The organism is Saccharibacillus qingshengii (assembly GCF_013185195.1).
Lineage (GTDB): Bacteria > Bacillota > Bacilli > Paenibacillales > Paenibacillaceae > Saccharibacillus > Saccharibacillus qingshengii.
Window position 1 is genome coordinate 57,186 of sequence record NZ_JAAZWC010000015.1, and the last position, 57,671, is coordinate 114,856.

A 57,671-nucleotide genomic window follows, 5' to 3' on the forward strand; every position below is an offset into this window, starting at 1 on the left:
GCTCGCCGAGCAGCAGATTGTTCGCGGCAAGCCGGTTCTCGCCCTGATAGATTTTGACGATAATCCGGGTCTGCTCTTCATTCACCGTAGAAAACCGTTTGACCCGGCTGACCGGAACAAACGTGTTGCGGTCGATAATCGGACTGAAATGTCCGCTCTCGTATTCGCCTGTCGCGTAAGCCATAGCCACCTCGGTTCCGAGCGTATACGGACAAACGTCCGTCATGACTACATCCTGAAATTCCTCGCTGCGTTCTTTCATGCCCGCCTGAACGCCCGCACCGACCGCAACGGTCTCGTCCGGATCGATATGCGCAGCAGGCAGGCGGCCGAACATCCGGCTCAGCATCCCGTAGACTGCAGGCATACGCGAAGCTCCGCCGACCATCACGATCTCGTCCACTGCCGACGCATCGATCGACGCATCCAGCAGCGCGCGTTCGATCGGACGCCGGAGCCGTTCAACCAGAGGCTGCACCAGTTTCTCGAACCGCTCCCGGTCGATCCGCAGCTCCTTCATCTCGCCGCTGATACCCGCCCGCAGATGGATCGGCTGATCCCGGGATAACAAGCGCTTGCCCATTTCCGCCTGATCCCTTAAAAAAGCAAGCGTTTTGCGTTCCAAAGAAGACGCCTGTACATTAAACGAAGACAGATAATGATCGACGATCGCGTCGGTAAAATCTTCCCCGCCCAAATAATTGTCTCCCGCAACCGACTTGACCTCCATCACGCCGTCGAACAGCTCCAGAATCGAGACGTCGAACGTGCCGCCGCCCAGATCGAACACCAGAAACTGGGTCTCGGGCTTCTGTTGGTGCAGTCCGTAAGCAATCGCGGCAGCTGTCGGTTCGTTGAGCAGACGTTCGACCGTGAGGCCGGCCAGCTCGCCCGCCATGCGGGTCGCTTTGCGCTGCGTATCGTTGAAGTAGGCCGGTACGCTGATGACCGCTTCGGTCACCGGCTCGCCGAGGAAACTCTCCGCGTCCGCTTTGAGTGCCCGAAGTACAAGCGCCGACAGTTCTTCCGCGCGGAAACGGCGGTCGCCGAGACGGATCTCGCGCGGCGTACCCATATGCCGTTTGAAAGCGGCCGTCGTCAGCAGAGGATGCGTCAGCAGACGTTCCCTTGCGATTCGACCGATCAAAATATCGCCGTTGTCGTCGACTCCGACGACCGACGGCGTCAATTTATCCCCCAGAGCATTGGGGATCAGCACGGCCTGTCCGTTTTTCCAGACGGAGACGGCGCTGTTGGTCGTTCCCAGATCGATTCCGATAATGGTCATGGTTCCTCCGTCTTTTCGTTAATTGATATGTAGAATAAATGTCTGTTTAATCTTAGTGTACCAGCGAATCGGTTCATGCGACAAATAAGAATGAAAGCGGAAAAAGCCGGATGAGGATTTGCCTCATCCGGCTTTTTTGTCGAGCATGCGATAGGTTAAACGAAATCACCCTTCAGCCGGCCGAATCTTCCGTAGGCTTTGTGTTTTCGGTTCCTCTTTGTTGTTAAATAACGAGCAGCTTTTGGAAGGCTTTGAGATTCGTATCGAAATCGGGTACGGTTCGGGTTTCTTCGGCCGATTTGATCTGCGAGACGACCAAGTCGTTGAACGGCGTCGGAATTCTTGTGCCTTCGGCCGTTTTCGGAATCACTCCGTTAATGTAATCGATCTCGGTGTCGCGCTTTTTCTCCAGATCCTGAAGCATGCTCGCTCTCAGCAGCCTCGAGGGCTCCATGGTTACCCTGAAGGCTTGGATACGTTCGGGAACATCGTTTTCGCTGCTCAATTCCAGAGATTCCAGATCGAATCCGCCCATTTTGGCAAATCGGATACCATTTGCGCGTCCGACCTTGATCGTCTCGTCCGCGATATGAACCGCGCTCGCGATGCCGGTTTCATGGTCGAGAATGTCTCCGTACGTTCCGTTTAACGCTGCCGACAGACCGCTGAACGCGTTATTGATCAGCAGTTTTGACCATTTCGTTCCGACCAGGTTATCGGAAATATGCGTTCCGCCCACAAGCTCCAGCACCGTCTGAATCCGCCGGATTCTGTCCGTCGTTTCGCCGTTTAATTCTCCGATTTGAAAAGCATACTTTTTAAACTGGCCGTACTCGGTCGTAAGCTCGGAAACGCCCGGCTCGATAAAGGTGGCACCGAATTCGACCGATCCCGCGATTACGCGCTCTTCGCCGACGATCGAAGCCACTTTCTGTTCGGGTATCCCGTTTTGCAGGGAACAGACTACACTCTCTTCTTTTAAAAACGGCAGCAGCTCTGCAAGAACGGAGTCGTTATACAATTGCTTCGTTAACAGCAGAACCAGATCGTATGTCCCCGATTTCTGCTTAGGGCTAACGGCTTTTACTTCCGCATGAAATTCCGTCGTACCCGTAACTTTGGCGCCAACTTCATTCAGAGCCTCGATATGCGCCTGATAGACGTCGATCAACTCGACATCCATCCCTCCGGCAGACAGATACGCTCCGACAATGGTTCCCAAGGAACCCGCTCCCAAAACCGCGATTCTCATTTTAAACTCTCCTTTATTATTGTTCCAATATTATTGTTCCAAGTAGTTGTATACAGGCTGCGCCGCATTCAAGGTCAAGTCTGTCAGGATATGGGACGCCGAAACGATTTCCAATACCGGCAGATCCGCAAGAGGCGCCAGCGCATGTTCGAATAATTGAAGCCGGGCAGGTCCGCTATAAGCCCATTTCACTTTGATGTCCGTAATCCGGGTTCGAATCAAGTCGCAAATCCGAAGATTCCCCGGGTAATCCGTCGCGATCTTCACCATAAAGTTAGGACGGCAGATTTCCTGTTTGGCCGCTTCCTTGTCCATCTCGACATGCTTATATCCCATCGTGGCATTTGCGATACGGAGCGAGCCGTAATCCAGCGTGCCGACCAGCGTATCCGAATCCACATACAGCTTGGGCGCGCCCAACTTTTTCGGATATGCCGTAAGTTCTCGGCCGCTTGCGATCGCCGGGAAGTTGTCCACGTACATCGAATGCACATAATCGCCGTCCTCGCCGTTAAAGCGGACCGGAATCACCTGTCCAGCCTCGGTATACGCACCCAATCCGGAAACGTCGGGCATCCACATCACTTCGAATTTGACCAAAGGATCCCCGATCTCGAGAGGTTCCGGCACAGCCGCGCGCAAAGCTTTTGTATCCGTCCGATAAATGATGTTCAGATATTCGCGGTTGACGAATTTATAGGGCGGCATGGAGTACGCAGGCGCAGTTAGAGGCGTATTGAGATTTTTGGCTATGTGGTTCACATCGATTTTCATAGAATCCCGTCTCCTTTTATCGCTTAAAATTGTTTCTTCTGTTATTATTTTATCTCTTCATTTAAATTTAATCTAATATATAATTATCTATATATACATTTATCCTAATCAATATATGGAGGTTCATATGGAACTGCTTCAGCTCAAATACTTTCAGACGGTGGCTTATACGGAACACATCTCCAAAGCGGCCAAACAATTGAATATTGCCCAGCCTTCTTTAAGCCTGACGATCAAAAGACTTGAAAATGAATTGGGAACGGCCTTGTTCGAGCGGACAGGGAGAAATATTCAATTGAGTTCTTCGGGACATATTCTTTTGAAACACGTTAACCGGATTTTTACCGAGATCGACAATGCGCGTCTAGAAATTCATTCAGAGGAACAGTCAACCGCCGGGATCATTAAAATATCGATCACGAATCCGAGATTTCTTACGGGGCTGATCCGCAGCTATGTGACCAGCTTCCCCGAATCCAAGATTATTCAAAGCCTCGGTGCCAAAAACGAAATAGCCGCAAGTTTAAAAAAAGGCTCCATCGATCTTGGCATTACCGGCCATCCTATTCAAGACGAAGAAATCGAAAGCCGCGTTCTGGTCAATGAAGATATTGTTCTGGTCCTGCCTTCGAACCACAAATTGACGGATCAAACCAAAGTCCCGTTAAGCCAGGTTGCCGACGAGTCGTTCATTACTTTGGCCAATAATGCGGAATACAGCGATTTTACGGCATTGCTTTACGAAAAAGCCGGATTCAGCCCGAACATCGCATTCGAGGTCGATTCTCATCTGCTGGTCGAAATTGCCAAGCTTGATCAGGGTGCAGCTTTGCTTCCGATCTCGATCTGCCGCACCTTAGGTTTGAATTATGTTCAATTGACGGATGAAGCCGCTACCTATCCGGTAGGATTATCCTGGCTCAGACATAAGACGCTATCCTCTTCGGCCAGCAAATTCCGCGACTTCATCATTTCTTATTATCAAGAAAATCACGAACTGTTTTTGGCTTAAATGAAGGCTCTTCATATCGGCTCTTGCTGCATCGACGTTGAAATCCGCGGTGCTCGGATCGATTTTATTTTCCCTTTTCGGATCTCTATTATCCAATCCGCCTGGGCAGATCGGTCAAGCTATAAGCTTCGAGGCGGCCTGGGGGAATACGTTCGCTTTGCTCTCTCGGCAGCCGAAGCAGGTGCGTGAACAGCTCAAGCCTGAAATCCAGCAGCGCATTTTGCTCCGCACGGGTCGATATCCGTTCCAGCGCATAGGAAACCAGCCACGTACATATCCAACTCAGCAGCAGGAACCCGACCGCAATTCGCCAGCCGCCCGACTCCGGATCAGACGTAAGGTTTCCAACTGCCCAACCGAGCAGCACCGGTCGGGACAGATTGAACAGAGCCGCCGCGATGCCGAGCAAAGCAGCCAGAAGACTCGATCCCGGACGGCGTAAGAAAGGAATAAGCAGTTTTCTTAGAACAGAAGATGCCGCTCCGATACGACCAGTTCCGCACTCCGCTTGACTTGGCGCCGATAATTTTTCGTTTTTGCTATCAAATTCACGATTTCGCATAACTTTCTCTCCTCCCTGATTTCAAAAGCGCAAAAAAGGCAGCCGCTGAGCGGCTGCCTTCCTCTTATACACGATGTCCCACATTTTCTACTGTTCGATGCCGTAGATGATGTTATTGAATCAAATCCCCTTGTTCCCTTCGTCCGCTTCCCGCAGCTGCTTGTGCAGCAGCGGATAAAAAACGATGCCGCTGACCAGCAGCAGAACGCCGAACAGGAAGGTCTGCCAATCGCCCATACCTGCATAGACGACCCAGATCGAGTAGATCGTCGCAAGCCCGGCCACGATGCCGTCCATACGCCGTTCCCGCATAACCGAATATCCTTCGCCTGTCAGCGTCAGCTTAAGCTGGTAGACCGAGGCGATCAGGTAAGGGACCAGATACGCAAGCGTGGCGACCACGATAATGAAGTCGAACGCCTGCGAGATCGAACCCGAGATCGTCGAGAAGATCAGCAGTTGGCCGAGACCGTTCGAGATCCACAGTGACAGCTTCGGCATGCCTTTATCGTTCTCTTTGCGAAACGGCTGCAGGAAGACACGCTGCCGGGCCGCTTCGTACGGCACTTCCGCACTGAGCAGTACCCAGCCGATCGTGGAACCGATCAGACTGATCAATCCGAGCGCAGCCAGCAGGTAACCGCCGTACGGACCAAGTACGGCTGCCATCGCATCGACGAGCGGATTCTGCGACTGCATCAGCTGTTCCTTGGGCAGAAGGCCCATGGTCAGAATACTGATCCCTACATACAGCACGATGGCGATCGCAAGTCCGGCAACCGTCGCGCGGCTGACGTCTTTTTTGCGTTTGGCTCGTGCCGCGAATACGGTCGCCGACTCCACGCCGATAAATGCCCACAAGGTCACGACCGCCGCCGCATTGACCTGCGACAGCAGCGAGACGGAACGCCCTTCGCTGTCCAGATGCGCGGCTGCGAATTGTCCCATCGTGGACGACTGGAACGCAAACAGCGCGATCACGATAAACAGTGCGAAGCCGATCACTTTCGTAGCCGTGGCAATCAAGTTAAGCCGTCCGGCACCCTCGATGCCTCTCAGCGCCAGGAAATGCGTACTCCACAGCAGCAGCGAGCAGACGATGAAATTCAGCGCATGGCCGATCGTCAGTTGGAAGTCCCCTGCGCTCATCAAGATCACCGTGCTGTTCATTGCAGGGAAAAACGTGGACAGATAACTCGCGAACGTCGTGATCACCGCAACAAATCCCGCAATATTGCCGATCCAGTATCCCCAGCTCGACATAAATCCCGACAGCAGCGATAAATTCGGGCTGTTCGGGAACAATTCTTTGGCATAGATTTGCGGACCTCCGTTCAGATCCGGTTTGCGCAGCGCCAGATTTCCGAACACAAGCGCCAGCATCAGCACACCGAAACCGGTCACTGCCCAGGCTAGTACCGTACCTGCCGGACTTGCGGCTTCCGCCAGCGAACGCGGCAGCATGAAAATGCCCGATCCGACCATATTGCCGACGACCAATGCCGTCAGCACCCATAAACCCAATGGCTTTCCCTTACTCAATCCCAATACCCCTTTTCGTTCATACTCTATCTCTCTACCAAGGAGTCGCAAAAGAGAACTCCGGTTTTCTACTATACTCTTTTCTCTGGTAAAGCGAAAGAGCGAATTCCTTTTTGGGGAGACAGGTTTGTGACAGTTGAGGCCTTTCAAACCCCCGGATCTTTTGTATCGTTGTACGAAGCGGCCGCGCTCCTGTAGAATAAACAGGAAATCATTTATTCGGAGGCGGGCATGAATCGATACAAAAGCGAAAAAGACATTTTCTTCTTCATTCTGAACTGGTCCATTATTATCATTCTGCTGATCCTAGTCTGGATGGGACTCAGCACCGGAGGCTCCCTGCTGTTCATTCCGATCTGGCTGTTGATTCTGATGTTCGTAGTTTCCACCTGGTATATTACGAACTACGAGATTCAGGGCGGCCATCTGCGCGTGCGCTCGGGTCCGCTGAACTGGAATATCCCGATCGACCGGATCGAAGCCGTTCGCCGCAAACGCAGTTTCAACTCGGGCCCCGCCCACTCGCGCAGCCGTCTGGAGATCCTCTATACCGGCGGCAGCATTCTGATTTCCCCGCTTCGGGAAGAGCAGTTCCTGAAGCAGCTCCAAGCGGCCAACCGCAAGATCAAAGTGGACGTGCCGGATATCAAAAAAGAAAACGGCTGAGGCCAAACAAGCCAAAAAACCTTCTCCGGTCCGGAGAAGGTTTTTTGACGGTTCCGCTGTTGACGCGGCTTCGTCAGTTGTCGAATTCCTGCAGGCTGACCCAGCGCTTCTCGGCCGCAGACCGTTCCACGGCTTCAAGAACGGCCTGGCATTTCACGCCGTCCACGAAGTTCGGGACCGGTTGACGGTCTTCCGCGATCGCTTTCATCAGCTCGTGCACTTCGTGCGTCACGGTATGTTCGTAACCGATCGTGTGTCCGGCCGGCCACCAGGCATGCATATACTCATGCGCCGCATCGGTCGCCAGCACGCGCCGGAAGCCCTGCACGTCTTCGGCATCGTTCGAGAAATAGACTTCAAGCTCGTTCATCCGTTCAAAATCGAACCGCACGCTGCCGAGGCTACCGTTGATCTCGAACGAATTGGTACTGCGATGACCGTTCGCGAAGCGGGTCGCTTCGAACGTCCCGAGCGCCCCCCCAGCGAACCGGGCCATGAACATTGCCGCATCGTCCACCGTCACTTCGCCGCGCGGACCGTCCGCACTGCCTTTTGCCGTAAGTCCCGTCATCTCCGTCGGCATCGGCCGCTCTTTGATGAACGTCTCCGTCATGCCGATCACTTCATCGAACTCTCCCACCAGATAGCGTGCCATATCGATCGTATGCGCGCCCAGATCGCCGAGCGAACCCGAGCCGGCTACCTCTTTGCGCAGTCTCCACACCAGAGGAAAGTCCGGATCCATGATCCAATCCTGCAGGAACAATCCGCGAAAATGGTACAAGGTCCCCAGACGTCCTTCTTCGATCAGTTTCTTGGCCAGACGTACGGCCGGCGCGAAACGGTAATTGAAGCCGACCATATGTTTGACACCTGCCTGTTCGGCGGCTTCCAGCATCTCTCTCGAATCGGCAAGACTGAGCGCCAGCGGCTTTTCGCAGAAAATATGCTTGCCGGCCGCCGCAGCGGCCAACGCGATTTCCTTGTGCGCGTCGCTTGGGGCATTGATATCGACCAGATCGATATCCGCCCGTGCAACCAGACTGCGCCAGTCGGTCTCTACGCTGTCCCAGCCAAACTGCTCGCCCGCCGCGCGTACGGCCTGCTCGTCCCGGCCGCAGATCGCTTTCATTCTCGGCTTTGGCACGTTCGGCAGAAACATGGGCAGCGCCCGGTAAGCATTGCTGTGCGCTTTGCCCATAAATTTGTAGCCGATCATGCCCACATTGATGAAATCGTTCAAGTTCTTGTTCCACCCTTCCGGCTTACGCCTCTGTATGATATCGCTTTCATCTCCAGTTTACCGGATGTTTCCGTCGAATGAAAGTTTTGGGACGTATCCCGATTCAATGTCCAAAAAGGCTTTCGCCCGCAGGCGAAAGCCTCATGTACAAAGCCGGCGAACAAGTCGTACGCGCTACCTTGAAGGAGCCGATACGGCTTCAGGTCGGTCATCCGCCGCACGAAGCGGTTCAGGCCCGCTGCGGCCTTTGAGCGGAGAAGACGCCAATCCGCCTTCGCGTACCAGATCGCCGAAGATTGCGGCCAGTTCCCGGGCAATCGCGGAATCGTCCTGACGCAGTGCGACCAGGCTTGTTTGCAGAGCGAATTCGGACAGCTCCCTGACCCGGACAGGCGTCAAGCGGCCGTCCCGGACTTCTTCCCGCGCGCAGACCGCCGGCAGGAAGCCGATTCCCGTTCCGCGCAAAATAAGCTTTTTGGCCGTTTCCGAATTGTCGACGTGAAAAGCGATATCCGGCGGCGAATCCAACGCTTCGAATGCCCGGTGGATCCGCAGCCAGTCCAGCGTCCCGCATTCGAAAAAGACCAGTTTGTGCTCCTGCAAAGCTTCCACCGATACGGATTCTTCGCGGGCAAACGGATGGTTCGAAGGCACATACAGATGAATGGGATCTTCGTAAAAGGCGGCGGTGCGAAGAGACGGATGCATCACTTTGCGGATAAACGCCACATCGATCTCTCCCGCCAGCAGCCGCTTGACCAGCTCTTCGGTTCCCCCCGTGCTCAATTTGATATGAACGCCGGGGCAGCGTTCGTGCAGGCGGGGCAGCAGCTCGGGAATCAGATAATTCGATACGGAAATCGTACTGCCGATCCGCAGTTCCTGCGGCAGCTTCTCGGAACGGCGGATATGCTGACGGCCTTTTTGCAGCGTCTTCAGCATTTCCTGGGCATACGGCAAAAATTTGCGTCCTTCTTCCGTCAGTACAATCTGCTTGCCGATCCGGTCGAACAGCCGGCAGCCGAGTTCACGCTCCAGCGTCTGGATTCTCGCCGTTACCGAAGGCTGCGACAAAAACAGCGCTTCGGCCGTTTTGTTGAAGCTCCCGTAGTGGTTGATATAGACGAAAGACTCGATATTTTCAATATTCACTCGGCCGCCCCGCTTTCATTATGATTTATCCGATTGATTAAGTCGGTTTAATGTATCATAGTGTCCGCAGGCGAAGCTGTCAATCGACAACATCCATAGAAAAAATCGATAACAAAAAGCCGTCCCTCTGCCTGCAGGGAGCGGCCTTTTGTTGGAATAGCGGCTGTCACGGCTTTTACGGGACTGCTCGCCTTATCGATGTTCTCTATAAGCGGTGAATCTTCTTGTCCGCCGTGTCGTCCAGAATACGGTAAGCGGAGCGTCCCATATAGAGAGGAATCGATAATTGCGCCAGATCCGGCAGGCCGTCCGGGCCAAACAAAGCTTCATCCTGATAGACCTGCACGATTTCTCCCACAATCCAGTAATGGTCGCCATACGAATTAATATCGGCGACCCGGCACTCGTAAGCCATATACGCATCGCACAGCACCGGAACACCCGTGCGCAGACCGTCTTCGTAACCAAGACCCAATCGCGCAAGCTTATCTCCTTCATGACCGCCGTACGTTCCCGCTCCCTGAATCGCTTCGGACTGCGCCGCCGGCAGAAAATTGACGCCGAACAATCCCGATTCTTTGACCAGTCCGTACGTAAACGTTTCTTCCCGCAGGGCGATGCCGTACATGCCGGGACTGGCGCCGATATAAGCATGCCATCCCGCAGCCATCACGTTTCTCCGCTCCTGCAGCCGGGACGTGACAACCGCCACCATTCCCGGATAAGCATGCATTTTTTCGCCTTCGATCGCTGTTCTCATCGATTTCCGCCCTTTCTTGTTCCTTTCAAGGTACCGACTTCAGACGAATCCTGGATTCGCCAGGCCTTATCGCTTCGTATCCCTTACTTTCGCGTTTTCCGCCGGAATTCAGGGCAGGATCTCCACGCTGCCTCCGCTCAACCGCTTCACTCCTTCGCCCTCGTAAGCTTCCAGGTCGCGCATCAGCCCAAACAGCGCGCGATCTTTGTGTTTGGCTTCGAGCATAACATCCAGATGCGAAGAAGTCTTCGCCGCTTCCCGCAGGAATTCGAGCAGCGGACCCGCTTCGACACCGTCCGCATGGCTGCGGCGGTCGGTCGCGCTTCGGGGACTTGAGGCATGAATCTTCGGCGGCAGATGCTCGCCTTCCGGCACATCGAGCCGCGCCAGCGGAGATTCCCAGGTCCGGGCCACTTCGGGCCACCAATCGGATGCCGGCTCTCCCGCGCTGTTGACCCAATGATGATGGATATCAAGCACCATCGGCAGGCCGGTCCGCTGCGCAGCCGCAAGCGTCTCGCCGGCCGTAAAAGTCTTGTCGTCGTTTTCCAGGGTGAGACGGCATTGAATGTCGGGATCGAGTCCTTCAAAATGCTCCACAAACCGGTCAGCCGCCGCCGGTTTGTCGCCGTAGGCGCCGCCGATATGAATATTGTTCTTGGAACGGGCATCCAATCCCATCGCCTTCAGCATCTGCACATGATAGCGAAGATCGCGTACCGACGAAGTCAGCACCTCGGGGCGTGGGGTACTGAGCACGGTGTAATGGTCAGGGTGAAAAGAAACGCGAATGCCGTGCCTGCGCACATAGTCTCCAATTTCCGCGAAAGGCTCCGCCAGTGCCGCAAAAGGGTCCCAATCCTGCAGCTCGGCGTGCGTCGCCAGCGGAATCAATTTGGAAGAAAAGCGGTACATTTGGATTCCTTCCGCTGCATTGTGGCGCAGCAGACGCAGCGTATTATGCAGATTGACCGCCGCGATGCGTTCCAGTTCGCGCAGGCCGGCTTCCCGGTCCGGCAGTTTGGAGAAGCGCGCCATCGTCATGGTTTTGGAAGGTGAAGAATCCTGGATTTCGAGCGACATGGCCACGTATCCGAATCGAACGATCATAAGGCAGCTTCCTTTCCGCATTTCGTATAAAAGTAGAAGGCATCATAACCTCATACCGCAAAGCGGCCTTGTTTAATCACTTCGTCGCGATCTGCGTTGTGGAGGTGGCATGGCAAATACGCCGGAAAGCCCTGGGGCTTCCGGCGTATTTGTCGTCGCTCTTCCGTGCAGAACTGCGCTTGGGCAGCGGCCGGATTATTTTTCGAGCGTCAGTTCCAGCTGTACGTTGATCTCATTCTCCGTGCTGAGCACAACGGAATGCGGGTTCGCAAGACCGAAGTCTTCGAAAGTCACGACCGTCGTACCCGACAGCAGAAGCTTTCCGCCCTGGTACGAAGCTTTCGCTTCAAACGTTACCGGCTTTTCGATGCCTTTGACCGTCAGCGTACCGTCCATTTTGAAGTCGTAAACTTGTCCTTCCGTCCATTCCTGCGGCAGTCCGTCGAACGATTTCGCGGTAAAGGTCGCCTGCGGGAATTTGCTCATCTGGAAGTAATCGTCGCTTTTGATGTGTTCGTCGCGCTGGGCGTTGCCGGAGTCGATCGCATCGACTTCGATCGCGCCGCTGCCGCTCATCTGCGCCGCATCGCCCACATTCACATCCCAGGTTCCGCTGACCTGATCGTCGACGAAGTTGACTTCTTCCTGCGAAGTCGTCACCGAGAAATACACTTTGGAGGCGTCCGCGATCTTCCAGGTTCCGTTCAACTGGTCTGCGGCGACCGCCGCTCCCGCCGCGGCGGCTTCCGCAGTTCCGCCTGCAGCCGTCTCGGTGTTTGCCGCGGCCTGGGTCGGCAGTACGCTTTCGATTTCGACATTGTTGCCCAAATAATTATTCACCAATGCGTAACCGCCTGCTCCGCCGATCACGACAACCGCTGCTGCGGCAATGATCCAATTTCTCGCTTTTTTATTCATGATTTTCTCCTCCTGCGTATCTGTTTTTTAGTATCATATCCGTTTAATGTGTCGGGAAAATGTCAAAACGGCTTCCGGGCAAAAATGTTGTCGTTTCCGTATTAAAAAAAGGAAAACCCCTTGTTCCCGCCGGTTTTGTTTGTAGAATAGAATCCATAGCAAAGAAGCGGAACCTTAGGGAGGGAAACGGCTTGACGACCATTTTGATTATCGAAGACCAGGAAGCGATCGCACGCGTGCTCGCCGCCTATCTCAAAAAAGCCGGGTTCGATGTACAGCGCGTATCCGACGGCAGCCAGGCGATGAGCCGGTTCGACGATACGCAGCCGGCCCTCGTACTGCTCGACATCATGCTGCCGGGCGTCGACGGTTGGGAACTGCTGACAGAAATCCGCAGACGCGGATCCTGCCCGGTGATCATGCTGACGGCGCTGGGCGATATCGACTACCGGCTGAACGGATTGAACGGCGGAGCCGATGATTATATGACCAAACCTTTTATTCCGGAGGAAGTCGTGGCGCGGGTCAATGCCGTGCTGCGCCGAAGGCCCGTCTACAACCATGCAGAGGCTATCCAAAGCTTCGGTACGCTTGTGATCGACCGAAGTGCACAGCGGGTCTCGCTTAACGGAGCCGAAGTTCTGCTGACTCCCCGGGATCTGTCGCTGCTGATGTTTCTGTCGGCCTCGCCAAACCGGATGTTCCCGCGGGAGCAGTTGATCGAACAGGTATGGGGAATCGATTACGAAGGCAGCGACCGTGCGGTCGACCTGTCTATCAAGCGGCTGCGTCAGGCGCTGTCGCATTGGCCGACGGAACACGGCGAGATTCGCACTTTACGGGGAACGGGGTATCAATTTTGCATAGCCAAATAAATCAAGAACTTAGGGCGCCGAAACGGCGCAAGGGCCGGGGAACCCGCAGGCGCAGGGGAACCTCCATGCTGACCTACTGGACGCTGCGCTATTTTCTGATCCTGTTTGCGGCACTGGCGATCGTAATCGGAGTCGCTCTGTACGGCATCCGGGAAACCGCGATGGAAAACCGTTCGCGTACCGCAGCCATGCTTGGGCAGGAAGTCGCCGACCGGGTCAATAATCGCGACGGCACCCTGACCATTCCGGATAATCTGAACACGATTCTCGATGATCGCATGCGCCTGTTCAATATGAATCTGGATGTCTGCCTGCTGGTTGCCGACCCGGAGGGAAACGCCCTGTTCACGCGGCCCGAAATGACGGATGCGCAGATTCAGCAGAAGCTGGATCCCCGGCCGCGATCCGGCGAGCCGGAATATCAGCTGATCCGCACGCCGATTATGGAAAACGGGCAGGAAGTCGGCGGCGTCTATATCAGCCAATTCCGCAAAACGCCCGCTTATACATCCAATGAGCTGATCATGTTCGCGGTCGTGTTCGGCGCTCTTGCCCTCTCCGGCTGGTTCACCATCTATCTGCTGTCCCGCAAATTGTCCCGTCCGATCCGGCAGGTCGCGGAAAGCGCGCGCCAGATTCGCAATGGGCGCTACGATGTCGATTTGGAGATCGAAACGGGCGAACGCGAACTCGGCGAGCTGGTCGATTCTTTCCGCGGGATGGCCGGACGCCTGCATCAGCTGGAAGAATGGCGCGAATTGTCTCTGGCCGGCGTGACCCATGAATTGAAAACGCCGGTTACTTCGATCAAAGGCTTGGTGATGGCCGTACGCGACGATGTCGTAACCGGCGAGGAAGCCAAAGAGTTTCTCGATATCGCTCTGCAGGAATCCGGACGGATGGAGCGGATGGTCGCGGATCTGCTGGATTACAACGCGTTTTCTTCCGGCCATGTTTCGGTACGGCGGGACCGGATCGATCTGAAACTGCTGGTATCGGAAATCGCCTATCAATGGAGACTTCCCCACGAGTCCGATTCGATCGAACTCGATTACGAATTCCCCGACGAAATGGTCTATACGACGGGCGACGCGCTGCGGATCCAGCAGATTGTCGTCAACCTGCTCAACAATGCCATGCAGGCCGCGCATCCGGCCCGTCCGCTTCGTCTGCACATCGCAATCCGTGAGTCGGAAGGACGAATCGGCGTCGAAGTGACCGACAACGGTGCGGGGATTCAGGAGCAGGACCGTGATTACGTGTTCGACCGATTTTTCCGCAGCGAAGAAAAAAAGCGCATCACGCGCGGTTTGGGTCTGGGTCTGACTTACAGCCGTCTGCTTGCAAGAGCACAGGGCGGAGAATTGAAACTGCGAAACAGCGGGCCGTCGGGTACGACTTTTTCTCTGGAACTGCCAAGGTAACTGCAACGTCCCCCGCCCGCCTGCCCGCTCCTCTGCGTCAGTCTGTCCTTTGTACAAAAGACAGACTGACTTTTTTTGTCCGCGAATTAGGACCCAGGACTACGTTAGGGGGATTATATTCGACAAAAACCCGAAAAAATAATGTCGATTCTGTGAAAATAGGAGTGTATTAGGACTTGCGAACCCCCAAGAGTAGATAGTATTATAGGACTACAAAGAGGTTCTGAATCTCTAACACAACTTTGAAGAGGTGATCCAAATGACCCTGCTAGTCGATTATTGCCCGAAATGCGGGACGATTTTTCAGAAAAACTTCCGAAATATGTGCGGTTCCTGCAGCAGCCAGATGGACGGACACCTCAATCTTTGTTTGGACTATCTGTGGAGACGCCCAAAAAGCACGACCAAAGAACTATCCGAAGCCACAGGCGTATCCTTGACCGAACTGCATGTCTTTATCAAATCCGGCCGCCTGGCTTCTTCTTATACGCATCTCACCTATCCTTGCGAATCCTGCGGCTGCGATACGCGCAGCGGACGCCTCTGCTCTTCCTGCAGCGGAGTGTTCCGCGAAGCCGGTGCAGCCAAAGCCGACGACAAACTGCCGGCTCGCCAGGTTATCATCAAGACCACGACCAAAATGATGTATACGTCGCGAAGATACTAAGAAGCTGCCGTTTGGTGCTTACGGTATTTCGACGGACTTGGCGCAGAAACGAATACCCAACAAAAAACCTTCAACTCCGCAAACTGCGTGGAGTCGAAGGTTTTTTTATTGGCCGATAAACGGATGCGCAGCTTGGAGGTCTGAGCGACTTTCAGCTCCGGAAACCGAATGGGCCGCAAAGTACTGCTGAAGCAGCTCATAGGAATGAAGGCGTTTGGCAAAGTCGCGGATCGGACTTGTCACGATCAGTTCGTCCACTCCTCCAAGCCGGGCGGCGTCCAGCAGCCGTCTCCCGACCGTTTCCGCCGAGCCTTTGATGAGTGGAGACGGTACCTGTTCGATCCGGTAGGCTTCGCCGGATTGAACGCCGAACTCTTCGGCCCGTTCCCGGTCGCCAATCGTAATCTTGCGTCCGCCGGCCAGAAAGACCCGGAACAGATCGCTTTCGGCCGCGATATCCTGCGCTTCCCGATCGCTATCCGCCAAAGCGGCCGATACGGCCAATATCGATTCCGGCTGCGATCCGTTCGTCGGCACGAATCGGTCGCGATACCGCTGCAGTGCCGCCGAAGCCTGATCGAGGTCGCCGTTGATAAACAGCGAGAACACATAAGGCAGCCCCAGCCGCGCGGCCAGATCCGCGCTGTCCGAACTTGCGCCCAGCACGTACAGCCGGGCCGGTTCTTCGGGCACCGGTTCGGCGCGAAGGCCGGCCAGCGGACTGTCCGCTCCCGGATCGGTTCCGCCGATATACCCGCGCAGCTCTTCGAGTTTCCCTTCAAGCGAAGCGTCTTCTTCCGGAGCATTCCGGCGCAGCGCAAGCGTCGAACGCGGCAGGCCGCCGGGTGCACGGCCGATGCCCAGATCCAGGCGCCCCGGTTCTAATCCGGCCAATACGTTGAAGTTCTCCGCCACTTTGTAAGGACTGTAATGCTGGAGCATCACTCCGCCCGATCCGACCCGGATCCGCTCCGTGGACGCGAGCAGATAAGCGACCAGCACTTCGGGCGAAGAACCGGCTACCGCCCGCGAATCGTGGTGTTCGGACACCCAGAAACGATGGTAACCGAGCCGGTCCGCCAATCGGGCCAATTCGACCGTATGACGCAGCGCCCGCTCCGGCGTGTCTCCTTCGAACAACAGCGTTTGATCCAAAATGCCCAACCGAATACTCATCCGATTCCCCTCTTTCTATTCTTCCGATTCGTCTAAATATGCACACCCGGCAGCGAAGCCGGCACGCTTCGGCGCCGTTCGAGTTCTACCTGCAGTTCCGAGAGCGAGCGTTCAAGCCGCGAAACGGTTTCTTCGGACAGGGTGTATCCGCCCTCGGGTCGTCGCGCGATATCCTGATCCAGGCTGTACACACCGCCCAGAATATTCCGCGCCTCCAGAGCGTTCAGTACAGGCTTGAACGCATAATCGATAACGAGCAGATGCGCAAGGGTACCGCCGACAAACAAGGGAAGCACCGGTTTGTCGCGCAGCCCTTCCTGCGGGATCAGATCCAGGAACGTTTTGAGCACCCCGGAGTAGGCCGCTTTGTAGACCGGGCTTGCGAAGATAATCGCGTCGGCCGCTTCTACCCGCTGCAGCGCTTCGCGGATCTCGGGACTTGCAAAGTTAGCGCCGATCAAATCTGCCGGCGGAAGACTTGCGACATGCAGCAGTTCGTGGGTCAGTCCTTCTTCGTCCAAGCGGCCTTGCAGATATTGAATAGGCCCGTACAGCCTCGAATTCAAATTCGGACTTCCCGAGACAATCAGGATTTTGGCGGTCATATCGATTTCCTCCTTTTTCAAAGCGGGTAATGGCAGGCAGCCGTATGTTCGCTGCCTACAGAGACAAAAGCGGGTTCCGCCTGGCGGCACAAGTCGGTCGCGATCGGGCAGCGCGTATGGAAGCGGCAGCCCGCAGGCGGATTTATCGGCGAAGGAATCTCGCCTTTTGCCGTGAATGTTTCGTTCCCCGCCTGCGGCGATCCGGGAATGGACGAAAGCAGCGCGCGGGTATACGGATGGGCGGGATGGCGGAACAGCTCTTCGCTCGGCGCAACCTCGACCAGCTTGCCCAGATACATCACGCCGATCCGGTTCGAAATATGACGCACGACCTGCAGGCCGTGTGCGATAAAGAGCGAGGTCAGACCGAGCTGCCGCTGCAGGTCCTGCAGCAGATTTACGATCTGTGCCTGTACCGATACGTCAAGCGCGGAGACCGCTTCGTCGGCCAGGATAAAGCGGGGATTGACCGCAATCGCCCGGGCGATTCCGATCCGCTGCCGCTGTCCGCCCGAGAATTCGTGCGGATAACGGTCCTGCCAGGACGATTGCAGTCCTACCTGTTCCAGCAGCTCGCCGACCCGGCCGCGCCGCTCGGCTGCCGTAAGCTTCGTGTGCACGCCAAGCGGCTCGGCGATGATCTCGCCGATATTCCAGCGCGGGTCGACCGTACCGTAAGGGTCCTGATGAATGATCTGAAGATCGCGGCGGGTCTCCCGCCAGCGCCTGCTGCCCTGCGGCGACAACTCTTCGCCCTTGTACAGAACCCGCCCTTCCGTCTGCGATTCCAACTGCAGCAGCAGGCGTCCGAGCGTAGACTTTCCGCTGCCCGATTCGCCGACAAGCCCGAATGTTTCGCCTTCGGCAATCGACAGCGACACCCCGTCGACGGCGTGAATCACGCGCTTCTGGTGCCCCCAGCCGCCGCCGATCGGATAATGTTTCTTGAGATTCTGCGCTTCAAGCAGAATAGACGAAGATTCCCTGTTTGTTCCGGTATCCGGCAGCTCGGCCTGCAGCTGCGGCACTTCCGGCTGCACGGCGGCCGCGAACGAAGCGGCGGCAGCGCCGGCAGCCGCTTCGTCCGCATGCCAGCAGGCGGCCAGACGGCCGGGGCCCTGATCGCTGAGCGGAGGAACGCTCTCGCGGCACCGAGGCGAGGCGTAAGCGCAGCGCGGATGAAAGCGGCAGCCGCCCGGCATATCCGCCAGGCCCGGAGGCGAACCTTCGATCGCGCGAAGCCGCTCTCCGCGGCGGATATCCTGCGTTAACGCGGAATTGAGCAGCCCAATAGTGTACGGATGCCGCGGAGCCGTTAGCACTTCGGCTGCCGGACCCTGTTCGGCGACCCGGCCTGCGTAGAGCACGACGATCCGATCGGCCATTTGGGCCGCTACGCCCAGATCGTGCGTAATCAGCAGGATCGACATGCCCAGGCTCTCTTTCAGCTCGTCCAGCAGTTCCAGAATTTGCGCCTGGACCGTAACATCGAGCGCCGTGGTCGGCTCGTCCGCGATCAAGAGTTCCGGTCCGCCCGACAGTGCCATGGCAATCATGGCCCGCTGGAGCATGCCGCCGGACAGTTCGCCCGGGTACTGCTTCATGCGAAGTTCCGGCTCGGGAATGCCGACCCGGCGCAGCAGTTCGACTCCTTCCTGCTGCAGTACCGACTTTTTCTCCCGGCGATGGGCGCGCATGGTCTCCACGATCTGGCTTCCGATCGTAAAGACCGGATCAAAAGCCGCCATCGGTTCCTGGAAGATCATGGCGATACGCCGTCCCCGCAGATCCCGGACAAGATGGTCGGGCAGCGATTCGATAGATTGGCCGCCCAGGCGGATATGGCCTCCGGCGATGCGGCCGTTTTCGTAATCGGTCAGCCGCATGATCGCTTTGGAAGCGATCGTCTTGCCGCTGCCCGACTCGCCGACCAGGCAGAGCGTTTCTCCCGGAGCGATATCGAACGAAATCTCCGACACCGCCGTCAGTGTCCCGCGGGGCGTATGCACATCGATCGTCAGTTCTTTGACTTCAAGCCCTGTTTTCATGCCGCGATTCTCCTTTCCGGTACCTTGTAGGTAAGGCTGCGGATTTTTTGGATGCCAATCCGTCAATTAGACTCAGACTTTTCCTTTTCGCTTGGGATCGACGGCATCGCGCCAGCGGTCGCCGATCAGATTGACCGACAGAACAAACAGCGTGATCGCAAGGCCCGGGAACGTACAGATCCACCAGGCTACGGTCAGATAACCGCGGCCCTGCGACAGTAGGGCTCCCCAGTCCGGAATTTCCTTCAGCACACCGAGACCCAGAAAACTGAGGCCCGCCCCCGCCAAAATGGAAGAGCCCAATCCGAGTGTCGCCATCACCAGCAGCGGCGCAGCGGAATTCGGAAGCACATGCCTGATCAGGATCGAAGACGGTCTCGCGCCGATTGCCCGCGAAGCGAATATATAGCCCCGGCGGCGAATCGCCATAATCTGTCCCCGCATCACCCGGGCATAACCCGGTACCGAAGAGATCGCGATCGCAAGTACGATATTGCGCAGACCCGGTCCAAGTGCAGCCGCGATCGTCAGCGCGAGCAGAATCCCCGGAACGGTCAGCAGCACATCCATCAACCGCATGAGTACCGTATCCAGCTTGCCTCCGACATATCCGGCCAACGAACCGAGCGTCCCGCCGATCAGCACGCCCACCAATACCGAACAGATCCCGATCAGCAGCGAATCCCGGGTTCCGTATACGATCAGGCTGAAGACATCTCGTCCGAAATAATCGGTGCCGAGCAGATGCAGGACCGAAGGCGCCTGCAAAATCGCTGCCGTGTTCATCTCCGTCGGCGAATAGGGAGCGATCCAGCCGGGAATAAGCGCACACAGGACCAGAAAACTGACAGCGATTCCTGCCACTCCCGTCAGCACGTCGGCAGAGCCGAAGCGCAGCCTTGTTCCGCTTGTCCGATGTTGGGCGCCGTAGGGCGCCTTGTCGAGTCCAGCCTTCCGGATCCGCCGCAGGCGTCCGGACGTTTTGGCCGCAGCCGCCGAATGTTTCATTGCCCTGCCCCTCTCCGTCTTATTCTGGGATCGATCGCCGCATACGACAGATCAACCAGCAAATTGATGCCTACATAGACGATAGCCGTGAAAAAGACGACGCCCTGCACGACCGGCAGGTCTTTGGCCATAATCGCATCGGCGAGAATCCGTCCGACTCCCTGGCGGGAAAAGACCGTTTCGATAATGACCGTTCCCGCCAGCATGTCGCCGATCTGCATCCCGATCAGCGTCACCGCCGGAATAAGCGCGTTGCGCAGCACATGTTTGTATTGAACGAACCGCTCACGCAGTCCTTTCGCCCGAAGCGTCGTAACGAACGGTTCGCCCAGCACCTCAAGCATACTGCCGCGAACCATGCGTACGATCGAACCGGCTCCGACAAAACCAAGCGCAAGTGCCGGCATCACAAGGGTTGTCCAACCGTCCGATCCCATGGCCGGCAGCCACTTCAGCTGCACGGAGAAGATCAGGATCAGCAGAATCCCCGACCAGAATGTCGGCATCGAGATGCCGAACAGTCCGACAATCCGTGCAGCGAAGTCGATAAGGCCGCCTTTGCGAACCGCCGACAGCACGCCGAGCGCGACACCGACCACAATGGCAATCAGCGAACTGGCCGCCGTCAACAGCAGGGTCGCGGGAACCTGATGCAGAATCTTGGGCAGCACCGGCTCCGAACCGACAAGCGAGCGTCCGAAATCGCCGGTCAGCATGTCGCCGAAATAAGTCAGCAGCCTTTCATGAAAAGGCCGGTTCAGCCCGAGCTGCTCCCGAAGATTCTCGATAACTTCCGGACTGACCGAAGTCGGATCGACCATCGACAGTACCGGGTCTCCCGGCAGCAGATAAAAGATACCAAAAGACAAGGGCCAGCGAACCGACGATCACAAGCAGCGAACTGGCGAGGCGCGAAGCGATGGCCTGCAGCATCGAAATCCCTCCTTGCCGGCTGTTTGCGCTGCCTTTGGGAACGCGCGGCCGGTTTATTTTTGCAGATAGACGTCATTGAAGATCGGGTAACCGAACGGGTCGAAGGTAAGCCCTTGAACCGACCGGCCCGCAGCTACCGTGTACGGGAATACGTATACCGGCAGGATCAGCGCCTGATCGCTGATATACTGCTGCACTTTTTTGTACAGTTCGGCCCGCTTGGCTTCGTCGGGTTCGATTGCTCCCTGATCGAGCCATTTATCGACCTGCGGATCGGACAATCCGGACAGCGTGCGCCGGCCTTCGTCTTCGGTCGAACGATAGAAAGAAGTCAGACCGTGCGGATCCGAGTTCACCTGGCTGTTGCCGTACAGATCGTAATCCCAATTCTGATACACGACCGTGGCAATATCCTGGGTAATCTCGACTTCCGTCTCGATTCCGATCGCTTTGAGCTGCTCGCGGATCATGGCGGCGATATCGTTGCGCTTCTCGCGGTTCGGCGAACCGTCCACATAATGCAGCGTCAGCTTTTTGCCGTCTTTCACACGGATTCCGTCAGCGCCTTTGACCCAGCCCAATTCATCGAGCAGCGCGTTCGCTTTGGCCGTATCCGGTTTGATTTGGCCTTCCAGCGATTCGTCGTATCCGAGAATGCCGGGCGTGACCGAAGACCAGGCCCGTTCATAAGTGCCCAAATACAGCGTCTTGACGATCGAATCGAGGTCGACGGCGTACTGCACCGCCTGTCGCGCTTTGAGTTCGTTCCAGGGCTCATGCTCCAGATTGAAGAACAGCGTATAGGGGAACCCGATCGTGTTGGTTTGAAGCAGCTGCGCATTCGGATCGTTTTGCAGCGCGACCACGTTTTGCGGCGGCACGGTTTCGGCGGCCAGCACCTGCCCGCTCTGTACGCCGCCGATCCGCGTCGCTTCTTCCGGTACGATTTTGAAGGTCAGGGCATCGAGGTAAGCCGCCCCGGTATTTGAGGACTCTGCGCTTCCCCAGGCATAATCGGGATTCTTCGCCAGCTTGATCTCCGCGTTTTCCGACCAGCTCACGAACTTGAACGGTCCTGTACCCACCGGATTTTTCCCGTAATTTTCACCGTCTTTTTGAGCAGCTGTCGGCGAGACGAGACTCAACATGCCCTGACTCAGGTTGCCGAGAAACGCCTGGGACGGGGTCTCAAGGTTCAGCTTGATCGTATGCTCGTCGATGACTTCCGACGATTTGTACGGACGCAGCAGCGCGAGAGCGTTGGCCGCTTTGGTCTCGGGATCGATAATGCTGTCGAAGTTGTATTTGACCGCTTCCGCATTGAACGGCGTACCGTCCTGGAACTTCACATCTTCCCTGAGTTTGAGCGTATAGCTCAGACCGTCTTCCGACGCTTTCCATTCCGTGGCCAGCGAAGGGCCCAGCGAACCGTCCGCATTGCGGATCAGCAGCGTATCGTACAGGGCGCCGAATACCCGGACGGAAACGGCGAGGCCGCTCCGGCGCGGATCGAGCGTATCGGGCGAAGTGGCCAGCGCGTAGGTGAGCTCGCCGCCTTGAACAGGAGTCGAAGCGGCCGAACCGGCCGTTCCCGAAGCCGCTTTTGCCGTGCTTCCGCCCGATGCCGGTCCGCATCCGGTCAGCGCCGTAGTGAGCGCCAGCGCAAGGGCTCCGAGAACGCAGCCGAGCTTAAACCTTCTTTTTGGATAGATGCGGTCTGCCGCAAGCTTGTGGGTGATCCCGTTCGTCATGGGTAAGCCTCCTTCTGTTTATGTAAGAGCGGCAGGAACGGAATACAACCCTTCCGGCGCTGCCGCGATAGATCGAACACCATTCCGGCGGGATCAGTTGGACGAAAGGCTTCCTGCCGCCGCTTCCCCGGCAGCCGCCCGGCTGCGCTCGGCCGTATAGCGGTTCTCCGGGATCGGCACTCCCAGATTGCCCCGCAGCGTATCGGATTCATAATCGAGGCGGTACAATCCGCGCGCTTGGAGAATCGGAACCACCGTATCGACGAAAGTCCGCAGGCCGCTCGGAATATCCGTATGGACAATAAATCCGTCCGCGGCTTCCGCTTCGAACCATTCCTGAATCCGATCGGCTACGTCTTCCGGCGTTCCGATAAAGGAAGTCTTCGGCGTCGCCGAACGCAGAGCAACCTGGCGCAGTGTCAGACGCTGTTCTTGGGCATCGCGCTTGATCTTGTCCGTCCCGCTCTTGAACGCGTTGCTGCCGAGATCGCCGAGATCCGGGAAAGCTTCGTCGAGCGGATACTGCGAGAAATCGTGATGGTCGAAGAAGCGGCCGAGATACTCCAGTGCCTTGTCGATCGTCACAAGCGAAGCGATCTGTTCGTACTTCGCTTCCGCTTCTTCGAGCGTACGGCCGACGATCGGATTGATACCCGGCAGAATCGCAATATCCTGCGGCTCCCGGCCGTTGGCGACAGCCCGCTGCTTCACATCCCGGTAAAAGGCCTGGGCATCTTCGAGACGTTCATGTCCCGTAAACACCGCATCCGCCGAACGTGCCGCCAGGTTTTTTCCGTCTTCGGACGATCCCGCCTGGAACACGACCGGCTGACCCTGTTTCGAACGGTCGATATTCAGCGGGCCTTCGACGGAAAAGTATTCGCCCTGATGGTTCAGGCGGTGCAGCTTCTCGGGATCGAAAAAGACGCCCGATTCCTTGTCCCGCACAAAAGCATCGTCTTCCCATGAATCCCACAGCCCACGCACGACTTCCAGATGTTCTTCGGCAATCTTGTAGCGATCGGCATGTGCCGGATGCGAGCGGATCGTATGGTTGCGCGCCGTGCCTTCAAGCGGCGAAGTCACCACATTCCAGCCGGCGCGTCCTCCGCTGATCTTGTCGAGCGAAGCGAATTGCCGGGCGACGGTAAACGGCTCGCTGTACGAAGTGGAGAGCGTGCCGACCAAGCCGATCCGGCTTGTGACAGCGGCAAGCGCCGACAGAATCGTAAGCGGCTCGAACCGGTTCAGAAAATGGGGAATCGACTTTTCGTTGATATACAGGCCGTCTGCGATAAACACCAGATCGAACTTGCCTTCTTCCGCGGTCTGCGCCTGACGTTTATAGAAATCCAAATTGACACTGGCGTCGCTGAGCACCTCCGGATGTCTCCATCCCGTTACGCTTCCGCCTACCCCGTGAATAATGGCACCGAATTTCAAGCTCCGTTTGTTCGTCATACGCTCTCTCCGCCTCTCTTTTTCTCGAAATCATTCAGCCGTAAAATTAAATTAACAATTCCGATGGCTTTTGTATGCTTTCGGGTTGAGAAGAAGCTTACCACTCGCCGCGCCCCAGGGTCAATCGTTTCGCTAATAGACATTTTCTATACCCATATAGAAGAAAACGATGGATCTCTGCCGCCTTGAAAAAGACAGCAAAAACCCGGTTTTTTTCTCCGCTGGATACGAAGAAAGAAAACCGGGTTGAGAAGAAAACGGTGGAATCAGCGCCGCAGGGCGCGCAGAATGCCCAAGCTTCCGCTCGGCTCGAACAAACGGTCTACACGCTCGGCCACGCCGGCATCCGGAATCAGCGGCGGCGCCTGGTGCGGCTTGACACGGGCATCGATAATGACATTATCGCAGCCCCAGTGCTTGTGCTCGTACGCAGCGTTAACGCCGTAGATATCATGCGACGGATTGCTGCGGGTGAACCCGGCCCACAGGAAATTATCGAATGCCGCTTCCATAAATGCCGAGTCGTCGCACAGGACGATCATCGGGCAGTCGCCGAGCGGACCGCGCGCCGCGATCGCCTGCGCCAGTTCGCCGATCTCCGCTTCCGCCGACTCGTAATCGACAAACGCAGGTCCCTGCAGCAGCGCGATGCCGGGCATCGCCATCCCTGCCTGTCCAAAACCGCCCGGCAGGTCCGCCAATACGGCCGGAACGCCTGCCGACAGTTTGCGCACCGGGCTGCCGACCGCGGCGAAGGTCACTTTGCTGCCGCTGTTGAGTCCGGTGCCCGAATAATCGAGCGTGTCCATCGTCGTATTCGTCTGGAAATGCAGATCGCGCCGCAGATCGATCCGCTCCAGCACATGCGCGAACAGTTTCGGAATATCGTGTGCGTTGACCGGCACGTCGTCTTCCGCCGTAATAAACAAATATTTGGCAAGGCTGAGCTGGCCCGTACCGAAAATCCGGTTGGCAATCGTCAGGATCTCCGCCGGACGCTTGACTGCCTGATAAGGCGTGTAACGTTCGCTGCCCACGGCCAGCAGCAGCGGATGGACACCCGCGGCGTCGACCGCATGCACTTCTTTGACGCCCGGAATTTCCTGCTGCACCGCGCCTCCGGTCAATTCGTGAATCAGGGCGCCGAACGCCGTATCCTCCTGAGGCGGACGACCGACGACGGTGAACGGATACACGGCCTTTTTCTTGGCGTACACTTTATGCACGCGCATCACCGGGAATTCATGCACAAGGCTGTAATAGCCGAGATGGTCGCCGAACGGTCCTTCCGGCTTCGTCTCGTCGGGGTAGATCTCGCCGGTGATGACGAAATCGGCATCGTGGCTGACGCAGAACCCGTCTTCGTAGCTGTAGCGGAAATGGCGTCCCGACAGCAGTCCCGCAAACGTCAGCTCGCTGAGTCCTTCCGGCAGCGGCATAACCGCGGACAGCGTGTGCGCCGGCGGCCCGCCGATAAAGCAGCTCACCTTGAGCGGCTGTCCGCGTTTGGCGGCTTTGGATTGATGCACCCCGATGCCGCGGTGAATCTGGTAATGCACGCCGATTTCCCGATCCTGCTCGTATTCGTTGCCGCTGAGCTGGATCCGGTACATGCCGAGATTGGCGTTCATGACGCCCGGCTTGTCCGGATCTTCGCTGTACACCTGAGGCAGCGTCACGAACGCGCCCCCGTCGTTCGGCCAGCTTTTGATCATCGGCAGATCGGAGATCCGGATCTCTTCGAAATCGGCGGGCAGGCCGGATTTCTTGATCGGCAGCGCTTTGCGGGCTGCAAGACCCGTACCCGCATAACGATGCGGCTGTTTCAGCGCCTTCATCGGATCATTGCGAAGAGCGATCACTTCCTGCGTCAATTCCCACGTATCGCGGAAGATGTATTTGCTGCGCTCGATCGTGCCGAACAGATTCGACACCGCGCCGTATTTCGATCCTTTTACTTTTTCAAAAAACAAAGCGGGTCCGCCCGCCTCGAATGTTCTCAAATGGATAGCGGCCATCTCCAAATTCGGATCGACTTCTTCCGTTACGCGGATCAAATGTCCGGCTTGCTCCAGATCGGCGATACATTCCTGCATATTGCGATATCTCATGGCGTTAGGCTCTCCTATTCCGGTTGTGATTATTCTCCCATTCTACCCTACGCCGTCCCCCAGTGCCAATTCCCGTCCACTTTCTTTTGCCCGTGCGGGCGGCAGCGTTTCGCTTTCGAGGTTCGTCTCCCTTATTTCCCGATCTTTCTTGCTTTTTGGTATCATGACCCGCAAAAAGATATAGAATAAGGGTACATCTCTTCAATCTACGGACTCAACGCCGATATAAAGAAAGATGTAGAGAACATTTCCGAGAGGCAGGAGAAACCTATCATGGCACAAGCTCCATACAGTATTCAAACCAATCAGTCGGCAAAAAAAGTGGATATGAAAGTCAGCGGCACCTTTACTCCCCAGGATTATCAAAACTTCGTACGCGATTACGCAAAAATGGCGTCTTCGATCGATGCGAAAAATTTCACGCTCGAAGTAGACTGCCGGGAGATGGATCTGCTCGGTACGGAAGAAGTCGACAAACTGAAAGGTTCGTTCGCGAGCTACAAAGAAACCGGCTTCCAAAAAGTCGTCTTCATTATCAGCTCCGCTCAGATGATTATCAAGATGCAGCTGGCGCGGGTTGCCCGCGAAGCCGGCCTGACCAATACCGAAATCGTAACGAAATAAACCCGAACATCCGTTCAACCTTTCCGGACTCCGCCTTTCAGCTGCGGAGTCTTGTTTTGTACGTCCATTTTACAGAGAAAAAGGAGACCTCCGCATGAGCCGTATTCGGATTGAAGCCGTAGATATTTACCATCCCGACAATGCGATCGACAACGAGTTTTATTTCGAGCATTTTGACCGCAAAGACCAAGATATTCGGCGCTTTATGGAACATATGGGCCGCAAATCGCGTTATGTCATCGACAGCAGCGAAGAGAACGGATTGACCATGGGGATCGAGGCGGCCAAAAAAGTACTCGCCAAAGCCGGTCTGCAAGGAACCGATATCGATATGATCGTGTTCTCGACCCAACTGCCCGAGACGACTTTCCCGGTCAACGCCTTGTATGTGCATGCCGCGATCGAAGCCGGCTCCCAGGCCATGGTCATGGATTCCAACGCCAACTGCGCGGGTATGGTCGTCGCCGTGGACCATGCCAGCCGCTACATGCTGACCAGCCCGCATATCCGCCGCGCTCTGATTGTCGGTTCCGACTACAATACGCTGATCAGCGACCCGGAGAGCGCCGTTACCTATGCCAATTACGGCGATGCGGCCGCAGCGGTGGTTCTGGAGCGTACGGAAGAAGAAGGCGGATTCATTGATTCCATCTATCATACCGATCCGGTCAACCGCGACTTTATCCGGTATCCGGCGGAAGGATTGGCGAAGACCGTCAAATACGGCTCCGCCAAACAAAGTATTCTGTGGCTTCCGTTCGAAGCGCATGCCGCCATGCCGCCGACCTACGACATGTTCGAGAAGCTGCTCGGCCGCAACGGAGTGACGCCGCAGGAGATCGGCAGCTACTGCCTATCCCAGTTCTCGCTCGAAAACGTGCTCAAGATCCAGCGTCAGTTCGGACTCAGCGACGAACAGATGGTCTATGTGGGCGACCGTTTCGGTTACACCGGGACGAGCAGCCCGTTTATCGCCCTGCACGAAGCGGTCGAGACCGGACGCGTAAAGCGCGGCGATTATGTATTGTTCTGGTCGATCGGTTCCGGTTTCCAGCTGGTCGCGATGCTGTTCAAGTATTAAGCCGATTCTGCCCTTGTACGACAGCCCGACTGCAGCAAAGCCGGGGTTCGCATCGTTGGATGCGAACCCCGGCCTTTTTTCGTTTTCTTCGGTTCAGCGTCCTCCCATAAAAGAGGAAATGTCCACGCCGAGTTCACGGGCAAGGCGCATGCCGTATTCGCGGTCGGCGCGCACAAAGTTGCAGATCGCACGCAGTTGGATCTCCGGACCCACTCCGCTCAGATCGTTTACGATATTGGCGATCAGATGATCTTGTTCTTCGGCCGTATAAGAACGGTACTGCATCCCGGCCTGGGTGAAATCGTCGGTCTTCGCGATCTGCTGCCGGCCTGCCCGGCCTTCCAATTCAGGCTCGGATTCGCGGAATACAGCATCTTCGACCGGGCTTTCTTCGTACCGGTTGGGTTCGTAATTTTCTTTTTCCATACGGTCCCGCATGTTCATGGCTCCGCCCTGCTGGTAATTGCGCACGGGCGCATACGGACAGTTGACCGGAAGCTGGAGGTAGTTGGCGCCCAGACGGTAGCGCTGCGTGTCCGGGTAGGAGAATAGACGGCCCTGCAGCAGTTTGTCTTCCGAAGGTTCGATTCCCGGCACCAGAGCGCTTGGCGAGAACGCGGACTGCTCGACTTCGGCGAAGAAATCCTGCGGATTGCGGTTCAGTGTCATCGTGCCGACCGTTTGCAGCGGAAACTGTTCTTCCGGCCAGACTTTTGTCGGATCGAGCGGATCGAATTCGTAATCGTCGATGTGCTCCGCCCGGATCATCTGCACGCGAAGTGTCCATTCCGGGAAATCGCCCGCTTCGATCCGATCGAACAAATCGCGCGTCGCATGGTTGAAATCACGGCCCTGAATCTCTCGCACTTCCGAAGTGTCCAGCGTACGAACGCCCTGCTTCGATTCCCATTTGTATTTGACGTAGACGACTTCTCCGGCTGCGTTCACCCATTTGAACGCATGCACGCCGAAGCCGTCCATTTCGCGATAGTTGGCCGGCGTGCCGTGATCGGAGAACAGCCAGGTCATCATATGGGTCGATTCCGGCATCCGTGTCATAAAGTCCCAGTAACGGGCCGGCTCCTGCCGATTGGACTGCGGGTCCGGCTTGAGCGAATGCACCATGTCCGGGAACTTGATCGCATCGCGGATAAAAAACACCGGCAGATGGTTGCCCACAAGATCATAGTTGCCTTCCCCGGTATAAAACTTGACTGCAAATCCGCGCGGATCGCGGGCCGTTTCCGGCGAACCGGTGCCGTGAATAACGGTCGAGAACCGGACAAATACAGGCGTTTCGAGTCCAGCTTCCTGCAGAAATGCCGCGCGTGTATAAGCCGCCATCCCGCGTTCGGTTCGGAATACGCCGTGAGCGCCCGCTCCGCGTGCATGCACGACACGCTCGGGAATACGCTCGCGGTCGAAATGCGCCAGTTTCTCGAGCAGATGGTAATCTTCCAGCAGCGCCGGCCCCCGGCGTCCCGCCGTTCTGGAATTTTGGTTGTCTCCGACAGGAGCCCCCTGGTTGGTCGTCAATTTGGAATCGGTCATCTCAGAATCTTCCTTTCCGGATTGAGGATGCAGTATCGAATTCATTCAATAGATTTAGAATTGATATTAGACTTTATCTAAATCAATAATTGAATTCTACCATCCTCCCGTCGGGCGATCATGAGGGAAACTTGAGCTTTACGTGAAGATCCCGTGAAGAGGCGCGAGCACGCGCCGTCTTCGCCTTTTAATCCGCCAAGCGATAACCGACTCCGCGAACCGTCGCTACATATAGAGGTTTTCCGGCACTGTCGCCCAACTTTTTGCGCAAACTTTTCACATGTACGTCAACGACATTGCTGCCTCCGAAATACTGCGTTCCCCATATCCGGTTCAGCATCTCTTCGCGCGTACGTACGCTTCCTTGCCCTTCGATCAGCAGAAGCAGCAGCTCGTACTCCGTCTTGGTCAGATCGATTCGGGCTCCCCCGCGATATACGGTCATGCGGCGGCGGTCGATACGCAGGTCTTTGAAGATCCACTGATCGCGTACGGACTCCGGTTCGGGTTCAAAAGAAGTTTCAAGCGTGCGCGAAGCCGCGCTGCGCAGAATACGGCGAACATGATGCAGCCCTTCCTGCGGACGCGCCGGCCAAACCAGCAGTTCTTCATGCCCGCCGACCGCACTGTCTTCTTCCAGCATCCGTTCGTCTACCAGGAAAAGCGTCGGTACCGCGGCATGGACCGGATGCATATTTTCCCGAAAAGCGCCGACCGGATCTTCATCCTGAGAACCGCTCACATCGAAGATCAGCAGATCAGGCTGAAGCGCTCCCGCTTCCGTATGCTCCCAACGATGAAAAACGAGCACGTCGAAACACGCTTCCATCAGCGTCCGCATCAGCTCGTGCATCCGTCCCGGAAAAGGACTGACCACGATGATGCGTCTGGTCATCTCGCAGACTTCCGGTTCCAAAGACGCCATATCCGCAAAAATCACTTCTTCCGCTTGCTTCTGCATGCCCCGCACACTCCTTCCACCACGATATGGGCGCCCTGCACCTCGTATCCCGTCTCTTCCGCTACCCGGGTCATCCAGTCTTCCGGCACCGGCACCGTAACTTCGTCCACTTTCCCGCAAATTTCGCATACGATATGCTGATGATCGTCCGTTCGCGCATCGTACCGGCTCGCCGTTTCTCCCAATTTGAGTTCGCGGAGCAGATCTTTGTCGGTCAAGTAACGCAGCGAATTGTAGACGGTCCCGTAAGCGAAACTGTGCCCCCGCTCCACCAGACGGTTCATCACGTCAGCCGCTGTGGGATGGTCTTCGGATTCGCGCACCACATCATATACGGCCTGCCGTTGGGTCGTCAAATTGATCGATTTCATCTTCTTATTCCCCATTTATGGTCAATTTTTTCTTGTATAATTTCAACTTAGAATAAGTATAAATCTATTTCGCGAAGGAATCAAGGCTGCACGGATGAAAAGAAAACACAAAAACGGCTATCCCGCAGGATAGCCGTTCGTAAGCGGGCTTATCGGACACATGCAGTGTGCCGCCGCCGCTTTTCACTTGAATAATCGGAGAAACCTCTTACCGTTCGCCGGTCTTGCCATACGCCGGCACTCTTGCCAAACCGAACGATTACGTTCGCCGGACCGATTCTCATGGATCGAATCGCCCGTTGTCTTGCCCGTTATATACGTTCTTGCACACAACCGCCAGATTGCATGTCCATAACGAAATCGTTTCGTTAAAATTCATGAGTTGTCACTATACGGTGAAAGGCTTCGTTCTCTGAAATCTAAAACAACGAAAGCCCTACCTCTCTTCCATCCTTGCGGCTCCGATGACCGCGCCAGTGCGATTCGGATCTTCAAAGCATGCTATAAGTGCATTGTCGTTATTCAAGTGTCCACAATGTATATCATTTTATCTTATTCTTGCGAAAAAGTCAACTCCTGCAAAAGCCCTATTCTTTCCTGATTGATCGAAGCCGATAACACAGGTAGGCTTGCGTCTGGGCAGAAAACCGACTCCGCCAGCCGGAAAGGAGGAACCGATATGGATATCGCGGCACTCTCCATGGCAATGAGCCAGGTCGCAGTTAGACAACAGGCTTCGACACAAGTCTTGAGCATTTCGATGGATCAAGCGAAACAGCAGGGCGAGCAGATGGCCAAAATGCTGGAAACGAGCGCTTCTCCTCATCTTGGCGGCTCGATCGATCTTCGCGCGTAAACGGTTCGTGCAAAACCCGGCTGCAGCTTCAATCTGCAGCCGGGTTTTTTGCGGTATACGGCTGTTTCCATGGTATACTGACCGTATTTGAGAAGCGGTTGACCCACACACCGCGACAGGAGGTTCCCTTGCTGAACGAACGACAACTTCAAGAAATCGAAGATCTGCAGCATCTCTGCGAGAAAACGGACCATCTTTCGCTCAAACTAAACGGCGATATGCTGAAAATGGATACCCGTCCGCCTGATAGGGATCATTTTTATTACGAAAACGGACAGCTGGTCGGCTTTGCAGCCCTTTACAGCTTCGGCAGTCAATACGAAGTGTGCGGCATGGTCCATCCGGAATTCCGCAGACGGGGAATTTTCACTCGCCTGTGGGAAGAAGCGCTGGCTTCGATCGACCTGGCACCTACGACAACGATTTTGTTAAATGCTCCCCAGGCTTCGGTGTCCGCTCGGGCCTGGCTAAAAACGATTCGCTGCCGCTACGAGTTTTCCGAACACGAAATGGCCTGGCATGCGGATACGGCAGACGAGATGCCGCAAGCTGCAGGCCAAAGCGTGTCCGTCTCTTATCGTCCCTACGAACCCGGAGACCGCGATATGATCCTGGAGCTCTGCTCCGACGGCTTCGATACAAGCGAAGAAGATACGCAGGCCATGCTTGACGAAGAAAGCCGCAGCGTCAACCGTGTCCGCAGCATGGTCGTCTATAAAGGGCGCGCGGTCGGTACTTTTGTCATGGACTACGACACGCCGGCGCAGGCCTGGGTATTCGGCTTCGTCATTGAACGCAGCTTCCACGGACAAGGCCTCGGACGCAGTATCCTCGCCCAGATTATTCGCCGCGAGAACGAATCGGGCAGACGCCCTTATATCGGAGTGGAAACGCAGAACGAAAATGCCCTGCATCTGTATGAGAGCTGCGGGTTCCGTTCCTACGCGGTCCAGGATTACTACGATTTTGGTCTGTGAAGCCCGCTCAGACCGCCAGAAACATGTAAGCGGCCGAGTCGAAAAGGCTTAACCGGACAACCGGCAGACTTCAGCACGGAGGCGATCCCGTGATCGCCTCCGATTCCTGCCGTCCGCATCCGCAGCTGCATCCGCTTTTTTGCTCTTCTTCCATTCCGCTGTAAGCCAGCTTGAGATAGTCGAGCGACTTCTCGTACGGCACATCTTCAAGCGTCAGTTCGATCCGTTCTCCGCCCAGCACCGTGTACACTTCGATCACGGAAGGATCCATTCCGAACGCATGCCGGCAAAAAACGCGGGCCGCATGCCGATAACCGTCGAGCACCTGCGGATCGTATTCGACGACAAATTTCTGAAGATGCAGGCCGTCTCCGTTTCCGCGCTGCCAAGCGACCTGGAAGATCATCGACAAGTTCAGCGCCAGCTCGGGGACGTAGGTCTCGAACTGTTCATAGAGCAGAACCGGACGCTTTCCTTCATAGCCGTTGGCCGCGAAAAAAGAAGCCAGACTGCGGATCACCTGGTCTTTGAGCGCCCAGTAACTTTTCTCGGAGTCGAAATAAGAGATCCTGCGCGGCCATCGGTAATCGACCAATTCGCCGGAATCGGCATGCTGCCGGAATTCCGGTTCCGCCGCATAGTACCGGTTGACCGCATGGCCTACGGCGTACTGCACCCGCTGCGTCCAAGAGTAAGCGCCGTCGGCAGACGCAGATCCTACCGCTCCGTGCGGACTCTCCCGGTGCGGACGCTTCCCCTGTGCAGCGCGCGATAGATCCGGATTACGAGCCGAGGCCAGCCAGCGTTCCAACCGGTGATCTTCCAGCAGTCCGGGCTGTTCGTCAAGCGCCGGCCAACCCTGCTCTTCCCTCATACGCTAACCGCGCTGCCGGCGAAGTTTCTGCCAAAGGCCAGGCAGGCTTCACGTTCGTCGCCTGACGGATTAAGTTCCAATTTGAGTGGTTCAAGCACCATCTCGGCGCCCCGTTCCGCCAATTTTCCCTGCAGCAGGTCGACCGCTTTGGCAAACTGCTCATAGACGGTATCGCCGCTGCCGAACACGGCCGCCTTTTTGCCCGACAGATCCAGTTCGTCCAATTCGTCATAGAAATCGAGGAACTCGTCCGGCAGCTCGCCGTCTCCCCAGGTATACGCCCCCAGAATCATTCCGTCGTACTGCAGCAGAAGATCGGCGCTGCAGTCTTCGGCCAATTTGACGGTAACTTCTCCGCCCGATTCTTCGATGCCTTTTGTAATCAGTTCCGACATTTCTTCCGTATTGCCGGTCATGCTGGCGTATATGAGAATGAGTTTGCTCATGATCAGACCTCCAAAATTTGTGGTGAAAACAGGAATTGTCCCTAGTGGCGAATTCCGATATGGCACATCATAAATGATAATGATTATCAATGTCAAACGTTTTTGAATTTCTGGCTTTTTACCCCCTCCTCGGGTACAATAATATTCTGGGAAACACAGCGAACGACAGCGTATAAACTTCGTAAAATTCGGGCGCAACAACGACAAAATAAGGGTGGTTTAATTTCTATGTATATGGCTCAAAATTGGAAAGATTACGAACTGATCGATACCGGCGCAGGCGACAAACTGGAACGCTGGGGCGACGTTGTTCTGCGGCGTCCGGACCCGCAGATCATCTGGCCGATCGCGGACGAAAGCGGGCCTTGGCGCGAAACGGCGGGACATTATCACCGCAGCTCGGCAGGCGGAGGCAGCTGGACCTGGAAGACTACGCTGCCGGAGCGCTGGACCATCTCCTACGAAGACAAGCTGAAATTCTATATCAAGCCGACCAGCTTTAAGCATACGGGATTGTTCCCGGAACAGGCGGCCAACTGGAGCTGGATGATGGACAAGATCCAGAATGCCGGACGCCCGATCCAGGTCCTCAACCTGTTTGCCTATACGGGTGGTGCAACCGTCGCTTCGGCCTATGCCGGCGCCAGCGTTGTCCATGTCGATGCGGCAAAAGGCATGGTTCAATGGGCCAAGGAAAATATTCAGCTTTCCGGTCTCAACGACCGTCCGGTACGCTTTATCACGGACGACGTATTCAAGTTTGTACAGCGTGAACAGCGCCGCGGCAATAAATACGACGCCATCATCATGGATCCTCCCTCCTATGGACGCGGGCCTAACGGCGAGACGTGGAAACTGGAATCGAGCCTGTATCCGTTCCTGGAATCGTGCATGCAGATCCTGTCCGACAATCCGCTGTTCATGCTGATCAACTCGTACACAACCGGCATCTCGCCGACCGTGCTGTCGAATATGCTGGAAATGACGATGAAGCCGCGCTACGGCGGACAGATCAGCGCTGGCGAAATCGGCCTGCCGATCAGCCGTTCCGGCCTGACGCTGCCGTGCGGCATCCTCGGTCGCTGGGAGTCGAACTGATGAAAGGCGATATCCGCCGGGATCGGCAGCAGGGCAACCGTCCGGCGCATTCGCCGGCAGAATCCCGGGACGACGCCCCGGCGGTCTCTTCTATTCCTGTGCTGCTGGAAGACAACCATGTACTCGGTGTCGTAAAGCCGGTCAATATCCCGGTGCAGGAAGACGCAAGCGGCGACCTCGACATGCTGACCCTGCTGAAGCAGGATCTCAAGATCCGGCATGACAAACCCGGCAATGTCTTTCTCGGTCTGGTGCATCGGCTGGATCGTCCCGTAGGCGGCGCGATGGTCTTCGCCAAAACGTCGAAAGGCGCTTCGCGTCTCTCGGATGCGGTGCGTACGCATTCGATCCGCAAGACCTACGCGGCCGTTACCAATGGCGTGCCCCGCGAACGCGAAGGTCGTCTGGTCCATTATCTGCTCAAAGACGAGCGCAGCAACACCGTAACGGCGGTCGCCAAAGGAACGCCCGGCGCCAAAGAAGCCATTCTGGACTATTCGGTACTCGCCGATGACGGCAAAAGGGCTTTGGTGCGCGTCGAGCTGCACACAGGCCGTTCGCATCAGATCCGTGTTCAGATGAGCAGCCTCGGCTGCCCGCTGTACGGCGATCAGAAGTACGGCGCGTCGCAGACCAAGCCCGGCGAACAAATTGCTTTGTGGTCGGTACGCCTTCGCTTCCCGCATCCGATTACCAAAGAATCGACGCTGTTGATCTCGATGCCGCCGGCCACCGCACCATGGACACAATGGCCGAGCAGCGTCTACAAGATGCTGCGCGAAGAACTGGAGCACGGCGAATAGCAGCCTCGGCTTCAGAACCTTTTCATTTGAAAAACATACAAAAAAGACGTTCGGATAGCCGCTTATGCAGCTGACCGAACGTCTTTTTTTGCTATTGAGATTAAAGGACAGGTTCTCGTTCGAACGAAGGAAGCAGATCGACGACCGTTACCGGTTTTTCGATCGCAAGCAGCGCTCTGCCGATATGTTTACGTTCGGTCAGCGAAGCTTTGCCGGCCGGGAACTCCAGTCGTTGTCCGCTGGACAGTACCGCAACCGCAGGCAGCGTGCTCCGGGTATTGTAAGCGCCGACCAGACGGGTTCCGTTTGGCTTCACCCGTTTGCCTTCCTTGAATTCGAATGTCGTAATCCCTTTGCCGCCGCGGCTCTGCGACGGATACTCCAGCAGCATCGAACGCTTGGCATACGCCAAGTCGCTGACGACCAGCACTTCGCCGTCATCTCCTGTGACAAACAGCGCCGAGACCACTTCGTCGCCTTCTTTGAGCTGGATTCCGCGTACACCGGTCGAGACACGGCCCATCGTCGAAATCTCCTGTTCGCCGAAGCGAATACTCATGCCTTCCGCCGTAATGAGCAGAATATCCTTGTTTCCGTCGCTCAGATTGACCTGAAGGACTTCATCCCCGTCACCCAGCTTGCAGGCCGCCATGCCACCGCTTCGCTTGGTCGCGTAATCGCGCAGCAGCGTGCGTTTCACTTGACCTTTTCGGGTCGTAAACACAAGCGACTGCTCCGACTCTTCCAGTTCTTTGACCGGAATAATCGAGACGATCCGCTCTTCTTTGTCCAGAGGGATCACATTGACGATCGCCGTTCCGTTATCTTTCCATTTGAATTCCGGGATCTGGTGAACCGGCAGCAGATAGAATTGTCCTCTCTGGGTAAACACGAGCAGACGGTCCAGCGTGCTGACATCCAGCAGCTGACGGATATAATCGCCTTCCCGTGCGCCGGAAGCGCCCCGGTCGCTGCCCGAACGTGTAAACGACGGCATGCCGGTCCGTTTGATGTAGCCTTCCTGCGACAGCGAGACGATTACTTCTTCCTGGGGAATCATCACTTCCAGATTAAGCTTGATCTCTTCGACTTCGCTTTGCAGTTCCGAACGGCGGAGAATCCCGAACTTGTCCCGAATCTCCGTCAGTTCTTTGCGGATGACCGCATTCAGCTTCCGATCGCTCGACAAGATGCCTTCCAGCACCGCGATTCTTTTTTCGAGTTCCGCATGTTCTTTTTCCAGCTGCGTGATCTCGAGATTGGTCAGCCGGTACAGTTGGAGGGTCAGGATCGAATCGGCCTGGCGTTCGGTAAATCCGAACATCCACTGCAGATTGTTCTGGGCATCCTGACGGTTCTTCGAAGCCCGGATAGCCGCAACGACCTCGTCCAGGATATTCAGCGCTTTGACCAAGCCTTCGAGGACGTGGGAACGGTCTTTGGCTTTTTCCAGTTCATGCGAGGTCCGTTTGGTAATGACTTCGCGCTGATGCCCGATATAGGCTTCAAGAATCGGCTTGACGCCAAGCTGCTGCGGCGCTTTGTTGACGATCGCGACCATGTTGAAGTTATAGCTAACCTGCAGATCGGTTTTTTTGAGCAGATAAGCCAAAATTCCGTTTGCGTCCGCTTCTTTTTTCAATTCGACCACGATGCGCATGCCTTCGCGTCCGCTCTCGTCCCGTACTTCGGCAATGCCTTCGACTTTTTTCTCGAGCCGGATATTTTCCATGGCCGTTACCAAGCGCGATTTGACAACCTGATACGGGATCTGGGTAATGACAAGCTGCTGTTTGCCTCCGCGCAGATTCTCGATCTCCGTTCTCGAACGAACCTGGATCTTGCCGCGTCCCGTCGAGTAGGCTTCGCGGATTCCCGCTTCGCCCATGACGATTCCGCCGGTCGGGAAGTCGGGGCCTTTGATATGCTGCATGATCCCGTCCAGATCGATCGATGGATTCTCCATCACCGCGATACAGGCATCGATGACTTCCTGCAGATTGTGCGGCGGAATTTCCGTGGCGAATCCCGCCGAAATGCCGCTGACGCCGTTTACGAGCAGATTCGGATAACGGGCCGGAAGCACGACGGGTTCTTTCGCCGTATTATCGAAGTTATCTTTGAACTGCACGGTACGCTTGTCGATATCGCGCAGCATTTCCATGGCGATGGTCGACAGGCGGGCTTCCGTATAACGCATCGCCGCGGCCGGGTCGTCGTCGATGGAACCCCAGTTGCCGTGTCCGTCCACAAGCGTATGCGCCATTTTCCAAGGCTGTGCCATCCGCACCATGCCTTCGTAGATCGAAGAGTCGCCGTGCGGATGATAGTTGCCCATGACGTCGCCGACCGTTTTGGCCGATTTGCGGTAGCCTTTTTCCGGCGTGTTGCCCGATTCGTACATCGCGTACAAGATTCGGCGCTGAACCGGCTTCAGTCCGTCGCGAACGTCGGGAATAGCGCGGTCCTGGATAATATATTTGGAATACCGGCCAAAGCGGTCTCCGACCACTTCTTCGAGAAAAGCCGGTTTGAATTGTTCTTCCGGTACGCTCATTGGTTAAAAATCTCCTTCTGCTGCTTATTCGTCGACTTCGGTAAAGTCCACATGCTCCACGATCCAACGCTTGCGCGGGTCGACTTTGTCGCCCATCAGCGTCGATACGCGGCGTTCGGCTTTGGCGGCGTCTTCGATCTGCACCTGAAGCAGCGTGCGTGTCGTCGGGTCCATCGTCGTTTCCCAGAGCTGGTCCGGGTTCATCTCGCCGAGGCCTTTATAACGTTGAAGTTCGAAATTCTTGGCGTTCTTCGTCAGTTTCTCCAGCTCTTCGTCGCTCCAGGCATAGGATACGTCGTTCTTGCGGGAGCCTTTGCGCGTGATTTTGAACAGCGGCGGCTGGGCGATATAGACTTTGCCCTGATCGATCATCGGCTTCATATACCGGTAGAAGAAGGTCAGCAGCAGCACCTGGATATGCGCGCCGTCCGTATCCGCGTCGGTCATGATCACAATCTTGGAGAAATTGCTGTCTTCCACGGCAAACTCCGGACCGATGCCCGCGCCGATCGCCGAAACGATCGCCCGATACTCCTCGTTCTTGAGAATCTCCGCCAATTTGGCTTTTTCCGGATTGAGCGGCTTGCCTTTGAGCGGCAGAATCGCCTGGATCTTCGAATCGCGGCCCTGTTTGGCCGAACCGCCGGCCGAATCGCCTTCGACGATAAACAGTTCGGTCTTGGTAAAGTCTTTGGATTGTGCCGGAGTCAGTTTGCCGTTCAGGTTGGAACTTTCGCTGCGTTTCTTGCCTGTACGCATCTCGTCGCGCGCTTTGCGCGCCGCTTCCCGGGCCCGCGCCGCCTGAACCGATTTGCGGATCAGAATCTGTGCGACCTGAGGATTTTCTTCCAGGAACTGCGCGGTTTTGTCGGAGACGATCGAATCGACCGCGCTTCGCGCCGAAGCGCTGCCCAGCTGATCCTTGGTCTGGCCGACGAATTCCACTTCGCCCATCTTGACGCTGATCACGGCCATCATGCCTTCTCGCAGGTCGCCGCCTTCGAGGTTTTTGTCTTTTTCTTTTAGAACGCCCGTCTTGCGTGCATATTCGTTCAATGCCCGCGTATACGCCGTCTTGAATCCCGTCTCGTGGGTACCCCCGCCGCGCGTCGGTATGGAGTTGACAAAAGAAGCGATCGTCTCGGTATAGCCGGCATTGTATTGGAACGCCACTTCGACTTCGATATCTTCTTTCTCGGCATAGAACCGCACCACTTCGTGCAGCACTTCCTTGCCTTCGTTCAAGAACTCGACAAACTGCTTCGCGCCGCCTTCGTAATAAAACTCGTCGGCTTTGTCACTGCGCTGATCCGTCAGTACGATGCGAAGACCCGAGTTCAGGAAAGCAATCTCCTGCAAACGCTCGGCCAGCGTATCGTAGCTGAGCGAAATCCCGGTCTTGAACACGCGAATATCCGGCTTGAACGTAACCTTCGTGCCGGTCTGTCTCGTATTGCCGAGCACTTCGAGTCCGGTTACCGGATCGCCGACGTGTTCCGCGCCTTTCTTGTCCACGCGATATTCGAACCGCTGACGGTGAATTTTGCCGTCGCGGTAAATTTCAACTTCAAGCCATTCCGAAAGCGCGTTGGTGACAGATGCTCCGACGCCATGCAGGCCGCCGGACTTCTTGTATCCGCCGCCGCCAAATTTGCCCCCGGCGTGCAGGACCGTGTAAACGACCTGCGGTGTCGGTACGCCGCTCTTGTGCATGCCGGTCGGAATGCCGCGCCCGTTGTCGCGGACCGTAACGGATCCGTCTTTGTTCAACGCCACTTCGATCCGGTCGCAGTGTTTGGCCAAATGTTCGTCCACGGCATTATCGATGATTTCCCATACAAGATGATGCAGGCCCGATGCACTGGTACTCCCGATATACATACCAGGCCGTTTGCGGACGGCTACCAGTCCTTCCAGCACCTGAATATCGTCCGCACCGTATCCTTCGACGATTTTCGCCGCTGTCTGTTCCGCCGTATCGATCTGTTCGGCCATGATTTCCCCTTCTTTCTCTCTTGCTCGCTCTTTGCTTCCGAAACTTTAAACTCCCAAAATGCAAACAAGTGTTTTCATTTTCGCTCTTTTTATTCTAAGTCAAAACGTCCCTCTTCGTAAAGACGATAAAAGAAATAATAACGGAAACCGTGCCCCAGACTGCCAAAACGGCCAGCGAAAAGCCCAGGGTCATGCCTTCGATCGGCGCCGGACTCCCTGCCAGATACTGCGTAAGCCCGAGATTGACCATAAACAAATACTTGGCGCTTGTCCAGGCCGAAGCCATATTCGCCAGAATCGAACCGGAGATCAATGCCGCCATCATCACGACGATACTCGCCGCCGTGCTTCGCACAAGAACCGAAACCATGAAAGCCAGCAGCGCCACGACCACACCCACGAACCAGACCAGACCGGCCTGCATCAGCAGGTACTGCCACTGAGGCGTCGCCTGGACATGGCTGAGATCGACATCGGAGCCGTTCAGCACGAACCCGGTAAAGATCGGAATGCTCCAGCCGGTGTACCCGAAGAACAGTCCCGCAATCGCGTAGCAGATCAGATAGGCGCTGGCGACGATCAGCGAGACGAACATGAGCAGCGCCGTCAATTTGCTGAGCAGCACTTTCCATCTTCGGATCGGACGCGTCAGCAGCATCTTGATCGTTCCTCCGGTCCGTTCGGAAGAAACGAGATCGGAAGCGATCGTCATGATCATGAGCGGAATAAACAGGGTCGAAGCGTTATCGATAAATTCCCGCGTAAAAGTCACTCCGCCCGGTTCGTTCGGATTGACATCGTTATCGAGGTAATACTGCATCTGTTGAATATAAATCTGCCGGTAAACTTTCCATTCCTGCGGCACGCGGTCGCTGCTCAAGGAATTCTGATTATCGATAATCGCCTGCTGCACTTCAAGCCGCCAGTCGCTGCCGTAACTTTCCCGGCGTTCAAGCGACTGCTTCATCTGCGCGTAACTGAAGACCGGCACCATAACGGCCAGAATCAGCAGCACGATATAGAAACGCTTCTTTTTGACGATCTTGACGACTTCATTCTGTACCATGGCCCAAAATCGTTTCACTCGATGCCTTCCCCCTCTGTCATTTGCAGGAAAAACCGCTCCAGCGTCGGAGCGACGCGGTGTATGCCCCGAATCGCAATGCCTTCGCGGACCATCCGCTCCAGCACTTCGGCCACGCGTTCTTCCGGCGTTTCGGTGACGATGCTGCGCGCATTGAGCAGCGCCGCAGCCGTATCGTCCAGCCCGGCGGCGCCGGCCGGGTCCAGAACGACGATATCGGCATATTCGCGCAGCAGCCGCTCCGCCCGATCGCGGGGTTCCGTATCCCAGATGATCAATCCCTGACCGGCTCCCATCAATTCCTCGACCGATCCGACGGCCAGTTCCCGGCCTCCGCCGATAATCGCGACGCGGTCGCACAGCAGCTGGATTTCGCTCAGCAGGTGACTGGATACGAACACGGCCAGTCCTCCGGCGGCAAGCTCCCGAATAAAGCTCCGCATCTCCTTGATGCCTTTCGGATCGAGTCCGTTGGTGGGCTCATCCAGAATCAGCAGTTTGGGACGGGCAAGCAGCGCCTGCGCGATCCCGAGCCTCTGCCGCATACCAAGCGAATACGTACGCACCTTTTCATGAATCCGTCCGCCCAGATGGACAAGCTCCGTCACTTCCCGGATCCGGTCTTCCCCGATCCCGTCATGCATGCGGGCGAAGTGCATCAAATTCTCCCATCCCGTCAAAAAAGGATACATTTCGGGATTCTCGACGATGGACCCTACATATTTCAACGCTTCTTCCGGCTGTTTCTGCACATCGTATCCGCAAATTTCCACACTGCCGGACGTAGGTTTGATTAACCCGACAAGCATGCGGATCGTGGTTGTTTTACCGGCGCCGTTCGGACCCAAGAATCCGAAGATTTCGCCTTCTTGTACATCGAAGCTGATGGTGCGGATAATCGGTTTGCGTCCGATCCGCTTGTTGAGATCGCGGACGCGCAGCACAAAATCCCCATTTGATTGTTGCATGCTTCATCGCCCTTTCCCTAACCATATCGGCCGAAATTCGTACATGATGAGAAGCTACGCCCGGCGCAGACTTATTCCAGTCCCTGCACGACCCGCTCGGCAATGCGCTGGTAACCCGCCGAATTGGGATGGAAGTGATCAAACGACAAATAAGCCGCCGTATTTCTTTGGAACAAGTCGAAAGTCGGCGTCAGCATCATGTTTTGTTCTTTGGCGATCCGCTCCGCCGCTTTGGCATTCCATTCGGCGATTCCTTCGTCTCCCGCCTGCCGCAGCGATTCGATATCGCCAAAAGGATTATATAACCCGAGATAGACGATTTGTGCCGACGGATTGATCTCGCGCAGTCGCTCAAGCGCTTCTCCGAGACGGTTCGAAGCGGCAGGCAGCGCTTGAGCGAGCGCGGCGGCGCTAGGATTATTCGTACCCGTCTGCAGGGCGGCGCCGCCCTGGAACAAATCGTTCGCTCCGATCGAGAGCAAAATCACGTTCGCTTCCTTCAATACGTATTGGATGCCGGGCTCTTCCAACTCTTGGAGCAGTTCGTCGGTCGTCATGCCGTTAATGCCCAGATTATTCAGAAAACGAACTTCGCGTTCGCTTTTTTTGTCCAGCAGCGCGGCTGTCCGTCTGGCAAATCCTTGCCCGGTCGTATCGCCCGTCCCTTTCGCAAGCGAATCGCCGATCGAGACGATCCGGTAATTCCCTTCTTCCGCCGAAGGCGTCCGCTCTGTAAGCGGCGCTTTGGCGGAAGCCTCCGCGTCGATCCGATTCGCGCTTGGGAAGACCAGCTCTTTTGCCCCGTAACCGAAACCGACAGCCAACAAAAGCGTTGCCGCGGCCGAAGATACGGCAGTCGTTCGCCAGATCCATTTCCATGAATTCATGCTGTTCTTCCTCCCCCCGCGTGCCCTGTACTTACGGGCATACCTGTTTTAATTTTACCATAAGGATTTGTGAAGCGGTTTGCAAACGAATCAAAACCTCTTACAAACTTTTTTTGATAAAATGCTTGCCAAACCAATTTGATCTGTGGTAAGATACTTCTTGTCGCCAGGAACAAGCACACCGAATTGATCGGGCGGCCGTTACAAGAAATATGGGACATTAGCTCAATTGGTAGAGCATTCGACTCTTAATCGACAGGTTGTAGGTTCAAGTCCTACATGTCCCATTCCTTTATATAATGAAGAAACCCAACCTCCCGGGAGGTTGGGTTTCTTTTGTTATACGGTCGGCGCAGACGAACTCAACCGACAAACAGCTGAACCCAATACCCGTTATAGAAACCGACACCTATTGACGTAAAGTTCGGACCCAGGATATTCGTGCGGTGTCCCGAACTCTTCATCCAGCTGCGCATGACTTCTTCCGGCGAGCGCTGGCCCATCGCGATATTCTCCCCCGCCGTCCGATAAGCGACCTTTTGCAGCTTCAACAAATTGAACGGCGAGCCGTAAGTCGGCGAGTGATGATCGAAATACCGCTTTTTCGACATGTCGATCGCTTTAAGCCGCGAAGCTTTGGCCGCTTTTTGATCGAGAGTGAGCGGCTGGAGCCCCGCTTTGCGGCGCTCCAGATTGACCAGGTAGACCACTTTGGCCGTAAATTTCGACTTGTCCGTCGTTTCTTTGGCGTAGGCCGCTTCGTAAGCCGTCTGGGCACGGGCTTCGCCGGGCGACAGAGCTATGCAGAGGCCGCAAAGCAGCAGCAGTCCCAACGACAACCGGCTCCAGCGTCCCGCTCGAAAGGTTCCGGATTCCCGACTTCGCGCGCCGTCCTCAATCGAGCATTCGACTCTTGTCATTTCCTTTATCATATAGGCTGTCTCCTCCTTGTTCGGAATCATGCAGACTGCCGGGACGCCCGCCCGGCGTTCCCCGGTTTCCCTGAAACAAAAAGGCTCCGCTCGCAGGAGCCGGAACCGAAGGGGATGGATTTCGTTTGTGTTTCTAAAAAGCCGGTTGGGTGCCTAGATAGATTTTATGAATTTGCAGCCGTATTTCTCAAAGCCCGCATTCCGATAAAAATCGTGCGCGCCCAGCCGTTCTTCCCGGTTGATGCCCGTCAGGAACAGCAGTCTGCTGCCCGATTCGCGCGCCCAGGCTTCCGCCTGTTCCACGAGCAGTCGGCCAATGCCGCAGCCGCGGCAGTCTTCGTTGACCACAAGACCCGCAATCTGCGTCATCTGCGGCTCTTTGCCCCGTGCGGGAATTCGACGCAGGGCGATCATGCCGACCGTTTCTCCGTGACGCTCCGCCAAATAAGTCAGATAATTCGGATTGTTTTCGCGGCTTTCCAACTGTTCGCGCATCACGCTTGGTGTCGTGGGATACGACAGTTTGCGCATCAGCTCTGTCAGGACCGCCGCATCGCTGCAAGAAGCCGTGCGAAGATCCGCTGTTTTTTCCAGTACGTTAGTTGTCATCCGAATACTCCTCTTTTAGCAGACCGGCCGCTTCGCGAGCCCGGTTCCGCGCAGTCTCCACATCTTCCGCCGCGCTGAGCGCGACGGCCATTCTGCGTCCCGGCTTTGAATCCGGCTTGCCGAATACCCGAATCTGGGTACGCGGAACGCTCAATGCTTCCGTCAGACCTCCGACCTTGAAACGTTCACTTGCCCGACTGGCTTTTAAAGTGGCGGAAGCGCCGGGAGTAAGCAGGTGCACTTCCGTGACCGGCAGACCGAGAATCGCCCGGACATGCAGAGCGAACTCCGACAAATCCTGCGTAGCCATCGTCACCATACCGGTATCGTGCGGGCGCGGCGACACTTCGCTGAAGACGACGCCATCCTTCGTCAAGAACAATTCGACGCCGAACAGTCCGTATCCGCCCAGCTCGTCCGTAATGATTTTGGCGATGTGCTTGGCTTCTTCCAGCTTGGCCTCATCCATCGGATGCGGCTGCCAGGATTCCACATAGTCACCGTCTTTCTGAATATGTCCGATCGGCGGGCAAAAAGTCGTCCCCGATACGCTTCGAACCGTAAGCAGCGTAATTTCGCTCTCGAACGGAACGAACGCTTCCACGATAACACGGGTGTTGTTCTTGGCGCGCGCGCCTTCCAGCGCGAACTGCCAGCATTTCTCCGCATCTTCGGGCGTTCGGAGCACGCTCTGCCCTTTGCCCGATGAACTCATCAGCGGTTTGATGACACACGGCGAACCGAGTTCCGCTGCGGCATTCTTCAGCTCTTCCAGCGTATCCGCAAAACGGTACGCGGCCGTCGGCAGCCCAAGCGTTTCCGAGGCCAGCCGGCGAATCCCTTCGCGGTCCATCGTCAATCTTGCCGCCCTTGCTGTCGGAATGACGCGGAATCCTTCGCTTTCCAACTGCTGCAGCATCGTTGTGGCAATCGCTTCGATCTCCGGTATGATCAGATCCGGACGTTCCTTCAAGATCAATTCTCTCAGCGCGTCCGCGTCCAACATATCGATCACGTGGCTGCGATGCGCGACCTGCATGGCCGGAGCATCCGGGTAACGGTCTACCGCAATACATTCTACGCCGAGACGCTGGGCCTCGATCACGACTTCCTTGCCCAGTTCACCGCTGCCGAGAAGCAATATTTTCTTCGCGTCCGCGGATAATGGAGCACCCCACATCGTTTGACCAACTCCTACGCCTTTTGTGTTGTTCTTTTCTATTTTGTGTGCTGGCCGACTGAATTGCAACCCTGATCGATCAAATTTTTATGAAAAAATAGCGAAAACCCGCGAAAATTGTCGCAGGTTTTCGGTTTACCTATTTAATTCGCCAGAAATTTTCAAAGCTCAAGCCTTTTTACAGAAAACGGAACTGGGCTTCGACCAGACCGTTGTAGATGCCTCCATGCCGGATAAGCTCCGCATGCGTGCCTTGCTCCTTGATCTCGCCGTGGTCGAGCACGATAATCTTGTCGGCATGGCGGATCGTCGAGAGACGGTGGGCCACAATAAAGGATGTCCGTCCCTGAAGCAGTACTTTGAGCGCTTCCTGGATCTTCAGCTCGGTCTCAGTATCGATACTGGCCGTCGCTTCGTCCAGGATCAAGATCCGCGGATCGGCAAGCAGGGCCCGGGCGAACGAGAGCAGCTGGCGCTGTCCCATCGAAAGGGCGCTGCCGCGTTCTTCGACTTCCGTATCGTAACCTCCCGGCAGCGACATGATAAACTCGTGCGCTTTGACGGCTTTGGTTACGGCTTCGATCTCCTCGTCGGTTGCGTCGAGGCGGCCGAACCGGATATTTTCGCGAATCGTGCCCGAGAAAATAAAGGTGTCCTGAAGCACGATCCCGATCTGGGCGCGCAGACTTTCCAATTTGACATCCCGTACGTCGACGCCGTCGATCTTGACGGACCCTTCGGTCACATCGTAGAAACGGCTCAGCAGATTGATGATCGTCGATTTGCCGGAACCGGTATGTCCGACAAGCGCAATCGACTGTCCCGCATTCGCTTCGATATCGATTCCTTTGAGCGCCTGGCGTCCGGGTTCGTATTCGAACACCACTTTTTCAAGTTTGACACGGCCTTCGATTTTCGGCAGCGCCGCAGCTCCCGGTTTGTCGCCGACGCTTGGCTCTTCGTCCAGGAACTCGAAGATCCGCTCCGACGAAGCCATCGCGACAAGCAGCTGATTGTACATCTGGCCGAGCCGGTTGATCGGATCCCAGAAGTTGCCGACATAGTTCGCAAAAGTCACGAGCAGGCCGACCGTCACTTCTCCCTGCTGGATCAAATACGTTCCGTACCAGAACAGGATCATCGAGCCGACGCCGCCCGTAATTTCGATCATCGGTCCGAAGGCCTGGTTCATCGTCGAAGCGCGGTCCCATGACTTTCGGCTTTCCGCATTCATGCCGTTGAAGAATTTCATGTTTTCTTTTTCCTGCGTATAAGCCTGGGTGACCCGGATTCCCTGGATCGCTTCGTTCAAGTGCGAGTTGATCCGCGAATTCTTGAGGCGCACATCCTGCCAGGCCATCCGGATCTTCTGGCGCAGCTTGGTCGAGATGAAGAACATGATCGGAACCGTAATCATCACCGCAAGCCCCAGTTTCCAGTTGATCAGCAGCAAGATGACGATAATGCCCGCCAACTGCACGCAGTCGATCATCGCGTTGACGGCCCCGTTCGTAAACAGATCCTGCAGCGAGTTGACATCGTTCGTCACCCGCACGAGAACGGAACCGGCCGGACGCTTGTCGAAAAAGTTAAACGAGAGCTTCTGGATATGGGAGAACAAGGAGGAGCGGATATCGTAAATGACCCGCTGCCCGATGATATTCGTGTATCGGATCCGGAAAACGTTGGCCGCCCATTGGACGACGTACAAACCAAGCACCGTCCCGGTTACGATATACAGAAGCGTCAGGTCGCTGTTCTTGATCGCCTTGTCGATCGCAAGCACGCCGGTCAGGTAAGGCACCGCCAGTTTGGTGACGGTCCCGAGAATCGTCATCAGGATAATCAGCGGCAGCATCTGCCTGGCGTAAGGTCGCATGTACGAGAAGAGCCGGCCGAACTGTTTCCAGTTAAACGCTTTGTCGATTTCGTCGTCGTCCTTGTATACGAAGCGGCTCTGATTGGGATCGTTTTGCGGCTTTTTCCCCAGTTTGGGATTGAATTTCTCGCTGTGTGTGCTCACAGGTCCGCCCCCCCTTCATTCGCCTGCTCCGTTTGGGCAATATGGTCGGCATATTGAATCGTATAAACTTCCTGGTAAGGACCGGGTTGGGCAATCAATTCCTCATGCCGGCCCCTCTGGACCACCCGTCCTTCATTCATTACAAGAATTTCGTCGGCATGGCGCAGCGAAGAAATCCGGTGGGCAATAATGAAGGTCGTTCGTCCTTTCATGACTTCCTGGAATCCGGCCTGAATCTCGTGCTCGGTCTCCATATCGACGGCGCTGGTGGCATCGTCCAGAATCAGGATTTTCGGATTCTTGAGCAGGGCGCGCGCAATGGCAATCCGCTGTTTCTGTCCGCCGGACAAGCCCATGCCGCGTTCGCCGACGACGGTATCGTAGCCTTCCTTCATTTCCATAATAAAGTCGTGCGCTTTGGCAAGCTTCGCCGCACGAACGATTTCTTCCATCGGAACGTCCCCGATTCCGTAACCGATATTGCCTTTGATCGTCGAGGAGAACAGGAAGGTTTCCTGGAAAACGGTGGAGATTTGGCCGCGCAGATCTTCGACCCGGATATCCCGGATATCCGTTCCGTCGAGTGTGATCGTGCCTTCCGTAACATCGTAGGCACGCATAAGCAGCTGGATAATGGTCGATTTGCCGGCGCCTGTGCCGCCCAGCAGACCGATGACCTTGCCGGCGGGAGCATCGAAGCTGATATCGTGTACGGCGTGCAGCTTATTGCCGTAGGCGAATCCGACACGGTCGAACTTGACATGTCCGATCGTTTCCCGATCTTCCAGCGAAATAGCGTTTTCTTTGTCGCGTACTTCGATCGGTTGATTGAGGATTTCAAGTACCCGTTCACCCGAAGCTTCGGACTGCGTATAGTTATTGATATGGAAGCCGAGCCCCCACATCGGTCCGATAATGTACCAGATCAGACTGAAAAAGGCGACCAGCTCCCCGATTGTCAGGCTGCCCCGGATGACCAGTGTACCGCCGACGCCGATCAGCAGCACCGCACAGCCCGACGCAAGCAGTTCCATGACCGGGAAATAACGGCTCCATAATCCCGAAGCATGCAGCTGATTGTCTTTGTAGCGGTCGTTGCGCACCGAGAATTTGCTCACTTCGTGCGGTTCGCGCGCAAACGCCTTGACGGTACGGACACCCGTTACGTTCTCTTGTACCGCGGTCGTCAAAGAACTGAGCGCAAGGCGCATTTCCTGGAAAGCCGGATGAATGCGGGCTTCGAAACGCAGCGCGACAAAGACCAGCGGAGGAATCGTGACCAGCGTCCACAGCGTCAGCTGCCAGTTGATCGAGAGCATCATGGCCGCTCCGAAACCGACCATCAGGAACAAGTTGAGAATTTGGGCGAAGCCGAACCCGATAAACAGCCGGATTGCTTCGAGATCGCCGGTCAACCGGGACATCAGGTCTCCGGTTCTGGCCGTGTCGTAGTACCGGAAAGACAGAAATTGAAGTTTTTCGTAGCAGGCATTGCGCAGCCGGTAAGCCAGAAAGTTACCAAGTCGCGCGCCGAAGAAGCCGTGCAGGAACTGCATGATCGCTTTGATCGTCACTACGCCGACCACGGCAAGCGCAAGCTGCGGCACTCCTTCGAAGTTTCGGGGCACAATCACGTCATCGATCAAGATTTGGAGCAGTTTGGGGTAGACCAACCCCAGTGCAGTAGCGATTGCCAGAAAAAGAATCGAGACGAACATATACGTCTTCTTCTCCCAGTAATAGTCCTGCAGTCGCCTGAGAACGTTCATGTCTTTCCTCCTCGTTTGTAGGAACGCCCATTTGAGCCGTTCGTCCCATTCCGTATAAAGATACATATGTTTGGCATAATGCAGTGTATCACCCTCTCTTTATCCCGGCAAAGCGAGGAAAAAAGCGTATTCCGGCAATGGGCCTTCTATGCATGCGGCTGGCGTTGTCAGCGCATTCATTCATATTAAATGGTCGGTTATTCTCGCTTATCCGGCGACTTTGGCGAATTTCGAAAATGTTGTCCAAAAAAACTCGAAAACGCTTTACCTTTTTGGCCGAATCCTTGTTTACAGATAATTGAAACCTTTCGAAAATCCATGCCGAAAAAGCTGTCGAGGCATGCTCGCAGCTTTTTCACCCTTATGCCGATGACGCTTTTTGTTCGTTATTTATGTCCCGAATACCGAAAATATCCGAAGTCCGCATGGCTGCCGTGCAGCTTCTCCAGATCGTGCACGGCGATTCCAACGAAATTCCCCGTGAACCCTCCCGACAGAAATCCGATCGAATACGGCTCGCCCAGGCTCTTCCACTCGCCGCAACCGGCTAAACGATACCGGAATCTCGCCTGAAGTCCATTGACTTCTACCTCCAGTCCAATCTCTCCTTCTTCCCCAGCGGGAAGAGGATGTTCCAGCAGTTCGAATTCGTCTTCCTCTCCCCGCATGATCGACACAATACGCCCCTGCCGCTCGTCATGGCTGACAAAAGCGTATAAATACCGGGTTTCGCAGAGATACAGCATCAGACCGGCCATCTGCAAAAAAGATTGCGGACGATAATCGACGGTTGTCTCGGCCCGGAAAGAACGGTCTGTCTGCCGGATCGCCAGCAGATGATGGCGAAACAGACTCTGGGGCGATTCTCCGGCCGTCAGGCGAAGATAGCCCGGTCTGGCGTTCAACGAGCACCAGTCGGCGTTTGGCAGAATGCGCGGACTGTTCCAGCCCGTCTGCAGTTCGGCACCTTCAAATCCGTCTTCGAAGCGCCCTTCGCCGCTCGAAAGCTCCGCCCCCGATAACGCATACTCCTCGGGCAGAATAAAATCCAGCTGCGGAGTATGCCCGCCTTCAAGCAGTCTCAGCCAGCCTTCTTCGTCCCAGCGGACCCGCTGCAGCGCCGTTTCCCGGCCCAAAACCGCATAATCGCCTTCGATCGGACGCGTACACAGATGCGCTATGACCCAATCTCCGCCCGGCGTATCGACCAGGCTGGCATGTCCGGCGCACTGCAGAGGCCAGTCCGGCCGATCGCTCGAAGTCAGCATCGGGTTGCTTGGATCGACTTCGTAAGGACCGTGCAGTCCGCGCGACCGGGCCACGGTCACCGCATGTCCCGCTCCGGTTCCTCCCTCGGCCGTAATCAGATAATACCAGCCGTTATGCCGGTACACATGCGGTGCCTCCGTTTTGCGAAGCTCCGTTCCGTCGAAGATCTTGACGGGACGTCCGATCATCCGGCGCAGCACGGGATCATACTCCTGAATCGTAATGCCGACCGATTTGTTGCCCTCCGAAATCCGGTGATCCCAAAGCACGTTCAGCAGCCATTTGCGGCCGTCTTCGTCGTGGAACAGCGAAGGATCGAAGCCGATTCCGTTCAGATACACCGGCTCGGACCACGGCCCTTCGATCGAAGAGGCCGTGATCAGATAATTGCGGACATCTTTGAACGGACGGCGGGTGCTTTTGACATCCGTATAGATCAGGTGGAAAAGGCCGTCCGCGTAACTCAGCTGCGGTGCCCAAATACTGCAGTTGTGCGGATTCCCGGCCAAATCGACCGCTTCTCGGAGCACATCGGTCCGGTGGCTCCAATGGGCCAGATCGTCGGAAGAATAGATCCGGATTCCCGGCAGCCATTCGAACGACGAGACGGCGACGTAATACGTTCCTTCGACCCGAAGCAGACACGGGTCGGGATTGAATCCTCTCAATACCGGATTCTCGATCGCACTCCGCGATCCTGTCTGCCCGGCGGCAGCCGCTTCTTTTTCCCCTGTGTGCATGATGACCTTCCCCTTTCTTTCACTTGCCGATTCGGCTCTTTATTCGCGGTATGATGCCCAGAAAGGATCATCCGGGAACAGCGATTCTTTGTTCCAGGCTTCGGCTCCGATCGGGCGGCTGACTGTCCAATCGGCGCGGGCGGCAGGAAATGCCGCCGCTGCCGCCCCGTATTCCCGGTAATCGACCGTCTGCCGATTGGCGGGTTGATTCCAGTCGTGCCAGCCGGAGGGGTGAATATGGTCTCCCATCCGGCAGCCGGCAAATACCGTTCGCGCATATTCGCGCCAAGGGCGGCCCAGATAGACGGAACCTGCGGGAACACCCGGCTCGGCGGTCAATAGACATTCAAAAAACACGTATCCCCATGCTTGATCCTGCGGCGTGGAAGCGGCCGTCACATAACCGGACGTTTCATCCCCCGTGCGAGCCCGGCTGCGGAGCTCGCAGTGTTCGAAACAAGCGGAAGCCCCGCCGAAGATATAGTCGACCGTGCCTTCGATCCGGCAGTTCATATACAGCTGTCTGTACCGGTCATGCGTCTGGCGGATTTCGATGCCTCCGAACGAAGCCCCGCCGCCTTTTTTCGGCGAAAGCGGGAGAGGCCCTGTGAACAAGGTATCCTGATACCCCCGGAAGGTACAGCCTCGGAACACCGTTCGGTCGCAGTGCGCCGTCAGTGCGATCGCCTGCCCGATCTCGGCACCCTGCCCCGCCGTATTCGACACGGTGATATTCGCAATCCGAAGATCGCTTCCGCCGAGGAAAAGCGTGGGCGTGGCGAAAGTGCCGATCTCCCCTCCGGTTCCGTCCGGTTCACGGGCATGGCGGTCCATGGCAATCTCTACCTGTCCGATTCCGATAATCGACAGATAGGAGCGATAAATGATCACCTGCTCGCGGTAGATACCCGGCAGCATGCAGATCGTCTCCGGCACATCCGGCGCACGGCGCTCCGCTTCTTCCACCGCTTCGCGAAGCGTCGCGTAATCGCAGTAAGGTTCCCCGCCTACCCAAAGCACCATCGCTCTCCCTCCTTGTCAACGACTGGCAGCCGGACGGTTCCGCTCGTCCGGCCCGCTTGTTTATAGATGCTTGTTCAGAAAAGCCAGCCAGGTTTGCCGCATATTGAGCGTCTCCGCGTGCCCGCCGCTCGTAGAAACGCAGCGCCAATGTTCGGCATGTCCGGTTTCCGCATAGGCGGACCGGAGTCCTTCATCCAGCCGCCGGACTCCTTCGGGCGGACACAGCCGGTCGTGCCTGCCTGTCAGACTGATCCGGGGCCTTGGCGCGATGCGCTTCTGAATATCCAGCGTTTCGACATGTTTCAGCAGCCCGGGCACATACGAATAAAACCCGTGGTGATCCAGACCGCGCCGCTCGATCAATGCCCGGGCTTCCACCTGCCCGCAGATATCGACCGTCACTCCGATCCGTTCGTCGAGCGCCGACGACCACCAGGCCATCAGTCCGCCCATCGACATGCCTACTGTCGCAACCCTCGAAGCGTCGATATCTTCTCTGCCGGATAGATAATCCAGAAACTTCAGATTATCGTGGAGCATCATGCCCCACATCACCTGTCCGTTCCAGAGCATCTCCTTGAACGTCTCGCTCTCGCTTCTGCCGCTTCGCTCGCCGAAGCACCACATATCGATGCAGCCTACGGCGTATCCCATACCCGTCAACGCTTGGGCGAATGATTCCTGCTGCAGATAGGAGCTGCTGCGAATCAATTCCCGCTTGCCCTGTTCATACAGTCCGCCGTGCGAATGGTTGAACAGGACCAGCGGGTAAGGACCGGAACCTTCAGTCGGCATCGCGACATAAGCCGGCACTTCTTCGATGCCGTTCAGCTCCAGCATCAACGATTCCAGGCAGTAGCCGCCTTGTGTGTCCCGCCGGATCGAGCGGGCCCGAACGTCCTGATTTGTCGGCAGGTCGCCGAGGCACTTCCAGAGCGGGTCGTCGCGCATCGGTCATTCCTCCTCGCTTCGCAAAATGAACAGATTCAAGAAGTAGCTTCGGAAAAGGCACGTTCGATCACAAGTTCGGTTGACCCTGTCCGATCCCGCGAACGGCAGGCCTCGATCTCGATATTCTCGCCGTTTGCGACCTGGAAAGCCGGACCCTCGTGTCCGGCAATACGCACGCGATAAAAGCTGATATCTTGGACGTTGCCCAGATAGAAGCCCCGCGCACGCATCGGCTCGAGGTCAGCCATCATCGCCGGCAGCCCCGGTAAGGCATGCTCGGCCATCGAAATCTCGATATCTTCGAATGTGATTTCCGACACCGGCATCTCGGCCAGTCCGTACAGGAATCCGGCCGACGCATGGACCTGACGGGCCGTAATATGGGCGAAATGGATACGACGGAACTGCGGGGTATCCCGGGTCACCGGATACGGATTCTTATCCCACACATAACGGTCTTTGCCTCTCGGTCCGCAGAAATAATACAAGTTGAGAATAAACGGACAGATCACTTCTTCCATGACGATCTGGCTGATCCGAATATCTTCGACGACCCCGCCCCGACCGCGTCTCGATTTGAAGCGGATTCCCCGGTCGGTCTGCTTGAATATACAGTTCTGGATCACGACATTGCGGATATCCCCACTCATTTCGCTGCCCAGCACAACGGCCCCGTGTCCGTGCAGCATCGTGCAGTTGGAGATGGAAATATTCTCGCAGGGCACCCGGTCTTCGGTATCTTCGGTGCCCGACTTGATCGCGATACAGTCGTCGCCGACATCGATATGACAGTTGACGATTCGTACGCCGCTGCACGATTCCGGATTGATTCCGTCGGTGTTGGGCGAATCCGCCGGATTCAGAATCGACAGATTGTCGATCGTGACATCCGTACACAACACGGGATTGACCGTCCAGCTCGGCGAATTGCGCAGATTCAAGTCGCGCAGCGTCACCCGGCTGCAGGAATCGAGTCCGATCAGTTTCGGACGCGGATACGCCAGTTCTTCCGCAGCGCCGCGGTGCCGCTCCCACCATGCCTGACCGCAGCCGTCGAGCGTGCCGCCTCCCGTGACCGAGACTTGTTCGAGGCCTGACCCGTAGATGCAGGAAGCGTAAACCTGCCGGCGCACCCCTTCCCAGCGGGAATCCACCACGGGATAATCCGCAGGATCCGTGCTGAAGCTCAGTACCGCGCCCGGACTGAGCCGAAGTTCGATCCGGCTGCGCAGCGCGATCGACCCGGTGAGATACTGCCCTGCCGGGATAAACACGGTACCTCCCCCGGCAAGCGCCGCGGCATCGATTGCCGCTTGAATCCCGGCGGTCGACCGTTCCTGCCCGCCGGGAAAAGCGCCGTAATCGTTTACGTTATACATGCCCAACGGAATCCGCTCCTTCCCGGCGTGCGGACACCCCTTTTGCGCGATTGGCTTCCGGCAGCGTCCATTCGTATTCCGCGCAGAACTTCAAGAAAGCGCCCAGACCTTTCAAATCGTTGGTCACGATCGGCTCGCTGATGTAGTAGGCGAAAGTGCCGTCCCGCTTGTCCGCGCCGCCGAGACCGGCGACCTGACAGTTCTTGTTCAGATTGATCCAGCCTTCTTGGGTCTCCAGTACAAATTCGTCCAATATCCCATGGAATGCCCGGTCCAGCGTTTCCTGCCATGTCTGATCGAGCACGCCGAGCCGGATTCCTTTGGCGATGGCGTAAGCGATCATGCTGGAAGCCGATGCTTCGAGATAATTGCCTTTGCGCGAACCGCAGTCGACGATTTGATACCAGACACCCGAATCCGCTTCCTGGTAGCGGCGCAGCGCCGTCAGCGTATCGACCAGAATCCGGCGCAGTTCGGGAGCATCCGTATGGCTGCCCGGCAGTTGTTCCAATACGTCGACCAACGCCATCACGAACCAGCCGAGCGAGCGTCCCCAGAAATGCGGCGACAGCCCTGTATTCGGATCGCACCAAGGTTGTACCTTTTTCTCGTCCCAGGCATGGAACAGCAGACCCGTTTCGGGGTCCCGCGTATGCCGTTCGCACAGGATAAACTGCCGGATGATATCGTCCAATCCTTCGCCGCCCGCATATTCCAGCTGATATTGAAGATAGAACGGCGCACCCATGTACAAGCCGTCGAGCCAGATTTGGTACGGGTAGATTTCCTTATGCCAGAAAGCCCCTTCCGAGGTTCGGGGATGGCGCTCCAATTGTCCGCGCAGCCGATCGGCGGCCAGGCGGTATTTGCGTTCTCCGGTCTCCGCATGCAGGGCGAACAGCAGCTTGCCGTTGTTGATATGGTCGATATTGTACTCGTCTTCCGTGTAGCCGCGAATACTTCCGTCTTCCTGCACAAAATGGTCCATCTGCTGTTGGATATAACGGAAATACCGATTGTCGCCGGTATGCCGCCACAGCGCTTCGAATCCTTTCAGCACAACGCCGTAATCGTACGACCATTTGCCGTTAAGACCGTTGCACGCATACAGCCGCGGCATCCGCTGCATGATGGATTCCGCGGTTCGGATACTCCATCTTGTCGATTGTGTCTCGAGATTGTCCATGTCATCCTCCTGGTGGACCGGAGCGGCAGCCCGCTCCGTCCGGATCTGTGGTTCCGTGCGATTCGATCGGTGAGCTGCAATTTACGATTTCGACTCTTTGTAAGCGGCTTCATATTCGGAAATGATGGTTGCTCCTCCGGCATTCTTCCAGCTCTCCACCGCCGCGTCGAATCCCGCCCGGTCCAGTTCGCCCAAGATATACTTGTACGTGGCATCCATGATCATTTTTTGCAGTTCGGAACCCTGGGTGTTATAGGTTTCCGATTCCAGCGAGTAGGCCGGATTCAGCACGGCATATTTGGCGTTATCGGCAATCAGTTTGTCCGATTCCTGTTTCAGCGGGTCCGCGTCGTGAATCGCATATCCGCTTTCTTTGGGACGGCTGGCGGCAAAAGGCTGCACTTCCTGCTGCCACAGATCGGTATCGGTAATCGTCACCGCGTCCTGGTCGTCGACCGTGTAGTGGGTTCCTTCGATCCCGTAGGTCATCAAAGCGTAACTTTCCTCGTCCATCAGATCGTTCACGAATTTCAGGATCCGTTTCAGCTCGGCTTCGTCTTTGACTTCGGACCTTGGGAAGGCCAGCAGTCCGCCGATTCCGTTGTTGGCCGCCCAGATCGCGCGATCCGCTTCGTTTCCGGTTGAGGTTATATCATTGACCAGTACAAGTTCCATATCGTCCTGCAGCCCTTTGGCCATATTGAGCAGATTCTTGCTGTCGAAGATCGCCCCCACGTAGATACCGGCGCGGCCCTGCGCAAACTTCTGCTGCTGATCGGTTTTGGCGGTGACGGCAAAGTCCTGATTGATATACCCTTTTTCATAGAGAGCCTTCATGTAATCCATCGTCTTGACGTACGAATCGGTCATGAATTCGGGCGTCATCTTGCCGTCTTCGCTCACCTGCCAGATATTAGGCGTTCCGAAATACGAACTCAGCGTCTTGAACGCTCCGTATACCAGATCGCTGCGATCGACGAAGCCCGTCGTATCGTCTTTGCCGTTGCCGTCCGGATCGTCTTCCGTGAAAGCCCGCGCCACTTCCATCAGTTCATCGGTCGTTTGCGGCGCCTCAAGTCCCAGCTTATCCAGCCAGTCTTTGCGGATCGTGACTCCGTTGCGCGCCAGATCTTTCTGGA

At 56.1% G+C, this 57,671-nt stretch carries 49 protein-coding genes, 1 tRNA gene and 1 pseudogene (2 of these 51 cut by a window edge); 12 read left to right on the forward strand and 39 right to left on the reverse strand.

Features of this window, described 5'->3' with window-relative positions:
- The 3 genes from HRQ60_RS13980 to HRQ60_RS13990 form a co-directional block, all read right to left on the reverse strand.
- Positions 1 to 1,288: the 5' portion of a molecular chaperone HscC gene (locus tag HRQ60_RS13980; RefSeq protein WP_172196452.1), read on the reverse strand. Its footprint begins 410 nt before the window's first position; 1,288 of the gene's 1,698 nt are visible here — the first part of the coding sequence; the start codon lies at positions 1,286 to 1,288; its stop codon lies beyond the left edge, outside the window.
- A gap of 223 nt (positions 1,289 to 1,511) precedes the next feature.
- Entirely contained in the window at positions 1,512 to 2,540 is a 1,029-nt protein-coding gene (locus HRQ60_RS13985) for a ketopantoate reductase family protein (RefSeq protein ID WP_172196453.1), read from the reverse strand.
- A 30-nt stretch (positions 2,541 to 2,570) separates the two neighbouring features.
- Positions 2,571 to 3,314 (reverse strand): acetoacetate decarboxylase, encoded by a 744-nt coding sequence (locus HRQ60_RS13990; protein WP_172196454.1) that lies wholly within the window; start codon positions 3,312 to 3,314, stop codon positions 2,571 to 2,573.
- 127 nt (positions 3,315 to 3,441) lie between these two features.
- Between HRQ60_RS13990 and HRQ60_RS13995 the strand changes: the two genes are divergently transcribed.
- Positions 3,442 to 4,326 carry a LysR family transcriptional regulator gene (locus HRQ60_RS13995; RefSeq protein WP_172196455.1) on the forward strand — a complete coding sequence of 295 codons (885 nt, stop codon included), beginning with the start codon at positions 3,442 to 3,444 and terminating at the stop codon, positions 4,324 to 4,326.
- Between the two features lie 88 nt (positions 4,327 to 4,414).
- Here the strand turns inward: HRQ60_RS13995 and HRQ60_RS14000 are convergent, their stop codons facing one another.
- Positions 4,415 to 4,888, reverse strand: coding sequence for a hypothetical protein (locus tag HRQ60_RS14000; RefSeq protein ID WP_172196456.1), 474 nt, complete (start codon positions 4,886 to 4,888; stop codon positions 4,415 to 4,417).
- Between the two features lie 120 nt (positions 4,889 to 5,008).
- Positions 5,009 to 6,430, reverse strand: coding sequence for an amino acid permease (locus tag HRQ60_RS14005; protein ID WP_172196457.1), 1,422 nt, complete (start codon positions 6,428 to 6,430; stop codon positions 5,009 to 5,011).
- A 231-nt stretch (positions 6,431 to 6,661) separates the two neighbouring features.
- On the opposite strand from HRQ60_RS14005, the gene HRQ60_RS14010 reads away from it, so the two are divergent.
- Positions 6,662 to 7,096 carry a PH domain-containing protein gene (locus HRQ60_RS14010; RefSeq protein WP_172196458.1) on the forward strand — a complete coding sequence of 145 codons (435 nt, stop codon included), beginning with the start codon at positions 6,662 to 6,664 and terminating at the stop codon, positions 7,094 to 7,096.
- A 73-nt stretch (positions 7,097 to 7,169) separates the two neighbouring features.
- Here HRQ60_RS14010 and HRQ60_RS14015 read toward each other — a convergent pair whose 3' ends face one another.
- The 5 genes from HRQ60_RS14015 to HRQ60_RS14035 form a co-directional block, all read right to left on the reverse strand.
- Entirely contained in the window at positions 7,170 to 8,315 is a 1,146-nt protein-coding gene (locus tag HRQ60_RS14015) for a Gfo/Idh/MocA family protein (protein WP_172196507.1), read from the reverse strand.
- Positions 8,316 to 8,513: 198 nt separating this feature from the next.
- The gene (locus tag HRQ60_RS14020) at positions 8,514 to 9,491 is read right to left on the reverse strand and encodes a LysR substrate-binding domain-containing protein (RefSeq protein ID WP_172196459.1); all 978 of its coding nucleotides are present in this window, start codon (positions 9,489 to 9,491) and stop codon (positions 8,514 to 8,516) included.
- Positions 9,492 to 9,696: 205 nt separating this feature from the next.
- Entirely contained in the window at positions 9,697 to 10,251 is a 555-nt protein-coding gene (locus HRQ60_RS14025; protein WP_172196460.1) for a flavin reductase family protein, read from the reverse strand.
- Between the two features lie 108 nt (positions 10,252 to 10,359).
- Positions 10,360 to 11,361, reverse strand: coding sequence for a UV DNA damage repair endonuclease UvsE (gene uvsE, locus HRQ60_RS14030; RefSeq protein ID WP_172196461.1), 1,002 nt, complete (start codon positions 11,359 to 11,361; stop codon positions 10,360 to 10,362).
- Between the two features lie 195 nt (positions 11,362 to 11,556).
- On the reverse strand, positions 11,557 to 12,279 hold the full coding sequence (locus tag HRQ60_RS14035) for a YceI family protein (protein WP_172196462.1): 723 nt from the start codon (positions 12,277 to 12,279) through the stop codon (positions 11,557 to 11,559).
- Between the two features lie 191 nt (positions 12,280 to 12,470).
- Here HRQ60_RS14035 and HRQ60_RS14040 point away from each other — a divergent pair, with 191 nt between their 5' ends.
- The 3 genes from HRQ60_RS14040 to HRQ60_RS14050 all read left to right on the forward strand — a co-directional run bounded on the left by HRQ60_RS14040 (position 12,471) and on the right by HRQ60_RS14050 (position 15,245).
- Complete coding sequence (locus HRQ60_RS14040) at positions 12,471 to 13,154, forward strand: response regulator transcription factor (protein WP_172196463.1); 684 nt, start codon at positions 12,471 to 12,473, stop codon at positions 13,152 to 13,154.
- A 65-nt stretch (positions 13,155 to 13,219) separates the two neighbouring features.
- Positions 13,220 to 14,578, forward strand: a complete 1,359-nt coding sequence (locus tag HRQ60_RS14045; RefSeq protein WP_172196464.1) for a HAMP domain-containing sensor histidine kinase — start codon at positions 13,220 to 13,222, stop codon at positions 14,576 to 14,578.
- Between the two features lie 259 nt (positions 14,579 to 14,837).
- On the forward strand, positions 14,838 to 15,245 hold the full coding sequence (locus tag HRQ60_RS14050; RefSeq protein WP_172196465.1) for a hypothetical protein: 408 nt from the start codon (positions 14,838 to 14,840) through the stop codon (positions 15,243 to 15,245).
- 105 nt (positions 15,246 to 15,350) lie between these two features.
- On the opposite strand, the gene HRQ60_RS14055 is transcribed toward HRQ60_RS14050, so the two are convergent.
- From HRQ60_RS14055 to HRQ60_RS14090, 8 genes and pseudogenes are all read right to left on the reverse strand, one after another.
- Positions 15,351 to 16,421 carry an LLM class flavin-dependent oxidoreductase gene (locus tag HRQ60_RS14055; RefSeq protein ID WP_172196466.1) on the reverse strand — a complete coding sequence of 357 codons (1,071 nt, stop codon included), beginning with the start codon at positions 16,419 to 16,421 and terminating at the stop codon, positions 15,351 to 15,353.
- A 32-nt stretch (positions 16,422 to 16,453) separates the two neighbouring features.
- Positions 16,454 to 17,026 (reverse strand): NADPH-dependent FMN reductase, encoded by a 573-nt coding sequence (gene ssuE / locus HRQ60_RS14060; protein ID WP_172196467.1) that lies wholly within the window; start codon positions 17,024 to 17,026, stop codon positions 16,454 to 16,456.
- 17 nt (positions 17,027 to 17,043) lie between these two features.
- Entirely contained in the window at positions 17,044 to 19,074 is a 2,031-nt protein-coding gene (locus tag HRQ60_RS14065) for an ABC transporter ATP-binding protein (RefSeq protein ID WP_172196468.1), read from the reverse strand.
- Positions 19,075 to 19,146: 72 nt separating this feature from the next.
- A complete protein-coding gene (locus tag HRQ60_RS14070; protein ID WP_172196469.1) occupies positions 19,147 to 20,082 on the reverse strand; it encodes an ABC transporter permease in 936 nt (311 codons plus the stop codon).
- A pseudogene (locus HRQ60_RS14075) lies at positions 20,079 to 21,015 on the reverse strand (ABC transporter permease). The gene HRQ60_RS14070 and the pseudogene HRQ60_RS14075 overlap by 4 nt, the downstream one beginning before the upstream one ends.
- Before the next feature lie 53 nt (positions 21,016 to 21,068).
- Positions 21,069 to 22,766: an ABC transporter substrate-binding protein gene (locus tag HRQ60_RS14080; RefSeq protein ID WP_172196470.1), complete on the reverse strand. Its 1,698-nt coding sequence runs from the start codon at positions 22,764 to 22,766 to the stop codon at positions 21,069 to 21,071.
- A gap of 93 nt (positions 22,767 to 22,859) precedes the next feature.
- Positions 22,860 to 24,227 (reverse strand): LLM class flavin-dependent oxidoreductase, encoded by a 1,368-nt coding sequence (locus tag HRQ60_RS14085; protein ID WP_172196471.1) that lies wholly within the window; start codon positions 24,225 to 24,227, stop codon positions 22,860 to 22,862.
- Between the two features lie 266 nt (positions 24,228 to 24,493).
- Positions 24,494 to 26,338, reverse strand: a complete 1,845-nt coding sequence (locus HRQ60_RS14090; RefSeq protein ID WP_172196472.1) for a UbiD family decarboxylase — start codon at positions 26,336 to 26,338, stop codon at positions 24,494 to 24,496.
- A 273-nt stretch (positions 26,339 to 26,611) separates the two neighbouring features.
- Here HRQ60_RS14090 and HRQ60_RS14095 point away from each other — a divergent pair, with 273 nt between their 5' ends.
- The gene (locus tag HRQ60_RS14095; protein ID WP_172196473.1) at positions 26,612 to 26,962 is read left to right on the forward strand and encodes a hypothetical protein; all 351 of its coding nucleotides are present in this window, start codon (positions 26,612 to 26,614) and stop codon (positions 26,960 to 26,962) included.
- A 94-nt stretch (positions 26,963 to 27,056) separates the two neighbouring features.
- Positions 27,057 to 28,043 (forward strand): 3-oxoacyl-ACP synthase III family protein, encoded by a 987-nt coding sequence (locus HRQ60_RS14100; RefSeq protein ID WP_172196474.1) that lies wholly within the window; start codon positions 27,057 to 27,059, stop codon positions 28,041 to 28,043.
- Between the two features lie 93 nt (positions 28,044 to 28,136).
- Here HRQ60_RS14100 and HRQ60_RS14105 read toward each other — a convergent pair whose 3' ends face one another.
- The 3 genes from HRQ60_RS14105 to HRQ60_RS14115 all read right to left on the reverse strand — a co-directional run bounded on the left by HRQ60_RS14105 (position 28,137) and on the right by HRQ60_RS14115 (position 30,926).
- Positions 28,137 to 29,594: a catalase gene (locus HRQ60_RS14105; protein WP_172196475.1), complete on the reverse strand. Its 1,458-nt coding sequence runs from the start codon at positions 29,592 to 29,594 to the stop codon at positions 28,137 to 28,139.
- A 187-nt stretch (positions 29,595 to 29,781) separates the two neighbouring features.
- Positions 29,782 to 30,555 carry a response regulator transcription factor gene (locus tag HRQ60_RS14110; RefSeq protein ID WP_172196476.1) on the reverse strand — a complete coding sequence of 258 codons (774 nt, stop codon included), beginning with the start codon at positions 30,553 to 30,555 and terminating at the stop codon, positions 29,782 to 29,784.
- Entirely contained in the window at positions 30,531 to 30,926 is a 396-nt protein-coding gene (locus HRQ60_RS14115; protein ID WP_172196477.1) for a Fur family transcriptional regulator, read from the reverse strand. The genes HRQ60_RS14110 and HRQ60_RS14115 overlap by 25 nt, the downstream gene beginning before the upstream one ends.
- Before the next feature lie 679 nt (positions 30,927 to 31,605).
- Between HRQ60_RS14115 and HRQ60_RS14120 the strand changes: the two genes are divergently transcribed.
- Both HRQ60_RS14120 and HRQ60_RS14125 read left to right on the forward strand, forming a co-directional pair.
- Positions 31,606 to 31,782, forward strand: coding sequence for a YjfB family protein (locus tag HRQ60_RS14120; protein ID WP_172196478.1), 177 nt, complete (start codon positions 31,606 to 31,608; stop codon positions 31,780 to 31,782).
- A gap of 128 nt (positions 31,783 to 31,910) precedes the next feature.
- A complete protein-coding gene (locus HRQ60_RS14125) occupies positions 31,911 to 32,759 on the forward strand; it encodes a GNAT family N-acetyltransferase (RefSeq protein WP_172196479.1) in 849 nt (282 codons plus the stop codon).
- A 70-nt stretch (positions 32,760 to 32,829) separates the two neighbouring features.
- On the opposite strand, the gene HRQ60_RS14130 is transcribed toward HRQ60_RS14125, so the two are convergent.
- Positions 32,830 to 33,633, reverse strand: a complete 804-nt coding sequence (locus HRQ60_RS14130) for a hypothetical protein (protein WP_172196480.1) — start codon at positions 33,631 to 33,633, stop codon at positions 32,830 to 32,832.
- Positions 33,630 to 34,079, reverse strand: coding sequence for a flavodoxin (locus HRQ60_RS14135; protein WP_172196481.1), 450 nt, complete (start codon positions 34,077 to 34,079; stop codon positions 33,630 to 33,632). Before HRQ60_RS14135 ends, HRQ60_RS14130 begins: the two co-directional genes overlap by 4 nt.
- 228 nt (positions 34,080 to 34,307) lie before the next feature.
- Here HRQ60_RS14135 and HRQ60_RS14140 point away from each other — a divergent pair, with 228 nt between their 5' ends.
- A complete protein-coding gene (locus HRQ60_RS14140) occupies positions 34,308 to 35,177 on the forward strand; it encodes a class I SAM-dependent methyltransferase (RefSeq protein WP_172196482.1) in 870 nt (289 codons plus the stop codon).
- Positions 35,177 to 35,980: an RluA family pseudouridine synthase gene (locus tag HRQ60_RS14145; RefSeq protein WP_172196483.1), complete on the forward strand. Its 804-nt coding sequence runs from the start codon at positions 35,177 to 35,179 to the stop codon at positions 35,978 to 35,980. The genes HRQ60_RS14140 and HRQ60_RS14145 overlap by 1 nt, the downstream gene beginning before the upstream one ends.
- 100 nt (positions 35,981 to 36,080) lie before the next feature.
- On the opposite strand, the gene gyrA is transcribed toward HRQ60_RS14145, so the two are convergent.
- The 5 genes from gyrA to HRQ60_RS14170 all read right to left on the reverse strand — a co-directional run bounded on the left by gyrA (position 36,081) and on the right by HRQ60_RS14170 (position 43,471).
- Complete coding sequence (gene gyrA / locus HRQ60_RS14150) at positions 36,081 to 38,537, reverse strand: DNA gyrase subunit A (RefSeq protein ID WP_172196484.1); 2,457 nt, start codon at positions 38,535 to 38,537, stop codon at positions 36,081 to 36,083.
- A 24-nt stretch (positions 38,538 to 38,561) separates the two neighbouring features.
- On the reverse strand, positions 38,562 to 40,532 hold the full coding sequence (gene parE, locus HRQ60_RS14155; protein WP_172196485.1) for a DNA topoisomerase IV subunit B: 1,971 nt from the start codon (positions 40,530 to 40,532) through the stop codon (positions 38,562 to 38,564).
- A gap of 94 nt (positions 40,533 to 40,626) precedes the next feature.
- Positions 40,627 to 41,598 carry an ABC transporter permease gene (locus tag HRQ60_RS14160; RefSeq protein WP_172196509.1) on the reverse strand — a complete coding sequence of 324 codons (972 nt, stop codon included), beginning with the start codon at positions 41,596 to 41,598 and terminating at the stop codon, positions 40,627 to 40,629.
- A 14-nt stretch (positions 41,599 to 41,612) separates the two neighbouring features.
- Positions 41,613 to 42,584, reverse strand: a complete 972-nt coding sequence (locus HRQ60_RS14165) for an ABC transporter ATP-binding protein (protein WP_172196486.1) — start codon at positions 42,582 to 42,584, stop codon at positions 41,613 to 41,615.
- 71 nt (positions 42,585 to 42,655) lie between these two features.
- On the reverse strand, positions 42,656 to 43,471 hold the full coding sequence (locus HRQ60_RS14170; protein ID WP_172196487.1) for a GDSL-type esterase/lipase family protein: 816 nt from the start codon (positions 43,469 to 43,471) through the stop codon (positions 42,656 to 42,658).
- Between the two features lie 214 nt (positions 43,472 to 43,685).
- Between HRQ60_RS14170 and HRQ60_RS14175 the strand changes: the two genes are divergently transcribed.
- A tRNA-Lys gene (locus HRQ60_RS14175) sits at positions 43,686 to 43,758 on the forward strand.
- Between the two features lie 75 nt (positions 43,759 to 43,833).
- On the opposite strand, the gene HRQ60_RS24035 is transcribed toward HRQ60_RS14175, so the two are convergent.
- The 11 genes from HRQ60_RS24035 to HRQ60_RS14230 all read right to left on the reverse strand — a co-directional run.
- On the reverse strand, positions 43,834 to 44,403 hold the full coding sequence (locus HRQ60_RS24035) for a CAP domain-containing protein (protein ID WP_343044692.1): 570 nt from the start codon (positions 44,401 to 44,403) through the stop codon (positions 43,834 to 43,836).
- 153 nt (positions 44,404 to 44,556) lie between these two features.
- Positions 44,557 to 45,012 carry a GNAT family N-acetyltransferase gene (locus HRQ60_RS14185; protein WP_172196489.1) on the reverse strand — a complete coding sequence of 152 codons (456 nt, stop codon included), beginning with the start codon at positions 45,010 to 45,012 and terminating at the stop codon, positions 44,557 to 44,559.
- A complete protein-coding gene (gene purT / locus HRQ60_RS14190) occupies positions 45,002 to 46,192 on the reverse strand; it encodes a formate-dependent phosphoribosylglycinamide formyltransferase (protein WP_172196490.1) in 1,191 nt (396 codons plus the stop codon). The genes HRQ60_RS14185 and purT overlap by 11 nt, the downstream gene beginning before the upstream one ends.
- Before the next feature lie 178 nt (positions 46,193 to 46,370).
- Positions 46,371 to 48,215 (reverse strand): ABC transporter transmembrane domain-containing protein, encoded by a 1,845-nt coding sequence (locus HRQ60_RS14195; protein ID WP_172196491.1) that lies wholly within the window; start codon positions 48,213 to 48,215, stop codon positions 46,371 to 46,373.
- A complete protein-coding gene (locus HRQ60_RS14200; RefSeq protein ID WP_172196492.1) occupies positions 48,212 to 49,984 on the reverse strand; it encodes an ABC transporter ATP-binding protein in 1,773 nt (590 codons plus the stop codon). Before HRQ60_RS14200 ends, HRQ60_RS14195 begins: the two co-directional genes overlap by 4 nt.
- 386 nt (positions 49,985 to 50,370) lie before the next feature.
- Positions 50,371 to 51,993 (reverse strand): glycoside hydrolase family 43 protein, encoded by a 1,623-nt coding sequence (locus tag HRQ60_RS14205; RefSeq protein ID WP_172196493.1) that lies wholly within the window; start codon positions 51,991 to 51,993, stop codon positions 50,371 to 50,373.
- Between the two features lie 39 nt (positions 51,994 to 52,032).
- On the reverse strand, positions 52,033 to 53,016 hold the full coding sequence (locus tag HRQ60_RS14210; RefSeq protein WP_172196494.1) for a pectinesterase family protein: 984 nt from the start codon (positions 53,014 to 53,016) through the stop codon (positions 52,033 to 52,035).
- A gap of 60 nt (positions 53,017 to 53,076) precedes the next feature.
- The gene (locus tag HRQ60_RS14215; protein ID WP_172196495.1) at positions 53,077 to 53,967 is read right to left on the reverse strand and encodes a dienelactone hydrolase family protein; all 891 of its coding nucleotides are present in this window, start codon (positions 53,965 to 53,967) and stop codon (positions 53,077 to 53,079) included.
- Positions 53,968 to 54,002: 35 nt separating this feature from the next.
- Positions 54,003 to 55,352 (reverse strand): glycoside hydrolase family 28 protein, encoded by a 1,350-nt coding sequence (locus tag HRQ60_RS14220; protein WP_172196496.1) that lies wholly within the window; start codon positions 55,350 to 55,352, stop codon positions 54,003 to 54,005.
- Entirely contained in the window at positions 55,339 to 56,532 is a 1,194-nt protein-coding gene (locus tag HRQ60_RS14225) for a glycoside hydrolase family 88/105 protein (protein WP_172196497.1), read from the reverse strand. The genes HRQ60_RS14220 and HRQ60_RS14225 overlap by 14 nt, the downstream gene beginning before the upstream one ends.
- An 81-nt stretch (positions 56,533 to 56,613) precedes the next feature.
- Positions 56,614 to 57,671, reverse strand: the 3' portion of a protein-coding gene (locus tag HRQ60_RS14230) for an extracellular solute-binding protein (protein WP_172196498.1). The gene runs 466 nt beyond the window's last position; the window shows 1,058 of its 1,524 coding nt (coding positions 467-1,524); its start codon lies beyond the right edge, outside the window; its stop codon occupies positions 56,614 to 56,616.

What these genes read in the sequence shown, in the direction of transcription:
- HRQ60_RS13985 (WP_172196453.1), bottom strand. Translation starts at nt 2,540, where the DNA reads ATGAGAATCGCGGTTTTGGGAGCGGGTTCCTTGGGAACCATTGTCGGA.
- HRQ60_RS13990 (WP_172196454.1), bottom strand. Translation starts at nt 3,314, where the DNA reads ATGAAAATCGATGTGAACCACATAGCCAAAAATCTCAATACGCCTCTA.
- HRQ60_RS13995 (WP_172196455.1), top strand. Translation starts at nt 3,442, where the DNA reads ATGGAACTGCTTCAGCTCAAATACTTTCAGACGGTGGCTTATACGGAA.
- HRQ60_RS14000 (WP_172196456.1), bottom strand. Translation starts at nt 4,888, where the DNA reads ATGCGAAATCGTGAATTTGATAGCAAAAACGAAAAATTATCGGCGCCA.
- HRQ60_RS14010 (WP_172196458.1), top strand. Translation starts at nt 6,662, where the DNA reads ATGAATCGATACAAAAGCGAAAAAGACATTTTCTTCTTCATTCTGAAC.
- HRQ60_RS14015 (WP_172196507.1), bottom strand. Translation starts at nt 8,315, where the DNA reads ATGATCGGCTACAAATTTATGGGCAAAGCGCACAGCAATGCTTACCGG.
- HRQ60_RS14025 (WP_172196460.1), bottom strand. Translation starts at nt 10,251, where the DNA reads ATGAGAACAGCGATCGAAGGCGAAAAAATGCATGCTTATCCGGGAATG.
- uvsE (WP_172196461.1), bottom strand. Translation starts at nt 11,361, where the DNA reads ATGATCGTTCGATTCGGATACGTGGCCATGTCGCTCGAAATCCAGGAT.
- HRQ60_RS14035 (WP_172196462.1), bottom strand. Translation starts at nt 12,279, where the DNA reads ATGAATAAAAAAGCGAGAAATTGGATCATTGCCGCAGCAGCGGTTGTC.
- HRQ60_RS14045 (WP_172196464.1), top strand. Translation starts at nt 13,220, where the DNA reads ATGCTGACCTACTGGACGCTGCGCTATTTTCTGATCCTGTTTGCGGCA.
- HRQ60_RS14050 (WP_172196465.1), top strand. Translation starts at nt 14,838, where the DNA reads ATGACCCTGCTAGTCGATTATTGCCCGAAATGCGGGACGATTTTTCAG.
- HRQ60_RS14055 (WP_172196466.1), bottom strand. Translation starts at nt 16,421, where the DNA reads ATGAGTATTCGGTTGGGCATTTTGGATCAAACGCTGTTGTTCGAAGGA.
- ssuE (WP_172196467.1), bottom strand. Translation starts at nt 17,026, where the DNA reads ATGACCGCCAAAATCCTGATTGTCTCGGGAAGTCCGAATTTGAATTCG.
- HRQ60_RS14065 (WP_172196468.1), bottom strand. Translation starts at nt 19,074, where the DNA reads ATGAAAACAGGGCTTGAAGTCAAAGAACTGACGATCGATGTGCATACG.
- HRQ60_RS14070 (WP_172196469.1), bottom strand. Translation starts at nt 20,082, where the DNA reads ATGAAACATTCGGCGGCTGCGGCCAAAACGTCCGGACGCCTGCGGCGG.
- HRQ60_RS14080 (WP_172196470.1), bottom strand. Translation starts at nt 22,766, where the DNA reads ATGACGAACGGGATCACCCACAAGCTTGCGGCAGACCGCATCTATCCA.
- HRQ60_RS14085 (WP_172196471.1), bottom strand. Translation starts at nt 24,227, where the DNA reads ATGACGAACAAACGGAGCTTGAAATTCGGTGCCATTATTCACGGGGTA.
- HRQ60_RS14090 (WP_172196472.1), bottom strand. Translation starts at nt 26,338, where the DNA reads ATGAGATATCGCAATATGCAGGAATGTATCGCCGATCTGGAGCAAGCC.
- HRQ60_RS14095 (WP_172196473.1), top strand. Translation starts at nt 26,612, where the DNA reads ATGGCACAAGCTCCATACAGTATTCAAACCAATCAGTCGGCAAAAAAA.
- HRQ60_RS14100 (WP_172196474.1), top strand. Translation starts at nt 27,057, where the DNA reads ATGAGCCGTATTCGGATTGAAGCCGTAGATATTTACCATCCCGACAAT.
- HRQ60_RS14105 (WP_172196475.1), bottom strand. Translation starts at nt 29,594, where the DNA reads ATGACCGATTCCAAATTGACGACCAACCAGGGGGCTCCTGTCGGAGAC.
- HRQ60_RS14110 (WP_172196476.1), bottom strand. Translation starts at nt 30,555, where the DNA reads ATGCAGAAGCAAGCGGAAGAAGTGATTTTTGCGGATATGGCGTCTTTG.
- HRQ60_RS14115 (WP_172196477.1), bottom strand. Translation starts at nt 30,926, where the DNA reads ATGAAATCGATCAATTTGACGACCCAACGGCAGGCCGTATATGATGTG.
- HRQ60_RS14120 (WP_172196478.1), top strand. Translation starts at nt 31,606, where the DNA reads ATGGATATCGCGGCACTCTCCATGGCAATGAGCCAGGTCGCAGTTAGA.
- HRQ60_RS14130 (WP_172196480.1), bottom strand. Translation starts at nt 33,633, where the DNA reads ATGAGGGAAGAGCAGGGTTGGCCGGCGCTTGACGAACAGCCCGGACTG.
- HRQ60_RS14135 (WP_172196481.1), bottom strand. Translation starts at nt 34,079, where the DNA reads ATGAGCAAACTCATTCTCATATACGCCAGCATGACCGGCAATACGGAA.
- HRQ60_RS14140 (WP_172196482.1), top strand. Translation starts at nt 34,308, where the DNA reads ATGTATATGGCTCAAAATTGGAAAGATTACGAACTGATCGATACCGGC.
- HRQ60_RS14145 (WP_172196483.1), top strand. Translation starts at nt 35,177, where the DNA reads ATGAAAGGCGATATCCGCCGGGATCGGCAGCAGGGCAACCGTCCGGCG.
- gyrA (WP_172196484.1), bottom strand. Translation starts at nt 38,537, where the DNA reads ATGAGCGTACCGGAAGAACAATTCAAACCGGCTTTTCTCGAAGAAGTG.
- parE (WP_172196485.1), bottom strand. Translation starts at nt 40,532, where the DNA reads ATGGCCGAACAGATCGATACGGCGGAACAGACAGCGGCGAAAATCGTC.
- HRQ60_RS14160 (WP_172196509.1), bottom strand. Translation starts at nt 41,598, where the DNA reads ATGGTACAGAATGAAGTCGTCAAGATCGTCAAAAAGAAGCGTTTCTAT.
- HRQ60_RS14165 (WP_172196486.1), bottom strand. Translation starts at nt 42,584, where the DNA reads ATGCAACAATCAAATGGGGATTTTGTGCTGCGCGTCCGCGATCTCAAC.
- HRQ60_RS14170 (WP_172196487.1), bottom strand. Translation starts at nt 43,471, where the DNA reads ATGAATTCATGGAAATGGATCTGGCGAACGACTGCCGTATCTTCGGCC.
- HRQ60_RS24035 (WP_343044692.1), bottom strand. Translation starts at nt 44,403, where the DNA reads ATGATAAAGGAAATGACAAGAGTCGAATGCTCGATTGAGGACGGCGCG.
- HRQ60_RS14185 (WP_172196489.1), bottom strand. Translation starts at nt 45,012, where the DNA reads ATGACAACTAACGTACTGGAAAAAACAGCGGATCTTCGCACGGCTTCT.
- purT (WP_172196490.1), bottom strand. Translation starts at nt 46,192, where the DNA reads ATGTGGGGTGCTCCATTATCCGCGGACGCGAAGAAAATATTGCTTCTC.
- HRQ60_RS14200 (WP_172196492.1), bottom strand. Translation starts at nt 49,984, where the DNA reads ATGAACGTTCTCAGGCGACTGCAGGACTATTACTGGGAGAAGAAGACG.
- HRQ60_RS14205 (WP_172196493.1), bottom strand. Translation starts at nt 51,993, where the DNA reads ATGCACACAGGGGAAAAAGAAGCGGCTGCCGCCGGGCAGACAGGATCG.
- HRQ60_RS14210 (WP_172196494.1), bottom strand. Translation starts at nt 53,016, where the DNA reads ATGGTGCTTTGGGTAGGCGGGGAACCTTACTGCGATTACGCGACGCTT.
- HRQ60_RS14215 (WP_172196495.1), bottom strand. Translation starts at nt 53,967, where the DNA reads ATGCGCGACGACCCGCTCTGGAAGTGCCTCGGCGACCTGCCGACAAAT.
- HRQ60_RS14225 (WP_172196497.1), bottom strand. Translation starts at nt 56,532, where the DNA reads ATGGACAATCTCGAGACACAATCGACAAGATGGAGTATCCGAACCGCG.